Raw genomic sequence first — 57671 nt, forward strand, 5'->3', positions numbered from 1 at the left:
TAAAAATGTCGCTAAAAATGTCGCTAAAAATGTCGCTAAAAATGTCGCTAAAAATGTCGCTAAAAATTTAACCGGGCGACAGCAACAAATAATAAACTTCATCAGCGAGAATCCTCATATCACCCGTGCCGAGATAGCAAAGGCAATCGGCGTTGCCACCAAAACAATCGAACGTGAACTCTCCATTCTCTCCGAGATAGTCCGCTATGTTGGCTCTAAGAAAGGCGGATACTGGGATATTAAACAAGGTTGATTGCATGTTTTGTCCTATATTATAAACTGGGGTAAATGGCATTCAAGCAATAAATTGGATGATATGGAGTGGTTTGTGCGGGGAAATGAGTAAATTTGAGGATTGAAATTTACAATAAGGTTAAAAATCCGATCAATATATCATGGCTGACTTCAACGGTATTGTGGCACGGTTTGCCACCGAGGGAACTGTCGGGAGCGTTAAGCCTCTCGGCAACGGTCTTATCAATGACACTTATGTGGTGCGCACGGAGGAGGCGGACATGCCCGACTATGTGCTGCAGCGCATCAACCATCATATATTCACCGATGTCGACGTGCTACAGTCCAACATCGAGGCTGTCACTGCGCATATACGCCGTAAGCTTGAGGAGAGCGGCGCGGATGATATCGACCGCAAGGTGCTGCGTTTCATTCCTGTTAGAGGTGGAGGCAAGACGTATCATTTCGACGGTGAGAGCTATTGGCGCATGATGGCGTTCATCCCCGGGGCGCACACTCTCGAAGCCGTCACTCCGGAGTCGTCGCGCGACGCCGGCAGGGCCTTCGGCGAGTTCCAGGCGATGCTCGTCGACATGGATGCCGACCTGAAGGAGAGCATTCCCGATTTCCACAACATGGAGCTGCGTCTGCGCCAGCTCCGCGAGGCCGTGGCGCTCGACAAGGCCGGACGCGTGGAGGGCGTGCGCGACATTCTCGAAGAGATTGAGAGCCGTGCCGATGAGATGTGTCTTGCCGAGAGGCTTCATCGTGAAGGGAAGCTGCCAAAGCGCATATGCCACTGCGACACGAAGGTCAACAACATGATGTTTGACGAGCATGGGCAGGTGCTTTGCGTGATCGACCTCGACACGGTGATGCCGAGCTACGTGTTCAGCGACTACGGCGACTTCCTGCGCACCGGAGCCAACAAAGGCGACGAGGATGACCGCGACCTTTCGCGTGTGGAGTTCGACATGGACATATTCCGTGCCTTCACCGAAGGTTACCTCTCGTCTGCACGGACGTTTCTTACTCCGGTGGAAATTGACAATCTGCCTTACGCAGCCGCGATGTTCCCCTACATGCAGGCGGTGCGCTTTCTCGCCGACTATATCAATGGCGACACATATTATAAGATACAATATCCCGACCACAATCTCGTACGTACCCGTGCCCAGATGAAGTTGCTCCATAGTGTCGACAGGCACACTCCGGAGATGCGCGCATTTATCGCGTCGGTGGCCGGGGCATAATGGAAGGAGCATAGAAAAACAATTGGAATGAAGGAACTGCTGACCATTTGCGCTCCGTCGCTGACATGGCGTTTATGCCGGATTACCGTCCCGCGCGACATCGTGATTCCCGAGGGTGTCGCGGTGCTGTTCGGTCCCAACGGATCGGGCAAGTCGACACTCGGCAACATTATCGAGAAGGGGTGGAACATCACTACTAACCGCATCACCACGCCGAGGGCGCAGAAACCGACGGTGAGGATGATCGAGTTCTCCGACATACATTCTCTCGCCGGCTTCCATACTGAGTATTACCAGCAGCGCATGGAGGCCACCATGAACGATGACGTGCCTACTGTTGGCGCTCTGCTCGGGGCGCGCATGCAGATGCCCCGGTGGGGCGAACTGTCCCGGCGTTTCTCGCTCGGCGACATAGCTGACAAGAAGATCAATTACCTGTCGAGCGGGGAGCTGCGCAAGCTGTTGCTCGTCAACACTCTCCTTGACGCTCCTGACCTGCTCGTGCTCGACAATCCGTATATCGGGCTTGATGCCGCCTCCCGCGACGTGTTCAACGACACCCTGCGCGAGGTGGCTGCCTCCGGGACGTCGGTCATGCTTCTGCTGTGCAACCCTGTGGAGATTCCCGATTTCACCGACATGTTCATCCCCATCGAGGATATGTCGGTGGGGGAGCCGATTGCTGCGGCTGATGGCGTGTCGGTCACAGGTGTGCGCGAGGCCGCATGGGCAATGATGGATTATGCCGTAGACCTCAGGGCGATTCCTTCGCGTCCGGCCCCGGTCGCGCCCCACGACGTGACGTTCGCCCTGCATGACTGCCGTGTCGCCTATGGCACACGCACAATCCTTGAGCATGTCGACTGGACGGTGAAGTGTGGCGAGGGATGGGCGCTCGAAGGCCCTAACGGAGCCGGGAAGTCATTGCTCCTTAGCCTTGTCTTTGCTGACAACCCGCAGGCTTATTCCAATGACATAACCATATTTGACAGGCGTCGCGGTTCCGGCGAGAGCATATGGGATATAAAGCGGCGCATCGGCTACGTGTCGCCGGAGATGCACCTGTACTTCCGCTCCGGGGGTACGGTGCTGCAGGTGGTGGCGCAGGGATTGCGCGACACTTCGGGTGGCTTCGGCTCCGTATCTGCCGCCGCTGCGGAAGAGGCAATGCGGTGGCTGCGGCTGTTCCACATGGAGGGGATGGCGGGCACCCCTTATCGTACCTTGTCGGCAGGGATGCAGCGCCTGGTGCTTATCGCGCGCACGTTCATCAAACATCCCGACCTGCTCATATTCGACGAGCCGCTCCACGGGCTTGATGCGGCGAGGAAACGTGCCGTGCGCGCCGTGGTCAATGAGATTGCACGCCGCGATTCGCCATCCATCGTCTACATCACCCACTACAGGCCGGAAATCCCCGAGTCAATCACCCGTCATTTCGTGCTTACGCGCAGGGACTGAGCCGTCGGGAAGGAGTTCCTGACTTTCCGGTGTTTTAAAGTTTCACCACATGCATGCGGCATGCCGCGCAGTCGAAGTCGAGGCGCAGCATCAGCCGGCGCTCGCCTGACATATCCGCCACCAGCTTTAGCGGCCCTTTCAGCGAGGCGCACCCGGGAGTGCGCAGGCATGCGCCAAGCTCGCGGCGCAGGCAGTAGCGCGTGGTCATCACGGTCGGTTCCGCTTCGCTGCGTATTGTCGATGTTTCCGCCGCAGGCTCTATCTTCCCCGTCACACCATGGTCGCGGTAGACCTTTTCAGCCAATGTGTTGGCCACGTTGGCATGGCGCGACAGCGTGGTGCCTGACGGCCACACGACCTGTGGATCCTCCTTGCGCCTGGGTTCACGCCGGTAGTTGATTTTCGCGTTGCGGTCGAGCAACGCGATTGCGTCGCGCCGCAGCGCAGTGAGTATCGATGCCGGGATGAATATTCCGGAAGTGGCACGGTTGTCAATATCGCGCACGCGGTAGATCGTGCCGCCGAGCTTGGCGAGCACACGCCGTTGCGCGTCGGCCTGTGGGGTGCGCGCTGCCGATAGGGGGATGTCGCGCGCGATGGTGGTCACTGACGTGCCGCGCTCGTCGGTAAGGTCGATGGCTATCCCGTCGGTGCTTGTCGGGCGCAGCCGCATGTCGAGCCATATGGTGCGGATGGCAGGGCGTGACACTTCGCGCTCGAATGCCGTGTCGCTGTTGCGGTAGAGCACTGTGCCGGGCGTCGGTGTCACCCTGGAGGCCGGGAATATGCGCGATCCATCCACTCGGTTGGCCCGGAAGCCCGAGAAAAGTCCGGCCGCGTTGAAGTAGCCAAGGCCGTCGCCGTTGGCGAGACGCGTGAGCAGCGACACATCGATTGACCCGTCGGGGCGCGTGCGCACGACTTTCCCTACCGGTTCGCCCTGCGATTTCGGAGTGCGCATGGATGCCATTTTCGTTGTCGGTCGCGCTTCGTCGAGGAAGTAGGACGTGAATCCTCTGTTGAAACTCTTTTCGAGCGCCGGCGTAAACGGAATCTCGCTTTGGCCGGCGGAGCTGCGGCGGTAGATGTCGGGTGCGGCGGCTATCGCCTCGTCGACGGCATGGCGGTAGAATGCTGTCACGTTCTTGACATATGCCTCGTCCTTCAGCCTCCCCTCGATCTTGAACGAGGATATGCCCGCATCCATCATCGGCAGGATTGAGCCGGCACGCCGCAAGTCGCGGAGCGACAGGTAGTGGCGCGGGATGCTGTCGACTGGACGGTCGTCACCGTCGAGCAGCGTGAATGGAAGGCGGCATATCTGGGCGCACTCTCCACGGTTGGCGCTGCGTCCTCCCGCGAAATAGCTTGCCTGGCAGTCGCCGCTGTAGCTCACGCACAGCGCGCCATGGACGAATGCCTCAAGGGCGGTGTCGGGCACCGCCTCTTTCACGGCACGTATCTCGTCGAGCGTGAGTTCGCGCGGCAGCACGAGCTGGCTGAAGCCGAGTTGCGCAAGGAAGCGCGCCTTTTCCGGTGTGCGTATGTCGCATTGTGTCGAGGCGTGCAGAGCTATGGGCGGCAGGTCGAGACGCAGCATTGCCATATCCTGCACTATCAGCGCGTCGACCCCGTCTCGCCACAGGCTTGTGGCGAGACGCTCGGCGTCGCGTAGTTCGTTCTCATATATGATGGTGTTGAGGGTGGCGTAGATGCGTGCGTCGAAGCGGTGCGCATAGTCGCACAGGGCCGCTATCTCGTCGACCGGATTGCCGGCGGCGGCGCGTGCTCCGAATCGGTCAGCACCGATGTAGACGGCATCGGCTCCGCAGTCGATGGCGGCGCGGGCGATGTCGGCATTGCGTGCCGGCGACAGCAGTTCGATATGGCGTGGTGGCATAGGATATCTTTATTGGCGCAAAGATACGGATAAGTCGAGTGCAAAGCCAAATTTATTTGGGCTTTGCCGAGCGTAAGTATCTAAGGCGATAGTCAAAGATACGGATAAGTCGAGTGCAAAGCCAAATTTATTTGGTTTTGCCGAGCGTGAGTGCCACATTTATCGGCCGCCTGCGGTAGAGGCGTCGGTCTTGGCGTCTGCGTTGACGAGTTTGTTGACTCCGCGTTTCTGTCGGCCCCACTGCACGTTGTAGCTTACGGATATGTACGGCATACGCATGTCGAGGCGCATATGCTGCTCGTTGGTGTTCCACTTGCTCAGTGACCGCGACCCCTGGTCGTATCTTCCGAAGGGCATGATCATGCCGGCGCTGAACTGCCAGTTTTTCCAGTTATATGCCAGGTCGATCATGCTGATGTTCTCGCCCCAGCTTATTTTTTCTCCCCACAGGTCATGCTGTGCGCGGACGTACATTCCGGAGAGGATGAATCCCCAATGGGTCACCTGCAGGTTCACGTTGCCGCTCCATGCGTTGTTGTGGTGGTCATAACCGGTGCCGCGCATCCGTTCCATTCGGTACTGCACACCTCCGCTGAGGGTCACCCAGCCCGGAAGCACCTCGATCTGCGGGTATAAGAAGAACGACAGGTTCTGTAGCCCCCGGCTGTTTTCGTAGGTGGTTACGAGCCGGTCATCCATCCATTGCAGCAGCGGGGTGATCGCGTTGGGCGAAGTGAAGGCGCGTATGCCGAAAGAGCCGTTTACCCTCGGCAGGTTGAAGCCGTAGCGGAAAGTAAGCATGTAGGAGTTGGCCGTCCGGATGTTCGTGTTGCCTATGCGCCATTGGAAGCCGTCGAGCTGTTGCGGCACGGGATTGGTCTCGGCAAGCGACGGCGTCGACTGCCATGAGGTGAAGTTGAGACGGAAGTTGTGGTTCTGATTCAACGAGTAGGTGACCGTGGCCTGGGGGCGTGCGCTCCATGAGTGGTTGCCCCGCGATGATTCCTTGAAATAGAAGTCGGTGTATTGCGCGCCGATTCCAGCCGTGGCGGTCCATTTCCCGAAGCGTTGGAGATATTCGGCGAAGAAATATACTCTGTCCTGGCGCTGATGGAATATGGCGCCCCCGAGGTTCTCATACCGCGACCTGTTGCGGTTGGCCTTGTATGATGCCCCTGCGGTAAGCCGCGATTTGTCCCAGTTCTTGATGTAGTCGGCTTCGATGCCGTAAGCCTGGTTGCGGTCCTTGATGTTGGTATGGATGTCGGTCAGATAACCGGTAGCGCCCGGCAGTTGCTCCATATAATCGGAGTATGAACGGCCGAAATATAACGAACTGTTAAAATCTACAACAAGCATCTGTTTATTAGCAAAATGCTGCTGAAGATATAGCGAGAGATAAGGCGTTGTGCCTTTGTCACCGTGGGAATCGGTGAGCAAGATATCGTCGGCGTCATTGCTGAGCGAGAGCAGCCCGTTGTAAAGAAATTTGTCGGAAAATTTATGGAAAGTGTTGATCTCGGCCATAAACACTGTGGTATCAGGCTTGACATAGCTATAGGAAACGTATGGCCGCATGAAAGAATTGTCAAGGTGGCCTCCGCGCGAAGTTTCATCTCGTCGAAGCACACTGCCGTCGGGATATGTGAACGTCTCGGTATAGTCGCGATGCGTTTTCAAATTCTCTGTCATCTTGTAGTGCAGTCCGGCACTCCATTGCGAACGTCCTGAATTGATTTTTACATCGGCCATATAATATCCCCATGCCTCGTTGAGTGCCGGTTGTGCTCGCAACTGCAGTGAGCCTCCGAGTGTGGGATTGGCCACGATGAAGTTCAATACGTAGTTCGCCCCTCCGTACCTTAGTCCGGGATTGTCCATCCACTCCACGCGCTTGATGCTTTCGGGGAGCAACGCCCTGACCTGGTCGATGGACGACTCTCTGCCGTTGATGCGCACCTGCACTGACTCTCCTGCGGCCTGTATGGTCCCGAGGGCGTCGTTGACCGTCAGTGACGGAATCATGAGGTTGTTGAGCAGCTGCATGCCATTCTTGGATGCCTCCAATGCGCTCTGCGATGGATGGTAGACATCCATGTCGGCCTTGCGGACTACTTTGGGCGCCTCGATCACGACCTCTTTGAGTTGCTGTGTCGCCGCCACAGTATCCGTTGTCTCTGTCTGTGCCATGAGGGATGCCCCGCAGCATGATAAAGCTACCGCAAAGGCATAGATATTCTTCATATTGATGACTCTTTTGGATTCAAGGCACAAATTTAAGGTGTAAAGTGTAATTCTGTCTCAACAAATGTTGAAATATTAGAGGTTGATATTCTTCCGGAGGCGGCTTAGATGGGTGGGTGTGATTTTGAGGAAAGAGGCGATATCCTTCAATGAAAACAGATTGAACAGGTCGGGATGCTTCGTGATGAGATCGTTATAGCGCTCCTGCGGAGATTTTGCGTATAGGGCCGCATAACGGTCGTAGACGGTCGAAAACACAGCTTCTGTACTGATCATGACAATATCTTTCAGCTCGCTGTCTTTGTCAATACGGTCACCTATCGTCGCGGTCGGGATGCAGAGTATGTCGCACGGTGTCGTGGCGACGACCGAAGTCCTGGCCGGGATGTTTCTGAATGAGAAAGGGAAATCGGCTACGAATTCTCCGGTGAATTCCAATCCCAACACATGTTCCGAGCCGTCGTGCCCATACGCCACATATTTGAGAGTCCCCGATCGGATGAATCCCAGATACTGTGCCACGTATCCCGCTGTGAAGAAATCCTCCCCCTTGTCATAATGGCGTGGAATGCCTTCCTTCAGGCAAAGGTCACGCCAATAGGCCACGGCGGGAGAGTCGATATATGAGTTGAAATTGTCAGTCATCCATATGAATTGTTAAAGGCTGCATATTTTTTATGTTAAAAACGAACCTGGGAATAGGTATGCCCATAAAATAAAAAAATTACTCGTCATCACGACGAATAATCTTTTTACCTTAAATCTAATACCATGAAAAACTGATGCAAAGATACGGACACTTTGGTAAATTGCAAAATTATCCCAACAAAAATGAGCATTATTAACAAATTTTTACCAAATATGCGGCTTTATGCTCGCCATGGTCCGATTTCGCTATGCCGGAATCATTTGTTGTATAAAACGAGAGAGGCTGTGTCGTGTGACACAGCCTCCGGTAGCTTGTTCCCGAAGGGGGGGTAGCATGTGATTATTCCTGTCCGTCGGCCTTGGCCTTTTTGGTGGCGCGAGGCTTCTTTTCGGACTTGGGAGCTTTTTCAGCAGCCGGCTTGCGTCCACGCTTCGCCTTTGCGGCGGGAGCGGCCTCTTCTACCTTGAGGTTCTCGTCGAGCTTCTTGCCTTCGGCCACGGCGGCACGGGTGGCATGCTCCTCGTTGAGATGCTCAAGGTTGTTGCGCATCGACTGAAGCTCCTTGTTGAGCATCTCGATCTCCGAGTTCTGGTTGTTGATGGTAGAGAGGAGGGCGTTGAGCTCTTCGTTGTCGATCGACTTGGGATACTGCTCGTCTACGCGCACGAGGAAGTCGGCAAGCACGTTCATGTAGTTGGTGAATGCCTGGTAGGGTGTCTCGTAGGGCGAGAACATGGCATGCGCCGCACCGTCGTTGAAGTGCTTGGTCGACATGTAGAAGAAGTGGTCCGACGACTGCAGGTGGTTCCAGTCCTGCTTCAGGCGGCGGTCGGTGCATAGGCGCACGCGTTCGGCCACGGAGTAGAGCTTGTTGAACGCCTCGTTCTGGAGCTTGTTGCCGAGCCATGCCGAGGTGTCGCGGGCTTCGTCGGCCCAGGATATGGGGTGGAGCACGCTAAGTTCGGCCACAGGCTTGAGCTTGCTGATGGCGTCGGAGGGCGTGATGAACTCTACGCCACGCTCTGCGGCAAAGCGCGGAAGAGCTTCGAGGAACTGGAAGATGCCCGTCTCGCGCGGCTGGAAGTCGCCGAATGTCTCCAGGTTCATGAATAGGTTCACTACCTGCTCGTCGGCGGGTGTCGAGGCGATCCAGTCCATGTACTTGTCGGCGGTGAGGGGGTAGGCCTCCCACGAAGGGTTGGAGAAGTTGCGGGCCACATCGTCGGAGAGCTTGTCGTTTTTCAGCAAGAGCTTCAGCTTGGGGCATGAAGCTGCCTGGTAGACGTAGTTGGGCGACTTCCATCCGAGGATATGCTTTGCACCTTCGGTGATCACGCCTTTGTAGCCCATCTCGTGGATCATCGGGGCCATTTCATCGCAGTAGATAAGCTCGGTGTTGCGGAGCACCTTGGGATGCTGGCCGAACTTCTCGTAGATGAGCTGGTCGTGGGCCTTGACCTGGGCCTGGAATTCTTCTGGATCGGTGAGCGACGCCAGCGAGTGGGAATAGGTCTCGGCGAGGAATTCCACGCAACCTGTGTCGGCAAGCTTCTTTAGGAGGTCGAGGAACTCGGGCACGTAGATTTCAAGCTGCTCGATGACGACGCCGGTCAGGGAGATGGCACAGCGGAACTTGCCCTTGCTCTCCTCGATCATGCGCAGGAGCGATTCGGCGGCGGGGATGTAGCTGCGGTGGGCTATGCGCGAGAGTATGTCCTCGTTGGTGAACTCGTCGTCGTAGTAATGGTCGTTGCCGATGTCGAAGAAGCGGTAGCGTTTTAGACGGAAGGGCTGATGGATCTGGAAATAGAAGCAGATAGCTTTCATAAGCCTATATGGTATTTTTTTAATTTATTCTATGGTATTGGTTAGTTTATTCTCCGTTGGTCGGGTCAGTTGCGGTGGAGCACCTGGTTGTAGATGTTTATTACCTTGCGTCCGGCCTTGTCCCATGTAATCTGGTTCACCTCTGCGAGTCCGTCCTCCTTCAGCTGGTCGTGCATGGCGGGGTAGCTCACTATGGCGTTGATCGCATCGGCCATTGCGTCGATGTCCCAGTAGTCGGTTTTGATTACATTGGTGAGGATTTCAGCGCATCCGCTCTGCTTGGAGATGATAGAGGGCACTCCCATCTGCATGGCCTCGAGAGGAGATATGCCGAACGGCTCCGACACTGAAGGCATCACGTAGACATCGCTTGCTTTCAGCATTTCGTAGACCTGTTTGCCTTTCTGGAATCCCGGGAAGTGGAATCGGTCCGCTATGCCGCGTGCGGCGGCCAGGTCGATCATCTTGTCCATCATGTCGCCGCTGCCGGCCATCACGAAGCGTACGTGAGGATTGTTGCGCAGCACCTTGGCGGCTGCCTCCACAAAGTATTCCGGGCCTTTCTGCATGGTGATGCGGCCAAGGAAAGTGACGACTTTCTCCTTGCATCGCGGCGGGTTGACGTTGAGCAGGTCCTCGCTGAGCGGGGTGACGGCGTTGTGCACGGTGGTCACCTTGGCGGGGTCGATACCGTACTTGTCGATCACGGTGTTGCGCGTCAGGTTGCTGACGGTGATGATGTGGTCGGCGTGGAGCATGCCGTCGCGCTCGATATTGAACACTGTCGGGTTGACGTTGCCGCGCGAGCGGTCGAAGTCGGTGGCGTGCACGTGGATCACCATCGGCTTGCCGGTGACCTGCTTGGCGTGGATGCCGGCGGGGTATGTCAGCCAGTCGTGGGAATGGATCACGTCGAACTCCTCGGTGCGTGCGATCACTCCGGCGCAGATAGAGTAGTTGTTGATCTCCTCCAGCAGGTTGTCGGGATAGCGGCCGGAGAATTCGATGCATCCCAGGTCGTTGAGGCGCATATAGTTGAAGTCGGCATAGATGTGGTCGCGCAGACGGAAGTATTCGTCGGGATCCATCACGTTGCCGATACGGCTCTCGACATACTCGCGGCTGACGTCGCGCCATCCTACGGGAACCTGCGACGCGCCGATTATCTTTGCAAAAGAGCGGTCCTCGTCACCCCAGGGCTTGGGGATGACGAAAGTTATGTCCATGTCGCCGCACTCCCACATGCCTTTGGTGAGACCATAGCTGGCAGTGCCCAGACCGCCGAGGATATGAGGGGGGAATTCCCACCCGAACATTAATGCTTTCATTGGCAGAGGGTGATTACATGTTTAACTTCTTGAGAGTGCGGATGGTGCGGAGCACTTCGGCCACGTTCGACACCTGCGATATAGCGCCGTGTCCGCTGTAGGGCGGGTTGCCGTCGTACATCTGCGATACGGTAGCTATGCAGTTCTGGCTCATTTCATCTTCGAAGCCTATGAGCATGCGGTCGATGTAGCCTACGCCGGAGTGGCCGTAGACCTTGAGGTAGGCGTCGGCATATGCGCCGATGAGCCACGGGCGTGCAGGGCCGTTGTGGTAGGCCTGCTCGCGTTCCTGCGGCGAGCCTACATAGAATGGACGGTAGCCGTAGCTCTTAGGCGAGAGGGTACGCAGCCCCTTGGGGGTCAGGAGCTCGCGGGTCACCACGTCGAGCACGCCTTTGCGCTGCTTGCGGTCGAGCGGCGAATAATCGAGTCCGATGGCCACGGCCATGTTGGGACGCACGGAGGGGTCGGCGTAGGTGCCGTTCACATAGTCGTAGAGGTAGCCGTGCTCGTTGAGGAACGTGTCGATGAATGCCGGCTTGGCCTCGTCGACGAGAGTGGTCCACTCGTCGCGGCGCTTCTCATATCCGGGAACGTCGGCGGCAAGGGCGCAGGCAAACATCAGTGCGTTGTACCAGAGTGCATTGAACTCTACCAACAGGCCTGTGCGCGGTATGAGCGGCCAACCGTTGGAGGTGGCGTTCATCCACGAGACGGGGGTGTTGGTGCCGGTGGTCCCTACCAGTCCGTTGGTCTCCACGGCGAGGTTGGGATGTCCGCCGGCGATGATCCAGTCGAGTATGCGTGCCACCTCGGGCAGATACTCCTTGCGTGCGGCCTCGATGCCTTGCGAGCGTGCATACTGCTGGATGGCCCAGATGCACCACAGCGGTATGTCGGGCAGGTCGATGCCGTGGATGCGCTCGTCGAGCATCTCGTTGTCCATATAGTTGTTGAGCGCCTTCAGGATAGTGCCCATTATCGAATGGAAGTCGTCGAAATGGTCGATGGCGAGCGTACAGCCGGGGAGGGCCATGAAAGTGTCGCGGGCGCGTATCGATCCCCATGGATAGCCGGAGATGAGATACATGTCCTTCCCTTCCTTTATATAGAACTGCTTGGCGGCGTTCTTCAGGCAGTTGTAGAACGAGGTGCGGCGTGTGCGGCCTGCAATCTCGGTTTCATACAGCTTGCTCAGTGAGCGTGGTTTCGCCTCGCTCGTTCCTGCCGAGAAGATGATCGACTCGCCTTTCTTTATAGGTATCTCGAAATAGCCGGGCACCCAGAGGTCCTCGGTGTAGGGGATGCCGCGCTGCAGGTCCTTGACATATTCGATGCCGTTGTACCAGTTGGGGTCGCTTACCCACTTGGCCTTGTGGTTGAACTGCATGTAGAGCGTCGGGAATCCCGGATAAAGGCAGAAGCCCACTCCGTTGTCGACCTCCGTGAAGTCCTGGTTGAGACGGTTGTTCTGTACCACGAGCTCGTTGGCCTCGCGGAAGGCGAGGAACGGACGGAACTGAAGTGTGGTGTCGGAGTGAGCGTCGACGAGCGTGTAGCGTATCAGGATACGGTTTTCCTGCGAGATGAAGATGGCTTCCTTGGTGAGGATCACGCCTCCCACGCGGTAAGTGGTACGAGGCACGGTCTCGCAGTCGTATTCACGGATGTACTTGTGCCCGTTAGGGCTGTAGACGCCGCCCTGGTAGCGGTGGAGCCCGAGGTTGAACGGTGCGCCGTGCTGGATTACCGTCTCGTCGAGCGACGACAGCATCACGTAGTTCTTGTTGCCGAGTTCCGGAACCGGAATCACCAACAGACCGTGCTGCTTGCGGGTGTTGCACCCTACGATTGATGAGCAGTGATAAGCGCCGGCCTGATTAGTGCGGAGCATCTCTTTGTTCAGCGATTGCTCCAAGTTAATCATGAGGTTTTTATCAAATTTAAGATAACTCATTTGATGATATGGTTAGAATTTTTAGTTTTAGTTTGGTTTTCAAGGCTCTGAATACAGAGGTCAGGTTAAAATCGAAGGATGATGGATGCTTGTTTTCAGAGTGTTCATACCATAATCCGAAAGCTTCCGCCGTGAGAAGAGAGAATGTCGGCTTGCGGCGTTCTGTATTTTGATTTCACAATGTTACGGTTTTTCCGTCGCTTATGCAAAAAAAATTCCAAAAAAAATCGAAAAGCGCATTTCCGGTCGGGGAAAGCGCTTTTGCAAGGCCTATTTTCTGTTGAAAAGCCGTGTTACAGAACATGCGATATCCCTTGCGGCATTCTCGATGGGGGTGATGAGCGGGCGGAATGTGATCTCCTGCTCGGGTGTGAAGATGCGCAGTCCGGCGGGGTGGCACTTTATCTCCATTGTGTCGTCGATGGTCAGCGGCTCTCCGTCGAGATGCGCCGGTCCGGTGTGCTGGCGGTAGATCACCGCTGCCGGCGCGCGGAACGAGTGGATGAGGGTGTTCTGGTTGATGTAGCCGGTGAAGAGGTCCATGCCCACCATGGCCGTGTCGAGCGGGTTGCCGGCATGGATTATGGTGATGTCAAGCTCGCCGTCGGTGATCGACGCGCGGGGGGCGATGTAGGCGTTGTTGCCGTACTGCGATGCGTTGCACACGGCTATCAGGAAGGCCTTCTCGGTAAGCACGTGTCCGTTGGCGCTCACGGTGTAGACCTGCGGGTGAAATTTCACATACTCGGCGATGGCGCTCCTTATGTAGGTGAGCGGGCCGCGGCGGTGCTGCCTGGCGAAGTTGGAGCTTACGGCGGCGTCGAACCCCACGCCGAAAGTGCAGAAGAAAGGCCTTCCGTTGACGGCGCCGAAGTCGCTATCTGTCACGTGGCCTTCGGCGATGATCTTCACGGCGGCGGCAGGGTCGATAGGTATGCCGAGGTGACGGGCAAGGCCGTTGCCCGAGCCGCATGGTATGATGCCAAGGGCGGTCGACGTGTGGCACAAGGCGCGCGCCGTCTCGTTGACGGTGCCGTCGCCTCCGGCGGCAAGCACTCCGTAGTACCCCTCTTTGACGGCCTGCCCGGCCAGACGCGTGGCGTCGCCCCGGGCGCATGTGTACACGGTCTTTATCTCGTAGCCGAGCGGTTCGAGGCTTCTACGCACGAGCGGCTCGAAAGTCTCTTTGCTTCCGAGTCCCGATATAGGGTTGATTATAAGCAGCAGGCGGCGCTTTGTCGCTTCCATCTTCTAAAGGGATATTGAACTGATTTAAACTTATTACAAAATGTTAAATCCAGAACTGATGTAAGCCTTATCGTTAACCTTCAGGCCTGTTTCCGGTCGATTTCTTCTCTTTTCTCGGTCACGATGGAACCCCATCGCTCCCTCGAAAAGCTCAAAATCGCCTCGCAAACAGCCGCTGAATGTTAATTTGTAATAAGTTTAAATCAGTTCATTGTTTGGGATATGTCAGTATGCAAATTTAGTGATTTACTTCCAATAATTACCCCCTTTCCCCGCATTTCTCCACCAATTCGTTCCATGCTGTCATTTATCTGATTACTTAAGTACGATGATCGAAGTCCGGAACTCGAACTCGGGATGACATGAATTCGTAAGGCTATTGGATAAGGCGGCCGTTTTTCAGCTCGGACCGGAGCAGATCGTACACGTATGCCGGACTTTCGATGTAAAGTCCGGTCTCGAAATCTTCAAGCTTGGCGAAAGTTTCGGAATTATGGAAGGTGGATATCGCTTCCGCCAGATCCATGCCGTCGCGTTCTATGAGATAGCGGACGACATCTGATGATATACCCTCGAACAGGTAGCGTGCAGTATCCTGGTTCATATCTTTTTCAGCATCTTTATCGTTGCCTCCGTATGAAAGAAATATTGTGAGGTGGTTTCCGAGAATGTAAGCTCTTTTACGAGCTGTTGCTCGCTGATGAAATTTTCCGTGAACATACGGAGCAGCCGGGCGATTGTGTCATCAGCTACCGGGCCGATCACGATGTCGTAGTAGTGGCATGGCTGTTTGACGTTGATATCGCGGTTGTCCATTATGAAACGTGCCCATTCCTCGTCCGGCGAATTGAAAATCTTTATTCGTAACCCTTGTCTGGCTGCTTCCTCCGGGTCGAATTCATAAGATGTAAGCGTGGGCTCGCCTCGGAACATCTTCACGGTTCTCGCCGCCATGCGTTCGGCCTGCCGGCGAATGTCGGTCAGGTAAAATCCTTTGCCGAAGTCCTTGTATGGCCGGCATTTATCAAGATCGATACGGTCAATCTCTATGTTGGAACCATGATACAGTGTCATTTTATCTCCCCTCCGTTGTTTTGACATACTATCGTAAGGTCATTGACACAATCGTTGAACGACAATGTATGTTCCACATCGTAAAATTCGGTAAGGAATTCGATTCCCCTGAAACGGTTGAGGTAGTTGCTTGCCTCGCGAATGGTAAGGTCATGACTTTTTGCAAACTCGATTATTGCCGTCATGACATACTCTATTATGGTCTTGTCTGCCTTTTTTACAGGTTTGAGTTCCACGATCGGCTCGACTTCGAGGGCATTCGCGATGCGGGTGATGGTGTTGAAATTTAGACAAGAACCCGTTTCTACCTTCGATACGATTGACTTTTGCAATCCTATTATCGAGCCGACCTCATCTTGGGTCATCCCTTTGCTTTTTCTCCGGATGGTCAGCAGTTTCCCTATTTTTTGAGATTTGTGTTCATGTTGCGAATTTATAAAAAGTTTCTCATATAGGAAACCATATCGGAAGCAATAATGTTTCCGGGCGAAGGGGTCAGTGGCGGCGACGGGAGTGGATGAATTGCTTGACGAGGCGTGCTGCAGGGCGTGCGGCGATGAGCATGGTGACCGAGCCGACCACGAGCACGATGCCGATGCAGGCGCCGAGGCTCAGGTGCTCGCCGAACACGCATACGCCGATCACCAACGCCGTCACCGGCTCCAGCGCGCCGAGTATGGCCGTCGGTGTAGAGCCTATCTTATGGATGGCCGCGACCATGGCTATCAATGACACGATGGTTGGGAAAAGGGCGAGCGAGAGTGCGCACGTCCAGCCAAGTGTCCCGGTTACGGGCGTGAATCCATGCCACGCCATGCCGGCCACGAAAACTGCGATGCCTATGGCCACGGAATAGAATGTCATGGGCATGGAGTCCATACGGCACAGGCTCGTGCGGTTGACGGCCACCATGTAGACGGCATAGGAGAGCGCCGAGAGCATCACGAGCACCGTGCCTGTGACGCTGAGAGTGGCGGTTCCGTCGCCCCGGTAAAGCAGCATTATCCCGGCGGTGGCCATGGCGATGGCCGAGATGGTGACCGCCGACAGGCGTTCGCGGTAGAATATGGTGTTGATCAGCGCCACCATCACAGGATAGACGAAGAGCAGCGTCGACGCTATCCCTACGTCCATATGGTTGTAGGCCTCGAAGAGGAGCAGCGACGACAATGCCATCAATATGGCTGCGATTGTCATCGCCGGAAGCTGGCGTCTCTGTAAGCTGAACGGCTTGCGCATGGCGTGCATTATCACCCACAGCATCACCGTGGCGAAGCCGTAACGGAAGAAAAGCACGCTGTCGGCATTCATCCCCTCGGCATATAACGGGAGGGCGAGCAACGGGTTGATTCCGTAGGTGCAGGCGGCGATGGCCGCGCACGCATATCCTTTTGTGCGGTTCGAAATCTGTCTCATAGGTCCTGCAAAGTTACAAAATGCAGCACGTACACGGGCGTATATTCAGGTTTAAAACTTAATTTTTGCTGAAAATACGTTAATTCCCGTTTTTTCATTAACTTTACCCGTGATAACATATTGTATTATTGTGTGGGTCACGGCTTTTCTCCCGGCCAACCCCATGATTCTGAAGATAGAAGAAACCGAATAGACACAATAGCATGAAACTTACTTTAAACATTGACTACCGCACGAACTGGGGCGAGTGGCTGTATGTCGTCGGCGATTGTCCGGCGCTGGGCGGCGGCAACGAGGATGAGGCGCGCAAGCTTGAGATGGACGGCGTGGGACGCTGGACTCTCGAAGTCGAGCTTCCCGACGACACCGGCGCGTTCGGCTACTGCTATATCGTGCGCCACGACAACGGCTACGTGCGCCGTGAGTGGGGCGCGCCGCATCGTTTCCTCCCGGGCATCGACGTGGCGGGATATGAGATTTACGACCATTGGCAGGAGCTGCCGTCTGACAAACCGTATTATTCGTCGGTGTTCACCGAGTGCATGAACCGCCGCGATAGCCGCGACGAGCCTATGCCCGTGGTCGGCGGCACTGTCACCATCGATGTCGAGGCCCCCATGGTGGGGAGCGACGAGGTGGTGGCCCTCTGTGGCGACGACGAGACCCTCGGCGCGTGGGATCCCGCGAAAGCACTGGTGATGAACAACCACGATTTCCCCCGTTGGGCCGTGAGCATCGACCTGCGCGAGGTGTCGCTGCCGTTCCGCTACAAGTTTGTGGTTCTCGACAAGGAGACCCACGCCTTGAAGGTCTGGGAGGGTGGCGACAACAGGGTTATGAACATCGTGCCTGCCCACAAGCACGACGCTCTATTCGTGCTCGGACAGCGCATGGTCAACTCGCGTCCGGCATGGCGATGTGCAGGTGTGGCGATACCCGCGTTTTCCGTGCGCACGGAGGAGGATTTCGGTGTCGGCGACTTCTTCGACCTTATGAAGATGGTCGACTGGGCTGTCGTCACAGGACAGAAGTTCCTACAGATACTCCCGATCAATGACACCACGATGACCCACACGTGGACCGATTCATATCCCTATAACGCTTGCTCTACCTTCGCCCTGCATCCCATGTATATGCGCCTGGAGCAGCTCGGACGCCTCGCCGACGAAGGGCGCATGCGCTACTACGACGACCTGCGCCGCGAGCTTAACGCAAGTCCTACGGTCGAGTACGAGCGTGTCAACAACGCCAAGCTTGCCTACATGCGCGAGATATTCGCCGAGCAGGGGCGCGACACCCTCGACAGCGACAGCTTCAAGGAGTTCTGTAGCGCAAACGGCGAATGGCTTCGCCCGTATGCCGCTTTCTGCGTGCTGCGCGACCTCAACGGCACTCCCGACTTCAGCCAATGGGGAGAATATGCCGTCTACGATGCCGCCAAGGTCAATGCCTTTATGGCCGCCCATGCCGAAGAGGTCGATTTCGTATGCTATGTGCAGTATCATCTCGACCGGCAGATGCGTGCCGTACATGACTACGCCCGCTCCCATGGAGTGGCGTTCAAGGGCGACATACCTATCGGCATATCGCGAGACAGCGCCGACGCGTGGATCAATCCGCGCCTGTTCAACATGGACTGTCAGGCCGGTGCGCCGCCGGATGATTTCTCGGTGCTCGGCCAGAACTGGGGATTTCCCACCTACAATTGGGAGGAGATGTCGCGCGACGGGTTCGCCTGGTGGAAGGCTCGTTTCCGCAAGATGGCCGACTACTTCGACGCATACCGCATCGACCATGTGCTCGGGTTCTTCCGCATATGGCAGATTCCGATGGACGCAGTCCACGGCCTGCTCGGCGTGTTCAACCCTGCGTTGCCGTTTACTCCCGAGGAGCTGCGCAGCGACTACGATTTCTGGCTCAACGTCGACATGCAGACACGTCCCTACATCTGCGACTATTTCCTCTATGACTTTTTCGGTGAATACACCGACGAGGCGCGCAAACGTTTCCTTCTCGATGCCGGAAACGGGCGCTACACATTGCGCCCGGAGTTTGACACTCAGCGCAAGGTGGCCGACTATTTTGCCTCCGAGGAGAAGGATGACAAGAACAACCGCCTCTGCAACGCCCTTATGGGGCTGATCGACGAAGTCCTTTTCATCGAGGACCCCTATGAGAAGGGGAAGTACCATCCGCGCATCTCGGCGCAGCATACATATGTCTACCGCTCGCTTACCGACTATGAGAAATGGTGTTTCAACCGCCTCTACAATGACTTCTATTACCGCCGCCACAACGATTTCTGGTATGGCAAGGCCATGTGGAAGCTCCCCCCGCTGCTCGACGCCACATCGATGCTCACCTGCGCCGAGGATCTCGGCATGATACCCGACTGCGTGCCTGCCGTGATGAGCCGTCTGCAGATGCTCTCGCTCGAGATACAGCGCATGCCCAAGGATCCGCAGGTTGCGTTCGGCAACACGTGGGCGTACCCCTACCTGTCGGTGTGCACCACCTCGACCCACGACATGGGCGGAATACGCCAATGGTGGGAGGAGACCCGCGACACCACGCAGCGCTATTTCAACGAAGTGCTCCACCAGCCCGGCACGGCTCCACAGTATGCCGAGCCGTGGGTGTGCGAGAAAATCATATCGCTCAACCTTAAAGCGCCATCCATGCTCGCCATATTCCCCTTGCAGGACTGGCTTTCGATGTCTGGCGAGCTACGCCGTCAGGATCCGCGCGAGGAGCTGATCAACATCCCCGCCAACCCCCGCCACTACTGGCGCTACCGCATGCACCTCTCCGTAGAGGCCCTGATCGAGTCTGCCGACTTCAACCGCCTCGTCCGCGACAAAATCCGCGAGTCCGCCCGCTGATACCGGGCCAGGTTCAGGTCAAGGACATTAGAGGTCTTAGGGGCAATAAGGACATTAGGGACAATAAAGACAATAAATTCCCTAATGTCCTTATTGTCCCCATTGTCTTTAATGTCCTTACTCTCCTTATCCTCCTTATTCTCCCTAATGTTACATCGGGTCGACGTCGTAGTAGACGAGCATGGAGCGGAGGGATTTTTCGGCCATGAACTCCTCGTAGACGGCGCGGAGGATGTCCTTGACCTTGCGCATGGAGGCCTCGGTCTCCACTTTGAGCATGATTTTGCGGATGTAGAGCGACTGGACGCGCCCTACGTGGGGCTCTTCCGGCCCGAACACGCGGTTGCCGAAGAGGTCGTGGAGGCGCTTGGCATAGCGCATCGCGGCGTCGGCCACTACCGGCAGTTCGCGGTGCTTCAGGTAGATGTTTATCACTCGGGTGAACGGAGGATAGTTGTAGAGCCGGCGTTCCTCCAGTTCGCGGGCATAGAATCCCTTGTAGTCATGTCCGCGCAGGAAGCCTATCACCGGATGGTCGGGCTGTGTGGTCTGCACCACCACCCGTCCGGGAGTGTCGTCGCGTCGCCCGGCACGCCCTGCCACCTGCTCAAGCATGTTGAACGCGCGCTCGGCCGACCGGAAGTCGGGGAAGTTGATGAGGGTGTCGGCGTTGAGCACCCCCACGAGGCTCACGCCCCCGAAGTCAAGCCCTTTTGTCACCATCTGCGTGCCTACGAGTATCTGCGCCTTGCCTGCGGAGAAGTCGGAGATGATACGCTCGTACCCCTCCTTGTTGCGCGTGGTGTCGAGATCCATGCGCAGCACCTTGGTGTCGCCGAAAGCGTTGTCGGCGATATCCTCCAGACGTTCCGTGCCGTAGCCGAACACCTCTATGGCCGGTTCCTTGCATGACGGGCATATCGTGGGGAGCTTGTAGGTGGCCCCGCAGTAGTGGCACACCATCTCGTCCTGCCGCCGGTGGTAGGTGAGCGACACGTCGCAGTACTGGCATTTCGGCACGTAGGCACACTGCTTGCACATCACTACCGGGGCGAATCCCCTGCGGTTGTGGAACAGGATGGCCTGCTCGCCGCGTCCCACCGCCTCGCGGGTGAGGCGCAGCAACCGCGTCGACAGCGGCGACCCGGTGGTGAGCCCGCGCTTCTTCTCGTCGAGCATGTCGACGATCTCGATTTCCGGCAGGCGCGCTCCCTCGTAGCGCTCGGTCAGTTCCACAAGGCCGTAGCGTCCCGACAGGGCTTTGTAGTATGTCTCTATCGACGGTGTCGCGCTCCCCAGCAATGTCTTTGCGCCATGCATCGATGCGAGCACGATGGCCGTGTCGCGGGCGTTGTAGCGCGGTGCGGGATCGTATTGCTTGTAGCTCGACTCATGCTCCTCGTCGACGATCACGAGGCCCAGCCGGGAGTAGGGGAGAAACAGGGACGAGCGCGCGCCGATCACCACGCATGGCGAATTGTCATGCAGTAGCTTCTTCCAGATGTCCACGCGCTCGTTGTCGGAGAATTTCGAGTGGTATATCACTACCTTGTCGCCGAACACCCGCTGCAGCCGGCGCGTGAGCTGTGTGGTCAGTGCTATCTCTGGCACGAGGTACAACACCTGTTCCCCCTTGCGCAGTACGAAGTCGATTAGGTGGATGTAGATCTCGGTCTTGCCGCTTGATGTCACTCCGTGGAGGAGCGTCACGTCGCTTTTCAGAAATCCGAGGTGTATGCGGTCGAGCGCCTCGGCCTGGTGCTCGGTGAGGCGCGGGGGAGTCCCCGAGGCCATCCCCGAGAATACGAAGCGGTTGACCTCGCGTGTGGTCACGCGCACTATCCCTTTGGCGGCGAGCGCCGACACGATGGCCGGGCTTAGGCCGGTGGCGGCGAGAAGGTCGGAGCGCGTCACCGTCTCCTCGCGCCGGTCATGGCGCAGCTTGTTGAGCATGTCGACGAGGGCTATGAGCAGCTGTTCCTGTTTCGGGGCGCCATGCACGGAGTCGAAGGCGCGGTGCATCGCCTCGGCGTCGTCGCGTGAGAAAGAAAGACCTACAAGGGTCTCGCGTTTGGCGCGGTACCGCTCCACGAGTTTTTCCGAAATCATCATCGCCCCGCGCTCCACCAGGCGCGACACCGTCTGGGTGGTGCTTGTGATGCCGGTGCGGCGTTCGAGGTCGGCCACCGACACGCGGCCCATATGGTCGACAGTCTGCATCAGCACGGCCTCCGTCTCTGTAAGGCGTCTGTCTGCCGGCTCCTCATAGTCGGGCGTCACCTCCACGAATGTCTCGCTCTCCACCTTCAGCCCTGCGGGGAGCGCCGCTTTCATGACATCGCCTATGGCACACAGATAGTACTCGCCGATCCATTCCCAAAGGCGCAGTTGAGGATGGCGTAATATAGGCCACGGGTCGAGAGCCGTCATGACGTCCTTGACGGCCATCCCTTCGGGCGCTCTTGGCGTCAGTCCGCACACGATGGCCGTGTAGAGCTTCTTGCGTCCGAACGGCACTATCACACGGCTGCCTATGGCGACTTTGCCCTCCAGTTCTGACGGAAGCCGGTAGGTGAAAGTGGTGCCGAGCGGCAACGGGAGTATCACTTCGGCATACATGCCTCCCGTGAATCCCGCCACATCGGGCGTTATGGCAGCTTTTCGTATCGAATCATCCATGATTCGACAAAGTTACGTAAAAGACTGTGAAATACAGATGTAAAAAAACGTTACTTCCCCAGCGAAATTAATATAAAAGATTTTTGCTTGTAAATTTGGTTGTTGTCTGGCTTTTTGCTTATTTTGTGGTGTGATATGGAGAAAATTGCCGTATGTGTGATAAGATGAAAAGTATTATGTAAATATAAACCGCTTATTTGTTGACTTATGACTGTTAAAGGACGTAAAATCAGCTACGGATGGCTTTTCGTGTTCGTGCTGTTGCTTGCAATCAGTGTGACGGGCCTTGTGGGCACGTCGGGAGCCGGGACATTCGACATGCCCAACAACCACCTGTTTGCCAACGTGGCGTGGATGATTACCGCCACTATCTTCGTTTTGATGATGACCCCGGGCCTCTCGTTTTTCTATGGAGGCATGGTGAGGGTCAAGAACGTGATTTCTACCATGTTGCAGAGCTTCATCGTCATGGGGTTCGTGAGCGTGATATGGGTCGTGTTCGGCTTCGGGCTGGCTTTCGGCAACGACATAGCCCATGTCATCGGCAATCCTTGCGACTTCTTCATGTTTGACGGGGTCGGTGTGGATAATGTCACCAACCCAGATTCGCCGCTGTTGTCGCAAATCGGAATCGCCACGACCACGATTCCGCTGGCGCTTTTCGCGCTGTTCCAGATGAAGTTCGCCATCATCACCCCGTCGCTTATCACAGGTTCGTTTGCCGAGCGCGTGCACTTCTCCGGCTACCTGCTCTTCATGGTGCTGTGGGTGATAGTGGTCTACTGCCCGCTGGCCCACTGCACGTGGCATCCCGAAGGGCTTTTCGCCATGATGCATGTCCATGATTTCGCCGGCGGCATCGTGGTGCATGCCGCCTCCGGAATCGCCGCGCTTGCCGGAGCATTGTTCCTGGGACGCCGCACCCCCTCGCAGCAGGCGGCCAAGCCGGCCAATGTGCCGTTCGTGCTCCTCGGGGCCGCGTTGCTCTGGCTCGGATGGTTCGGGTTCAACGGTGGTAGCTCGCTGGCCGCCGACGGCATAGCCGTGGCGGCGTTCCTGAACACCAACACCGCCGCCGCAACGGCGATGGTGACATGGGTGGCTTTCGACGCCCTGCGCGGACGCAAGCCCTCGGCCATGGGCGCCGCCATCGGTGCCGTGGTAGGCCTTGTGGCCATCACCCCCTGCGCCGGATGGGTCACGGTGGGACAGAGCGTGTTCATCTCTTTCATCATCACCATATGCTGCAACCTTGCTGTGTCTTGGAAAGGCTATAGCCATATGCTTGACGATGCTCTCGACGTGTTTCCCACCCACGGCCTGGGTGGCATACTCGGCACGGTGCTCACCGGCTACTTCGCCTATGATTTCTTCGACTCGCAGAATGCCGACATGATTTCACGCGGAGAGTTCTTCTGGAACCATATCATCGTGCTGCTCATCGTGTTTGTCTACACGTTCGGCGTAAGCTACCTGCTGTATTGGATTACCAACGAGATCATCCCATTGCGTGTGTCGCGCCGCAGCGAGGAGATCGGACTCGACATATCGCAGCATGGCGAGGAGTACGGTGCGGAGACCGGTCTTGCCGAGGACTCCATCAGCGACAGCGAGTGGATGCGCAGCGTCGAGGAAAACTGACCTTTTAAACGCACACAGAGCACACAGAGAATCTGAGACCGTGGCAAAACTCTCTGACCCGTCCGACGAGTCAGACCCGTCAGACCTGTCAGACATGTCCGACGGATCAGGAAGTTTTAGCCACGCACAAAACGGCGTTATTTAAAACCCTGCATGAGCCACGGCAGGTTGAAGCGGTAGTGCAGGCGTGAGCTGAGGAGGTGGATTACGTTGTCCGGAGTCTGGGTGGCGCAGAGGTAGCCGCGCGGTTCGGCATGTGTGGCATCCGATTCGAAAAATCCGGTCCATGCGCCTCCGTCGAGGAACCGCGGCTCGGCGTCGCTGATAAGGCGTCGCACGGGCCATGTCTTTCCTTCGTCGAATGACACCGCCGCATACATCCCGTAGCCTTTCTCCACGCTTCCGTCCGGCATGCGCAGCTCCATCCCCCTGTCGGCCTCCGGTGTGCGCTGCGGGTGGTCGGTGAACGACACCAGCAGCAGCGGCCCTTCGTTGAGGCGGCGCAATACCAGCCGCTGTCCTCCGTCGATCGGCGGAAGTTCTGATGCATGGTAGGTCCATGTGCGTCCCATGTCGTGTGATATGCTCATCGGCATCCGTGGCTTGCCGTCAGGGCCGGGGAGGCTGTTCCCTCTGCCGAGCGCCATCAGCGACCCGTCGGCGAGCTGCACTACTCCTGCGTGTATGCCTGCGATGGTACTACCGGTGTCATCTTCCTTGAAGTCCGGCAGCGGGGCGCCGTCCCATTGGTCGTTCCATGTGAGTCCGCCGTCGCGGCTTATATGGAGCGCCGTGCCGTCGGCTCCTCCCGGCCCGGCATCGCACGGTTGCAGAATCCACCCCTCGCGGGTTACCGAAGTGCCGGCTATCACCTGATGGCGCTTTGCATGCTCTGGGGCGATGATTCTTGTCGCCGACCATGTGGCCCCGTTGTCATGGCTCTCGCGTGCCACCATGGCCAGGTTCTGCCAGTCGCCGGAGGCCTCCATGCCGTTGATATGGAGCAGCCGTCCTGTGCCGTCGTTGAGCAGGGCGCTCCCGGTGAGGTTGCGGTCAGGCACCCGGAAAAACTCTCTCGCTTCCTCCCATCCTGATGCGCCGGCTTTCAGCCGCGACGAAAGCACCGTCACCTCGCGCCCGTTTTCCTCGTTGGCCGAGAACCATATGGCCAGCAGGTCGCCGTTGTCACACCACGTCACCGCAGGCTGGTGGTTATGGCGGTAGAAAGGTGTCGCGCTCCCGCATGAAGGCTCTATCACGAACGTCACGGGCGGGATATACAAGGGTTTGTCCGACGGCTTTCCCCATTCATGTCGGTTGGGGTTTATGTCGGCACGTGGTGCGGGCGCGTTCCATCCCTTTCCCGACGGGCGCAGCGTGGCTGCCGACTCGACTATGCGGAATCCGGTCTGCGAATGCCGGTCGGATGGATGCATGGCGCTGCGGTTGGCGCTGCGCAGGTATTTCACCGGCGTGTGGTGGCTTCCTCCCCGGGTCACTCTGAACTCACCCTTCTCAGGCCCGCACGGGTCTGTAAGCGCCATGTCGGGATAGGGGGCATAACGGTCGAGGCACCACTCCTCCACATTGCCGTGCATGTCATATAGCCCGAAGGCGTTAGGCGCGAACATGGCCGTGCGCAGCGACACCGGGTCGAAGTCGCGCGCCACGCGCTGCGATTTGTGGCATGAGTCGGGAAACCAGTCGCCCGTATTATATAATGTGTATGAGCCGCCCCGGCAGGCATATTCCCATTCCGCTTCCGTAGGGAGACGGTACGTCCTGCCGTCGCGCTCACCGAGCCTTCGGCAGAATTCCATGGCATCGTCGTGGCTCACGTTGACCACGGCGTCATCGTCGCCGGTGGAGACGCCGTTCTTCCCGCGCAGCGCACGGTGCTGCGGGAACAGTTCTTCATACTGTGCGTTGGTGATTTCGGTAGCGCTCATTCTGAACGGCGTGGAGATTGTCACCTTGTGCACAGGCCCTTCGTCGAAATCCTCACCGAGGGCGCGGCTTCCCATGTAGAAGTATCCCGCCGGAATGTCTACCATCCTTATCGGCTCGGCGGCATATGCCGCAACGGCGCCGGCATACAGGATGACGGCGATTGCTAAATTGTTGTTTATCATGATTACAAGATTGGTTATCGGGTGTCCATACCCCACATGAGCTTGTCGCGGAGGGTGTCGGTGAAATGGTGGCCTCGGCGCTTGATCAGTCTTATGGCGAAAGGAGCGCGCCGCAATGTGACGGTACTGTCGGATGTCAGCGACATGAAGCGCCCGTCGAGGCTCAGGCGGTAGGCCGTGGAGCGCGAGCGGGTGGTGATGGATATCACGCTGTCATCGCGCACCACCAGAGGACGCATGGTCAGTGAGTGGGCGGCGATGGGCGATACGGCCCATACCGGCGCCGACGGCTCCAGGATAGGCCCTCCCACTGAAAGATTATAGCCTGTAGATCCTGTGGGCGTGGATATTATCAGCCCGTCGGCCAGATAGTTGGCCAGAGGTGAGCCGTTGATGCGCGCGTCCATCCGGATCATCGACGAGGTGTCCTGCTTGAGCACTGCAACCTCGTTGAGGGCATATGGCCATATGCCGGAGGGCAACGGCTTGTCGGACTCTACGGCTATCAGCGTGCGTGTCTCCACGTCGTAGTCGCCGTCGAGAAGCCTGTCGATCCAGCGGTCGGCGTCTCTCATATGTGTGGCTGCGAGATAGCCCAGGTGTCCAGTGTTTATCCCGAGTATAGGTATCTGCTTGTCGCCCACCCATTGCGCCGTGTGCAGGAATGTGCCGTCACCGCCGATGCTTATGGCTATGGCGGCGTTGAAGTCGTTGCCATGGATTATGTCGTTGACGGAAGGCGGCGAGGGGAGCACCCCGCAAAGGTAGCGGTAGAATGATTCCTCGACCTCTACCCACATGTTGCGGCGGCACATGGCCTCGAAGAAGTAGACTATCTCGTCGAGATGGCTCTCCTGGTATGGGTTGCCGTAGATGGCGATGCGCATGGTATGTGATGGTTTTGAAATGTCGGATTCGTTCTGGCGGCTACACTTCGAGATAGTGGAGCAGGGAGTTGACGCGCTCGATCATGTCGGCGTTGAGCAGTCCGGGCGTGCCGGCCATCTCCACCGTCTCGTAGCCGTAGCGCGCCAGGGAGCGTGCTACCGACTCGCCGCGCGAATGGTTCACACGCAACAGCACCGTTGTCGGCGAGTTGGGCTGTGTGCCGGCCGTCACGTTGAGATTGAGCAGGTGGGCGTCGGCATCCTCCACGGCGTGGGCTATGGCGGAGGCGCTGTACTCGCCCGGAGGGCATACGGCGGTTATCTCGGTGTAGTCGTCGAGCTGCGGGAATAGCGATGCCGCCAAGCGGAGCATCCCCTCGCGGTCTGCCGCTCCGAGGTAGCTGTCGCTTGAATCGTCATCGACCACCGCCACAACCCTCTCGCCTGCGGCCATGCGCTCAAGCAGCAGCGACACCGGCGCGGATGCTGCCACGGGACGCACGTGTGCCACCACTTCGCCGAGCCTGGCGTGGGCGTCGGCACGGAGCGCCGAGGCGTCGGCCATGCCCAGATAGCGGCCCGAGGCGTCGCACACCGGCAGCGGCCCGACATGCTCTATGGCCATGCTGAGGCGCGGCATCGACTCGGCGACTGTCAGGAGGCCGTCCAGGGCCTCGATTCTTGGAGATATGGCATCTTTTGCTGTCAAAACGTTTCGTGGTTTACGTATTTCTCACTAATTTTGCAGTTGCCAATGAGGCCTCGTGGCCTCGGGCATCGTGAAAAGGCTACAAATTTACTGATTTTTTCCGATTACATAAAGCCTTACGGGTGGATTGTCGCCCCGGCTACTTATGACAACGCATCAACAGCCAATAAGGATGACTAATCTAAGTGTAAATATCAACAAGGTGGCCACTTTGCGCAACGCGCGTGGCGAGAACACTCCCGACGTGGAGCGTGTGGCAGTCGACTGCGAGAGGTTCGGGGCCGACGGCATAACCGTGCACCCGCGTCCCGACGAGCGCCACATCCGCCATGACGACGTCATTGCCCTGCGCCCCCTTGTAAAGACCGAGTTCAACATCGAGGGATATCCCTCCGACGATTTCATGCGTCTTGTGCTGATGGTGCGTCCCGAGCAGGTCACTCTCGTGCCTGACGCTCCCGACGCCCTGACTTCGAGCGCCGGATGGGACGTAGCGGCCAACATGGAGACCCTTACAGCCATCGTCGACCGCCTGCATGAGGCTGGAGTCAGGGCCTCGATATTCGTCGACCCGGACCCCGACACGATAAAGGCCGCCGCAGCCACCGGCGCCGACCGCGTGGAGCTTTACACAAAGCCATATGCCGACATGTATCCCGCTGATCCCGAAGCAGCCGTGGCCCCGTATGTCGCCGCAAGCCTCGCCGCCCACAAGGCCGGGCTGGGAGTCAACGCCGGGCATGACCTCAATCTCGACAACCTGAAGTTCTTCCACGAGCGTCTGCCTTACCTCAACGAGGTGTCGATAGGCCATGCCATCATTTCCGATGCGCTCTACCTTGGTCTGGAGACAGCCATACGCAGTTACAAGAAATGTCTGCAATAAACGGAATCTTAAACGACTGTAAGACATGTTCGCTGCGCTGACGGATGCCGTAAGGCTTGTGGCCGACACAATGGCCATGATTGCCGACATAGTATTTACCACCATATCTTCTGCAATGTCAATCATCAACACGATTTTCGCCGGTGTGCCGGGCGCTGTGACCGACACCGTCAACATAATGAGCGAGACGGCCGCCGTCCCGACCGAGGCCGCCGAGACCGCCCGCATGTCGGTGTGGGAGCTGTGCCTAAAAGGCGGATTCATAATGATTCCGCTGGCCATCCTCCTTGTCATCAGCATCTACATCTTCATCGAGCGCTACATAGCCATCAGGCGCGCCGACCGCGAGGACGCCACATTCATGAAGCGTATCAAGGACTATATCCACGAGGGCGAGATTGATAGCGCAAAGCTGCTCTGCAAGAAAAACGGCACGCCCTACGCACGCCTCATCCTCAAGGGCATCAGCCGCATAGGACGCCCGATGAACGATGTGCTCGTGGCCATAGAGAATACCGGCAACCTTGAGATAGCCAATCTCGGCAAGGGCCTCACCTGGCTCGCCACCACTGCCGCCGGAGCTCCGATGCTCGGGTTCCTCGGCACGGTGATCGGCATGGTGGAGGCATTCTTCTCCCTGGCCAACGCCGGATCGTCGGCCAACATAAGCGTGCTCGCCGGAGGCATCTACGAGGCGCTTGTCACCACCGTCGCTGGACTCGCCGTCGGCATCGTGGCGCTATTCGCCTACAACGCCCTTGTGGCGCGCATCAACGGCGTGATGAAGCTCCTTGAAGGAAAGACCATGGAGTTCATGGACCTCCTCAACGAGCCTGCCGAGTGATCCGCGCCCTTTAAGCAACTCTGTCTATACCCTCTTACCCTCTCCATATCCGACCTATGGCTCTGAAACGTCAACACGACATGATGGCAATGTTCTCGATGGCATCGATGACCGATGTCATCTTCCTGTTGCTTATCTTCTTCATGATAACATCCACATTCGTATTTCCCACGGCGCTTGAGGTGAACCTTCCGCAGAGCACCGTGCAGACCTCCCTCAAGCCCGGCACACGCGTCTACATCGACAAGGATGAGAAGCTTTACGCGTCGTTCGGCGACGAGGAGCCGCAGCCGATAGAGGGCGACGCCCTGCTGCCGTTCCTTCAGCTCGCCGCGCAGAACGCTCCCGCCGACGAGGCGTTCATTGCCATATACGCCGATGAGGAAGTGCCCTACGGGAAGATTGTGGAGGTGCTTGACCTCGGCGCGCGCAACAACCTCCGGATGGTGCTCGCCACGCGTCCGTCCAACGCGCGCAAGAGCGCATATGCCGATCCTGCAACCACCTCACGGCTCTGACCTCCGCCATGCGACAGAAAGATAAAGACCGCACGATTGCCGCTCTCGGCACGATTCTTGTGCTGGCTCTCCTGCTTCTGTGGATAGTCCTGTCGGAATTCCGTGTCGACATAGCCGACATGGAGTCGCGCAAGTGGCCTCCTGTCGATTCGAGCGAGATCGTGTTCGGCGGCGAGTATGTGAAGTTGGGCGACATGCCGCAGCCCGAGCCGCAGCAACGCCCCGAGCCTCAGCCTCAGGAGTCGGCGCAGGAGCCTGCATATGAAGGAACCGACCTGCGTGATGCCGGACCGAAGTCGGAGACACCCGCACCGACGGTAGCATCCGACCGTCCGTCGCCGATGAAGGTGGAGAAGAAGCCGGAGACTCCGGAAAAGAAAGGCCCGACCAAGGAGGAAATCGCCGAGCGCGAGCGTATAAAGCGGCAGAAAGAGCAGGAGGCACAGAGCCGCAAGATAAGCTCCGGGATGAAAAACAGCTTCAAGCGCGACAACAAGGCCGCCAAGGGCACGCCCGGTAGCCCCGACGGAAATTCCGACTCAGGCGTTCTGTCCGGCACTCCCGGATTCAGCCTGAAAGGGCGCACGCCGGAATCGTGGGGACGCACGCGCAGCACCCTCGCCGGCACGATCATCATACGCGTGAGCGTCAACCGCCAGGGCCATGTGGTAGGTTCGCCCGTCTATGTGGGCGGTTCCGGTCCTGCCGCAGCCAGTTTGGAGGTACGTCGCACATGTATCAACGCCGCCCGCCAGTCGCGCTTCTCGGTCGACCTCGACGCTCCTGCCGAGCAGGTCGGCACAATCACCTGGACATTCCGCTGACATACCTCCCGCCGTCGGGCGGGAAACCTAATGAAATAAACCCGAGTGCTTGCTACCTCGTTAAAAACAAGAAAAATGACAAACAACAACACTGATTCACTTCAAAGAGAAGCGCGCGCATCGTTCACGCTTCCGTTTCTGATTTTCACAGTACTGTTCTGCGTGTGCCTTATCGTAGCCAATCTCGTCGAGATCAAGACTGTCGACATAGGCTTCACTACCATCACCGCCGGAATGGTAGTATTTCCTCTGAGTTACATCATCAACGACTGCATAGTCGAGGTCTACGGCTTCCGCAAGGCCCGCATGGTGATATGGCTCGGATTTGCCATGAACTTCTTCGTCACCATGATGCTACAGCTCGCCATCCTGCTCCCCGGAGCCGGAGAGTGGCAGGCTCAGGAGGCGTTCGAGGCGGTGTATGGCACCGTGCCGCGCATCCTCACGGCCTCCTTCATAGCATTCGTGTGCGGCTCGATGGTCAACGCATGGGTCATGAGCCGCATGAAAGTGGCCGGCGGAGGACGCCATTTCTCATTGCGCGCCATCCTGTCGACCCTCTTGGGCGAGGGTGTCGATTCGCTCATATTCTTCCCGGTGGCATTCTGGGGGATATTGCCCGCCGATGTAATCGTAGAGCTTATGTTGGCCCAGACCTGCCTGAAAACCCTCTACGAAATCATCATCCTGCCCGTCACCATCCGCATCGTCCGCTACATCAAACGCATCGAACGCCTCGACACCTTTGACACCGGCATCCGTTACACCCCCTGGTGATCCCATCCCTCCCCGGCATAACTGCCCTCCTCCCCCCAATTCCCCGCCTCACTTCTGGGGTAAGTTAAAACGCACAGAGCACACGGAGATTAAAATATTCAGTGATGAAAATTCACTCATTTTTCTCTGTGCCCTCCGTGTGCTCCGTGCTTTATTCCTTACCACTAAATACCTCCGTAAATTGGTTGGGAAACGAAAAAGGTGCGAAAACTTGCGTAGTTGCGAAAAATTTAGTTACTTTGCACACTGTTTTTAGGCTCATCCTGTAAAATTGTTGAGAATGATGCACTTAGCGATGATATGAGACTGAGATGGCGGCCTAATGACTGAATACAAGCAATTCAACAAAACAAAAGATAACAAACAGCCATGTCAAAGATTTGTCAGATTACAGGCAAGAAAGCTATGGTGGGCAACAACGTGTCGCACTCGAAGCGTCGTACAAAGCGCACGTTCAATGTCAACCTCTTTGAGAAGAAGTTCTACTGGGTAGAACAGGACGCATGGATCCGTCTGACCATCAGCGCAGCCGGTCTCCGCACCATCAATAAGCTCGGCCTCAACGCCGCTATGCAGCAGGCAGCCGGAAAGGGTTATTTAACTGGTAAAGACATCAAATTTATAGACTAAGCTATGGCAAAGAAAGCTAAAGGTAATCGCGTCCAGGTCATCCTCGAATGCACCGAGCACAAGGCCAGCGGCATGCCCGGCACTTCGCGTTACATCACTACCAAGAACCGTAAGAATACTACCGAACGTCTTGAGCTGAAGAAGTACAATCCCATCCTCAAGCGCATGACGATTCACAAAGAAATCAAATAAGCACTTTAACATCTCCACGATATGGCAAAGAAAACCGTTGCATCACTGCAGAAAGGTGAAGGACGTACCTACAGCAAGGTGATCAAGATGGAAAAGTCACCCAAGACAGGCGCTTACGTCTTTAAGGAAGAGATGGTCCCCAACGACCAGGTAAAGGCCGCTCTCAAATAAGAAACCACTGCGGAACCTTATCCGCAATCCCATACACCCTCCTACGCAGCGTGTCGCACTTCGCGGCACGCTGCCGTTTTTTACTCTGATTACTCTTATGGGTCTTATATGTCTTATAAGTCCAATTAGTCCTATTAGCCCAATAAGCCCGCTTAGGCTAATTGGGCTAATCAGTCAATTGGGCCTATCGGATGATTATTCTCTGTGCTCTCTGTGCGTTTATAGCATCCTTTTTTAGTGAATAATCGATATTATTGATTAACTTTACATCACAAATTTTTACAATCCTTATTGAATATCCGGTCATTGTCATCATGATTCGCTCTGTCAAACACATATCCTCACTTTTATCCCTGATAACTATTGTGCTGTCGCTTGTCGCCTGTTCCCGCTCTGCCGCTGACAGGGCACTCGCCCGCGCCGAGAGCCTGATGGACGAACACCCCGATTCAGCGCTCGTCGTGTTGCAGTCGATACTGCCTGAAAAGCTGCATTCAAGGCAGAGCAACGCTCTCTATGCGCTTCTGCTGACGCAGGCGCGGGATAAGACCTACCGGTTTGATACCTCCGACTCGCTCATATCCATAGCTGTCGATTATTATGTCGATAACGGCGATTGGGAAAGAGCGGCATGGTCACACTTCTATCGAGGAGCGGTCTATTTCAACAAGAAGGATTACCGCTCCGCCATATCCGAAATCCTAACAGCACGGGAATTGTCGTATGGAGGTGGAAATCCCTATCTCACGGCAAAAATCCATGAGCAGATTGCCGATATCTATGCTGCGTCTTTCGATATGAGTAAAGCCATATCCAATCGTCATGTCGCGGCCGCCAACTTCCGGTTGGCCGGAAAAAAGCTCAATGAACTCTACGCGTTTGTCGATATGGCACGCGAATATGGTAGGGATGGACGTGTCGAGCGGTCTATCGCTCTGCTCGACAGCATTATGCAGAATGCCGACACGTTGTCCAATCCCGACCTGTCGGGATATATACAAGACTCTTACATATGGCCTCTGATGAAGTCGGGCAGGACGGAGGAAGCCTTGCAACGATTTCGCAAAAGCCGTGCCGTATGGCCCGACGGGGAGGATGAGATTCAGGATTTGCCCGGCATAGCCATTATGTACAGCCGTCTTGGTATGCCGGATAGTGCGGAATATTTTATGGTCCGGGAGCCGTCTCCCGGGCCGACCCTGCGGCATCTTCGGCCACCGATGGCGTGGCGACCGGCATAAGGATGCGTCTTGACGTGATGCGTGCGTGGCCTCTCTTTACGGCATTGGCGCTGCAGGTGGCTGCATTCCTGTTTAATCAGAAGTCCGGAACGCTACTCCCAGTCATATGGATCAGCATAGTGTTGCTTACCGTCATGTGCATAGGCATAATGGCGATCCGGGGCGTTGAGCGAAGCGCCATGATGCTCCATTCGCTCAACGGATTCCCGCTCACCACTATAGTTGGCGTGCCATCTCTGGCGGCTATATTCCATGTGTTCGTTCCGCAGGAATGGTGTCTCCCGCTTTCCATCGCGCTATTCCTCATCAGCGAGATAGTGCTCGTCTACGGATGCCTTGTCGGCACGCCGCGCATCGGCCATTCCGATTCCGTCGACTGAAAAACAATTGCACATAATCCCAGGCATCCAATCTGGCCACATATAAGCTCGATAAGCCTAATCAGGCTAATTGGTCGGATTAGTCTGATTGGGCCTATAGGTTGATTATTCTTTGTGCACTCTGTGTATTCTGTGCGATTTTATCCTATTCGATATATCTCTGTGCGCTCTGTGCGGGATGCAGGCTATTCTTTGTCGCGGTCGGGGGAGAAACGGACGGGGTCGCCGTATTGCTCCTGTAGGCGCAGCAGCTCGGTCTTGAGCGAGTCGGTCACGGACGCGTACTCTTTCAGACCGTAGAGGTTGCGCATCTCCGTGGGGTCGGCCTGGAGGTCGTACAGCTCCCAGTGGTCGATGTCGTTGTAGAAGTGGATCAGCTTGTAGCGGTCGGTACGTACCCCGTAGTGGCGCTTCACCATATGTTCGGCGGGATACTCATAGAAATGGTAGTAGAGCGACTTGCGCAGCGTGTCGGTCTGTTCGCCTTTCAGCAGCGGCAACAGCGAGAGGCCTTGGATGTCGGAAGGTACTTCCACGCCCGCAAGTTCCAGGAATGTCGGGGCGTAGTCGATGTTCTGCACCATAGCATCGATGTCGCCGCGCCGGTCGAGACCCTCGGGCAGGCGCATTATCAGCGGCGTGCGCATCGACTCCTCATACATGAACCGCTTGTCAAACCATCCGTGCTCCCCCATGTAGAATCCCTGGTCGGAGGTGTAGACCACGAGCGTGTTGTCGAGCATGTCGTTGTCCCTCAGGTAGTCGAGCACGCGCCCCACGTTGTCGTCGAGCGACTTTACGGTTTTCATGTAGTCGCGCATGTAGCGCTGGAACTTCCAGTCGGCCAGCTCCCGGCCCTGCATGTTGCTCCGGTAGAACTCCTCGATTATCGGTCCGTAGAACCGGTCCCATGCCGCCCGCTGCTCTTTATCCATGCGGCCGATGTAGCTCTCGTAGAGCGACCGCAGGCGCGAATCCTTGTCAGGGCGCAGCATCTTCAGGTCGTAGATCATGTCCATGTCCTTCACGATGCTCATCTCCTGCGCGGCGGCTGCCGGACGTCCCTCGTAGTCGTCGAAGAAATTGTCGGGCAGCGGGAAGGTCTTGTCCTCGTATAGCCGCAGGTTGCACGTGTCCGACAGCCAGTTGCGGTGTATGGCCTTGTGGTGGATAAGTATGCAGAACGGCTTCTCCTTGTCGCGCTTGTTCTCCATCCAGTCGATGGCGTCGTCGGTGATGATGTTGGTCAGGTAGCCGTGTTTCCTGATGGTGTCGTTGTCCTGGGTGATGAAGTCGGGGTTGTAGTAGTCGCCCTGTCCCGGCACAATTTCCCAGTAGTCGAATCCGGTAGGCAGGCTCTCCAGATGCCATTTGCCCACGAGTGCAGTCTGGTAGCCCGCTTTTTGCAGCAGCTTGGGGAAGGTCTGCTGGGAGGAGTCGAACACGCAGGTGCTATTGTCGTAGAACTTATTGGCGCAACTGTGCTTGCCCGTGATCATGCACGCACGGCTCGGCCCGCTCAACGAGTTGGCCACGAAGCTGTTGGTGAAGCGCACGCCCTCGTCGGCTATGCGGTCGAGGTTGGGGGTCTCCATGTAGCGCTTGTCATAGCAGCTCATCATCTGGGCCGTATGGTCGTCGGTCATGATGTACACGATGTTGTAGGGCTTCTTCTCCTCCTTTTTCTGCGACGCGCATGCCGCCAGCGACGCGACGGCTGTGAGCCCCGTCAGTGATAATATAAGTCCTGACTGTAGATTGTTCATGTTGATTAAATTTAGGTTTCGCGTATGCAAACATACGGAAAATCCCTCGGAATCACATGGATTTGGTCCACAAATTACATGAATTCAATAAAAAAGCCACGAAAGGACTGTTTTTTAGGTATAAAAGATTATATTTGCGGATAGAATCAAGTTAACGAAACGATTATCACGACATGGGAAAATTCAATACCATCGTATTGGCCTTTGCCGCTATTATGTTGGCGGCACAAGGGGGCATCGAAGCAAAAAAGATTTCAGGACACGAACCGGTGTCGCCGCGCCACGTCATCTCGCTTGACGGCCCGGTGTGGCATATGATGCGCGACACGGCAGCATCATGGGAGCACGACCGGCTATACCTGCCGGACGAGATCGGCGACGTCTCGCGCCTCCCCGTCAAACCCCCGGTAGGAGGGTGGGAGATGCTATCGCCGGAAAATGCACTAAAGGTAAGCGTGCCCGGCATCGTCGAGGAGTATCTTACCACGTCGAAGCGTCCGTCGCCCGACGATTTCAAGGGAGTGAGCTGGTGGTTTACCACCGTAAATGTGCCGGAGCACCTGAAAGGACGTCGCGCTCTGCTGCGGTTCGAGTCGGTGAGGATGCGCGCTGAAGTATATCTCGACGGCAAACTCGTGGGCTACGACATAGTGGGCGAGTCGCCTTTCGATGTCGACATCACAGATGCCGTTACGCCCGGCAAGCCGCAGACTCTTGCCGTGCGCGTGACCAATCCCGGAGGAAATTTCCATTGGCAGGATTTCACGCAGATGCGCTGGGGCGAATACATAATCCCTCCGGGCCGAGCGTTCGGCGGCCTGATTGGGCGTGTGCGCCTCGATGTGGTCGATCCTGTGTACATTGATGATATTTACATGCAGAATCAGCCGGTGCCCACCCGCGCCAAGGCGATTGTGACCGTCCGCAACACCGGCGACAAGCCTGTGGAGCGCAACATCGCATATGCCGTGTCGCCGAAGTCCGATGCCATCGCCGCGCCGGTTGCGTCGGCGAAAAAGAAAGTGGAGCTGCTACCGGGCGACAACACTGTGGAGTTTGACATAGACCTCCCGGATGCGCGCCTGTGGGACATCGACACCCCCAACCTCTATCGATGCGACGTCACCGTGGCCGACCGCCGTCGTGCCACAGACAACGACAGCCGCACCTTCGGCTTCCGATGGTTCGCCCCCGAAGGTATCGGCGACGAGGCCGTGCTGCGTCTCAACGGTCGCCGTGTGATGCTCCGCTCGGCCATAAGCTGGGGTTACTGGCCCGCTACCGGCCTCCATGCGTCCCCCTCGATGGCCCGCAAGCAGATAGCTACGGCGCGTGCCATGGGCCTCAATATGCTCAACTTCCACCGTTCTATCGGTTCGCCGGTGGTGCTGGAGCAGGCCGACTCGATGGGTATTCTCTATTACGAGGAGCCGGGATCATTCCACTCTGCCGACCACGACCCTTTCATCCGCGCCATCGTCAACACGAAGCTCCACCGGATGGTCAAGCGTGACCGTTCCCATCCGTCGCTCGTCATCTACAATCTTATCAACGAGCTTGGCGGAGCGCGTGCCGCCGACACCGCCCTTATGGCGAAGCGGCGTGCCGACCTCGTGGAGGCACACGCCATCGACCCGTCGCGCGTGATGACACTTACCTCCGGGTGGGCGTCGGATGAACGGAGAGAGGAGGACTCCAAGTACCATATGCGCCCGTTCGACCCCGTGCCGTACTTCCGCGGATGGTTTGACAACCACCGCGCCGGCGGTCCGGCCACGTGGAACGACGGCTACTATCGCAGCCTTCGCGATCAGCTGATGTATTGCGACAACCATACCGAGGTGTATATGCGAGGCGAGGAGGGTGCGATATCCACCCCTCCGCGCATAGCTCTGATAGAACGTGCGCTCGACTCTACAGGCATCGACGGCTGGGACGGCGCTTTTTGGCGCGACCAGGCCCGTCAGTGGCATGAATATTTCTCGCGCAAGAATCTCGCCGGGGGCTTCGGCAATCTCGATTCTCTCACGCGCTCGCTCGGCGACATTCAGCTCTACCACCAGGGACGCCGCATTCAGGGTATGCGCATGGGCGACCTTGGCGATGCCTACGTGATCAACGGCTGGGAGTCTATGCCCTACGATAACCATTCGGGTGTGGTCGACAACTACCGCAACTGCAAGGGCAACCTCTCCACCATAGCCCGCTTCACTGCCCCGCTTTATGTGGCCGTGTCGCCGCGCACTCAGTTCGTGCGCCTTCCGGGTAGCGTCGATGTCGATTTCCATGTGGTCAACGAGTCGGATCTGAAAGGCGATTTCTCACTCGTTGTGGAGGTTGTGTCGCCATCGGGCGTGAGGAAGGAGCTCCTGACGCGCCCGGTGCATGTCGACGGCGGTGACCGTTTCGGGCAACTGCTTGCAGAGGCTCTCCCCCTGTCGGTCGATGGCGAAGATGGGCTCTACAACATATCCGCACGCCTGACTGATGCCGACGGTCATACGGTTGCATCGGGCCACGAGGAGGTGCTCGGCATCGTCCCCGACTACGACGTGCTGCCCGGCAACGGGGCTATCTACGGCACGCCTGACGATCCGGTGGCACGCTACTACAAGGATGTCACCGGCAAGGAACTGCCGCAGTACGACCCCTCGATGGGACGGCTCGACTGGCTCATCGTCACCCGTCCGGCCCTCGACGAGGCCACTCCTGTCCCGGTGAAGTACTTTGACAACTCCGGGAATCCGGCATTCAAGGTCACATGGTTCAAGGACAATGACATATCCTCCCCTGCCGGCACCGGCACCGACGACTGCCTCGACCGGCACTTCGTAGGTGGCGCGCAGCCCGATCCGCTCATACCCGCCAACCAGGAGTTCTCCGCCATATGGGAGGGTACTCTCGTGGCTCCCGCCACGGGCAACTACCTGCTCGGCGTGCACACCGACCGTGGCGTGCGCATGGAGGTCGACGGACAGCGCATCGCCGACGACTGGGGCAACGGAAAGGATGTCACCTTCTCGTCGCCGTTCTATTTCGAGAAAGGGAGGAAAGTACACATAATGGTGCAGTACCGCCAGACGCAACCCGACGGCATGGTGCAGCTCGTGTGGACTATGCCCGGCACCTCGGCAATCGCTCCGGAGTCGGTGGTCGACCGTGCCGTGGCCGACGGCACCACACTCCTTCTGCTCAAGTCGCCCGAGTCGTGGATGCAGTTCCTCAACCCTACCGCCTCGATAGGCTACGGCGGCAACTTCACCGTTGGCGACAACTGGGTGGGAGGCGTGCATTTCGTCGCCGACCATCCCGTGCTGCGCGGGCTTCCCGTAAATGTCGGCATGAACTGGCCATACCAGGAACTTGTCAGGGACGGCAATCAGCGCCTCGGATTAAAGGTGGCTCGCGAGAATTTCATAGCCGGCGCCTACCGGTCGTGGCCTTTCCATCTCGGCACCGCCATGGGCGAGGCTCCGTGCGGCAAGGGCCGTGTGCTCTACACCACTCTGCGTCTCACCGATCCGCTCCTTTCCCCCGCTCCCTCCGCCGAAGTATCCCGCAAGCTCTTCGGCAACATCATCCGCTGGGCCTCCGCGCGCTGATCTCCCCGCACTCCTATGATTTTCCCGCACATGGATGTTTTTAAACCTCTTATTGCACGTATCTCTGAAAACGGCTAAATTTGTAGGATAAACGGTAGTAGATGCATAACAGTAACAGACATCGCGTGGACATGTCCACGGCCTGGGTGATATTTGTCGTCGGTGCGCTTGCCGCTGCATGGAGCGTGATGTATATATTCACGCTTCCGCAGGGAGATGACCTCGTGTACACGACCATATTGCGGCAGGCCGACGGAATAGGGAACGGCGCTTACTCCGTGTGGGAGTTTCCCCGGTACTGGGCGCGTCATTGGGTATTCACCAACGGTCGATCGGCCAACATGCTTGCATCCTTTACGATGGGAGTGCTCCCTCATTGGCTCGTGTCGGTCATGTGCGGGATTGCTACCGGCGCCATGTACCTGCTGGTACTGTATTTCTGCCGTCTGTTCCCCTCGGTAAGGCGCGGATTTGCCGCTAACGTGGTGATCGGTGTCATTGCTTTTTTCTTTCCGTGGTGGGATTCGTTCTCGCTGATAGATGTCTCCTACAACTACGTGTGGGCTACCGCGTTGCCGTTGGGGATGCTCCTGCTGCTGCGCCGGGCCGACACACCTCTGTTGGCCGATGTCGGACGGATGGATGGCGTGGGTGCCGGGCTGAAAACGGTAGTGGTCGTTATCTTTTGCGTGCTTGCAGGCATGGTTCATGAGGCGGCCACATTGCCGCTCTGCGCCGGGATGCTGTGGATGGCCTGTGTGCGCCGTTCCGTTTCGTTTGCGGCATGGAGAGGATTGTCGCGTTCGCGCCGGATCATGCTCGTGGCTTTTCTGGCCGGGGTGGCGGTTGTGGTGCTCTCCCCGGGAATAATCATGCGTGCGTTGCGTGAAAAGACACCTGATGATGTCTGGTGGCTGTTGGTCGTGAAGTCAGCGCCTCTGACGTTGCTCCTTCTCCTTGCCATGCTCGTGTCTGCATTGCGGAAATCGTCGCGAGGCTCGCTGCGGGCCATGCTCACGGGCGACGCCGGCTTCTGGGCTGTCTGCGCTGTCGTGGCGCTGTTGTTCGTGGCTGTCGGGGGCATAGTCGGGCGTAGCGGATGGTTTTCTCAGGTCTATGCCCTGATAGCCTTGTGGCTATGGTGGACTCCGGGCGAGAGGTATCATGTCGGGCGAGCATCCGCTGCGGTCATGGCGTCGGCCATCGGCCTGCTTGCCGTGGCCCAGATGATCGGTGTAGATATATACAGCCATAAGGGGTGGGAAGCCGACAGGAAGCTGCGGGAATTATATGCGGCTTCGTCCGACGGGATAGTATGTCTCGACATGCCCGACGACAACGACCTCCCTTTCTGGGCCTTCTCGCGCGTGCGCTATCTGCGTCCGGAAGATGACTATACCCACTACGGGCTGCGAATGTATTACGATAAAAATCATCCGCTGATCAATCTTCCGGCTGCCCTCGGGGAAACCGATTGGACGGCTTTTGATTATTTCGTGGCATATGACAGCGCCGGACATCCGGAGGTTGAGATTTCCGCTGCATGTCCCGCCGGGACTGTCTTTCCTGACGATCCGGGATGGGTAGGACGCCATGTGGGACGATTCACGGCATCTGACGGCGATTCGTTGATCCGGAAATGGGTGATACCGTTTGAGAAAGACGGACGCCGGTTGTTCATGGCGCTCCCTTTCCGTCCTCATTGGGGAGACCGGTTTTAATGGAAACAACTAAGTAAAAATCATATATAATGGCACAGATAGGTGATATGGTGCGCTACCTCAATTCTGTAGGTGGCGGACGGATAGTAAGGATAGAGGGTCAGATGGCTTACGTCGACGAGGATGGCTTCGAGACTCCGGTGCTGCTGCGCGAATGCGTGGTGGTAGGCCCGGCGCAGGCCGCCCCGGCGGCAGCCCGTGCGGCCAGGCCCTCCGGCACAGAGGCGTCTGCCGACCGCTGGTGGGAGAAGGAGCTGAAAGGGGGAAGAAAGGAGAAAGCCCCGTCGAAGGAGAAGCCGGTCTACGACATTCCTGCCCCGTCGGCTAAGGTTGCCGCTCCCGACCCCGACGACACGCCTGAGGGGGAGAAGCTCAACATCGTGCTCGCTTTCGAGGCTGAAGAGCCTAAGCACCTCAACACCACCGAATACGATGCCTACATCGTCAACGACTCAAACTATACTCTGTTTCTCACCTACCTCACCCGCGCCGACGGCGACGAAGGGTGGACGCTCCGCTTCGCCGAGGCCGTGGAGCCGCACATGCAGGTGCCCGTGCAGCACATTACCCGCGACGAGCTTGGAGCCATGGACCGCATAAGCGTGCAGTATGTCGCCTACAAGTCCGGCGGACGCCTGTTCACTCTGAAATCGCCTGTGGCCGTGGAGCATACGCTCGACACTACCAAGTTCTTCAAGCTCCACTGCTTCCGCGACAATGAATATTTCGACACCCCCGTCATAGCCATTGACATAACGCGCGACGATGTGCCGCGCCGCCCTGTGGTGATTGATTCCGGACGTCTGGAGGATGCCATGCGCGCCAAGCGCCGTTCCGACGGGCAGCCTGCGCAGCCCCGGCGCGTCAGCCGCCATGATGCCGGGCATACTGCCCCCGACGGCCCTCTCGTGGTCGACCTCCACATCTCCGAACTGCTCGACACTACCGCCGGACTTGACAACGCCGACATGCTCGGGGTGCAGCTCCGCGAGTTCAACCGTGTGATGGAGGAGAACCGCTCCGCCAAGGGGCGTAAGATCATCTTCATCCATGGCAAGGGTGAGGGTGTGTTGCGCAAGGCCCTGCTGAAGGAGCTTACGTATAAGTATAAGACATGCGACGTGCAGGATGCGTCATTCCGTGAATACGGTTTCGGCGCCACGCAGGTCACCATACGCTGATTCCACCCATGGTGTACTATTTTTCCGGGCAGGGCAACTCGCGCCTTGTTGCCGAGGCTATCGCCGGTAAGCTCCGGCAGGAAACGTGCCGAATCACGCGGCGCACTCTCGATGCAGCTTCATCCGCCCAGGCTCCCGATACCGACCGTCCGAACGTATGGGTGTTCCCCGTGCATGCATGGGGAGTGCCCCGCGTGGTGGGGAAGTTTATCCGCACTCTTGCATCCGCCGTTCCCGGAGCGGCTTCCGGGTCGGTTCATCATATGGTGGCCACGTGCGGCGACGACATCGGCCGCACCGACCGTCAGTGGGCGCGTATGATACGTTCCCGTGGATGGCGGGTAGGCGGGGTGTTCTCTGTCACGATGCCCAACACGTATGTATGCCTCCCGGGCTTCGATGTCGATTCCCCCGACCTGGCCCGCGACAAGATGCGCCGTGCCTCGGAGGATGTGGACTCGATAGCCTCGCGCATTGCCGATAATCGTGCCGACGGGCTGCGTATGGTGGTCGCCGGGTCGATGCCGCGCATCAAGAGCCATATACTGCGCCCGCTCTTCAACGCTTTTCTGATGTCGCCGCGCGGCTTCCGTGTCGACCGCGACAAGTGTGACGGTTGCGGCACGTGTGCTGCCGTCTGCCCGATGGGCAACATCACCATCGACGGGGGCGCCCCGCGTTGGGACCACGACTGCACCATGTGCCTGGCCTGCTATCATCGATGTCCACGCGGAGCTGTGGCCTATCATTTCACTGCCGGAAAAGGACGTGTCGGCCATTTAAAAAACTCTGACAGTCAGACCCGTCAGACCTGTCAGACCGGTCTGACTTGTCCGACAAATCCGACCGCTTTTATCCTACACACAAAAAAGGCGATGTGCTTCAGCACATCGCCTTTTTGTGTCTGCTTTGCAGAGCCTGCTTACTTCTTGAAGTAGCGGTTGTAGAGGCCCTGGAAGCCCTGGCCGTGGCGCGCTTCGTCCTTGGCCATTTCATGTACGGTATCGTGGATGGCGTCGAGGTTGAGTTCCTTGGCGCGCTTTGCGATGCGCATCTTGTCGGCGTTGGCACCGGCCTCGGCGGCCATGCGCTTCTCGAGGTTGGTCTTGGTGTCCCATACCACTTCGCCAAGGAGTTCGGCGAACTTCGAAGCGTGTTCGGCCTCTTCGATAGCGTAGCGCTTGAAAGCCTCGGCGATTTCGGGATAGCCTTCACGGTCGGCCTGGCGCGACATTGCCAGGTACATGCCTACCTCGGTGCACTCTCCCATGAAATGGGCGTTGAGGTCGGCGCGCATCTGGTCGTCGGTATCCTTTGCGATGCCGATTAAGTGCTCCGTTACAAACTGGAGCATGGCTGTCTCGTCGAGTTCCTTGAACTTTGATGCGGGTACGCCGCACTGCGGGCACTTCTCGGGGGCTGTGTCGCCTTCGTGTACATAGCCGCACACGGCGCAGATGAATTTCTTGCTCATTTTGTGATAATTATGCTTGAATTGTTGTTAGTCGTAATAGTGTGTTGGATATATACGATTATCTTATGCAAAATTGCGTAATTTTCCCAATATCCACAAATCTGCGGATTAAATATTCCTTAAACTTTGTAGCTATATTACAATATTCACAATTCCGAGAGCCTGGGGAAGCAGCGGGGCGGACGGGTCGAGGCGTGCCACACCGGTGTCGCGCTTGAGCCATGTGAGCTGTTTCTTGGCATAGACGCGGGTGTTCTTGCCGATACGCGCCACTGCGGTGTCGCGGTCCATCGTCCCGTCGAACCATGCGAACATCTCCTTGAATCCCACCGTGTTGAGCGAGTTCAGATGCCTGAGCGGGTAGACGCGTCGCGCCTCCTCCTCAAGCCCCTCGGCCATCATGCGGTCGACTCTCCGGTTTATACGGTTGAAAAGTTCCTCCCTGGGGTGGTCGATCATCATCTTCACCGTGCGGAACGGGCGTTCCTTGATCGCCCCCTTCCTGAGCGAGGAGTAGGGCACTCCGGCCTCGATGCTGATCTCTATGGCATGGATCAGGCGCCGATGGTTCGACAGGTCGGCTCCGGCGAGATAGTCCGGGTCGAGGTTGCGCAGCGTGGCGCGCAGCCCTTCTATACCTTCGCGCTCATAGAGGGAGAGCGTGGAGGCGCGCACTTCGTCGGACACTGTGGGCAGGTCATCGATGCCGTGGCACACGGCGTCGACATACATCATCGAGCCACCGCACATGACGGCGCATCCGTCGCGCCGCAGCAGCCCAGGGAGCAGGGCCATCACGTCCTCCTCGTAGCGTGCCGCGCTGTAGTATTCGTTGAGTGCAAGTGTGCCCACGAAGTGGTGGGTGGCCGCTCCCAGCTCCTCCGGGGTGGGGGCGGCGGTCCCTATAGGTATGTCGCGGTAGAGCTGGCGCGAGTCGGCCGATATTATGTCGCATCCGAGCTTCTGCGCCAGCTCAATGGCCAATGCGGTCTTACCGGAGCCTGTAGGCCCGGTCACAACCACGAGCAGCGGCTTTTCGTCCATGCCGGAAGTGGGGTCAGCGGTTGGCCACAAGGCGCGCTATCTCCACGATCACCTCGGTGGCCTTCTCCATCGAGTGGATGGGCACGAACTCATAGCGACCGTGGAAGTTGAGTCCTCCGGCGAAGATGTTGGGGCATGGGAGACCTTTGAAGGACAGCTGCGCGCCGTCCGTGCCTCCGCGTATGGGCACCACCACCGGCGTCACGCCTACGTTGCGCATGGCTTCCTCGGCGATGTCTACCACATACTTCACCGGCTCGATTTTCTCGCGCATGTTGTAGTACTGGTCCTTGATCTCGATCACCGCGCAGTTGGGGAATTCGCTGTTGATCTTCCTCACCAGATGTTCAAGCTCTTTCTTGCGGCGCTCGAAGCGGTCGCGGTCGTGGTCGCGTATTATATATGTGATGACGGTCTTTTCCACGTTGCCCTCGGTGGATATCAGGTGGTAGAATCCCTCGTAGCCTTCGGTATGCTCGGGGGTCTCCCAGCGAGGAAGCATCGACATGAACTGGTTGGCTATGCGCTGCGAGTTGATCATCTTGTGCTTGGCGTAGCCCGGATGTACGTTGCGGCCTGTGAATGTCACCTTGGCCACGGCGGCGTTGAAGTTCTCATACTCAAGCTCGCCGATCTCGCCGCCGTCCATCGTGTAGGCCCAGTCGGCCCCGAACTTCTCCACGTCGAATTTATGCGCGCCCTGGCCTATCTCCTCGTCGGGATTGAAGGCTATGCGTATCTTGCCGTGCTCGATCTCCGGATGGGCCTGGAGATAGGCCACGGCGGTGATTATCTCGGCTATGCCGGCCTTGTCGTCGGCGCCGAGCAGCGTGGTGCCGTCGGTCACTATAAGCGCCTGCCCCTTGTAGTGGTCAAGTTCCGGGAATTCGCGCGGGCTGAGCACTATGCCGAGTCCCTCGTTGAGCGTGATGGGCTGTCCGTCGTAATCCTTGATGATGCGCGGATTGACGTGGCGTCCGCTCATGTCGGGCGATGTGTCGAGATGGGCGATGAAGCCTACCGTCGGCACCGGTTTCGACGTGTTGGCCGGGAGGGTGGCCATCAGGTAGCCGTTGTCGTCGAGGGTTACTTCGGTGAGACCCATCTTCTTCAGTTCTTCTTCAAGATACTGCGCGAATATCATCTGCCCGGGGGTGGAGGGCCAGAGGTTGGTGAGTTCGTCGCTCTGTGTGTCGAACTTCACGTATTGTAGGAATCTGTCCGTTACGTTCATGTCGTAGAGTGTTAAGGTTGTTTTCACAAATTTACATATAAATCGCGAGAATTCGAAACCGATAGATATGAATAAGTCGGGTGCAAAATCAAATTTGTTTGATTTTGCCGAGCGTATTTTTGTGGCTCTAATGTATTCAAAATTAGTCGGATGTAAATTGACAACAAAAATATTGTAAAAATAGTTGGCGAAATATTTGGAGGGTTTAAAATATTGACATATCTTTGCAATGTCGGAAACCGATAATGTGGTGACTCCGACATCTCGACAACTATGTTTATTTACCCTTTAACTTGATTGACTATGGACAATGCACCCCAGCCGCCACCTAACGAATCTATAGAGAACGACTACAGGAAAGGCTATCTTAATGGGCTAAATGAGAGGGCAGTCGCCGAACTTGCCACACCGGACATGGGCGAAGAGCCTTATCCCGATGGACAGCATGGCGCGCCCGTCATCCCCGACCCGTTCTTTCTGCCCGAATCCTACTCCGTGTGGGATTAGCATCCGCAGCATGCCTGCGGTTGTTGCAAAATTACAATCGGAAGCCGACTTTTTAATCTTTTTCAATCTTTTTCCGATACTTGGAAAACACACTTTTATCCAACAGTTTTATAACCTCTTAATCTCTTTTTTATGGAAACAGCATCAACAACCCATGCCGAGCATGTGCTCGACCGTCCGCTCACAGTGGCGGAAGTGGAAACCATCGACAACGGATTCATGCTTCCCGACATCGACCGCCGCATATTGAAAATAAGGCCTATGGCTACGCCCGTCGACCAGATTTCGCGCTCGGCGCGTCCGCGGACCACGGCATCGATGGAGGTGCAGTATTTTTCGGTCGACAACCGCCCGTCATCGTCGGAGGTGTCGCAGATAGCGGATGCCGAAAACAATGAGTTCACTATCAGTTTCAAGAACAAGCTCGATGGAAAGGCGTTTTCGCGTACCGATACGGTGCTCCTTACAGGAGCGCTCGCAGGGGGCAAGCCGCACACGTTCTACGTGACCGCCGCTGAGGGACGAGCCCTCACTGCTGTCTACATCGGGCCTGATAAGGAGTATGCCCTGCCTGCCGACACCGAGGGGGTAAGCACTGTGGTGCGCATGGGACGTGCCGCCGCCGAGCTCGATGTGCAGACCCCGCAGACGACATTCGTGCCGAAGCCCGACCATAATTTCTGCCAGATCTTCAAGGCACAGGTGGAAAACGGTGCGCTTCTTGCCGCCGGGCTGAAGAAGGCCGACATGTCGTTTACCGACCAGCAGGAGGCCGCGATCATCGACATGCGCATGGGGATGGAACGCAATTTCCTTTTTGGTTCGCGCAAGAAGATGGCCGGACCCGACGGCAATACCTATTTCACCCGTGGCATATGGGACCAGGCTGCCCGCGAGTTCATCATGCCTGCCTCTCTTACCGGTCTGGATTTCATCGAGATGTGCCGTCAGGCGTTCACCGGCCATGGTGGCTCTGCCCGGAAGGTGCTTATCGGGGGCTCGAAGTGCGTGAAAAATCTTGTCAGCCCATCCAAGGACTCGACCGTCAAGCAAGTGGGATCTGTGGAGACGGAAGTCCACTGGGGATTGAACCTCAAGGTGATATCATCGAATTTCGGCACACTCTATGTGGTGCATAGCGAGACTTTCGACCTCTGCGGCCACGAAAGCGACGGTATGATCATCGATCCGGAGTATCTTCAGAAGTACACCCACATACCCTTCTCGGCACTCCGGCTCGACCTCAAGCGCAGCGGCCAGCGAAATTCCGACGCTGTGGTTCTCACCGAGGCCTCCTGCCTCGTGCTCCGCTATCCCGAGGCGCATATGCGCCTGATCGGCGCCAAGGCTTGAAAACCTGAGGAAGGACTTTAGGGAGAAATCCTCCATCCGATGCTCTCCCTAAAGTCCTTAATGCCCTTAATCTCCCTAATCTCCTTATCCTCCTTATTGTCCATATTCTCTTTAATCTCCCTATTGTCTTTATCCTGTTATCTTATGCCAATCCTGACCCTTACCCTTGAAGAAATGATGTCGGCCTGGCGGTTGCGCGCCTTCCCCGAGGCCGTCAACGACGGATGTGTCATCACACGCTGCGACGGCATCGACCTCGACGCGCATTTGCAGGCACGCATGCAGGCCTGGTACGACGCTCTCCTGCGCGACGCCACGCTCGACATGCTTGCCCCTGTAGATATTTCCGCCGACGTCGAGGTCGATATCCTTTCCGACGGCACCGGCTGGTTCACGCTTCCCGACGAGGCCGTGCGCCTCGTGTCCCTTATGATGCCCGGATGGAGCGCCCCCGCGCTCATAATCCCCGACGCCACGCTCCCCGGCGCATCGTTGCAGCTTTCGGGTCGACAGCGCTCCGACCATCGTGTCCCCGTGGCGGTAGTCGATGGACGCACCGTCCGCGTATGTTCCCCTCCGCCCACAACGCGGAAATCCCTGCGCCCGCTCTCGTGTCTCGCCATCCTTGACACCCCCGGCCTCTACCGCCTCCACTCCCGCGCCCTCTCCACCATCCCTCTCCTCCTCTGATAATAGGCTTAGTCCAATTAGTCTTATTGGTCTAATTAGTCCTTATTGTCCCTAATGCCCTTTATCCTCAAAAACTGACTATGAATGACACTGTATTGTCGCGCGCACGCGCGGCCTGGGAGTCGGGAGCCACGTTGCGCTCGCGCCGTCTCCGCTACAAGCGCTACACTTTCGGCAGGCAATGGCTCGACCCATGCCTGTTCGACAACGGAGTAGTGCGCACCGAACGCGATTATCTCATCGAAAACGGATACTCGCCCGTCACCAACAACATCATCCGGCAGCTCGTCAAGACTATCACAGGATGTTTCCGCGACTCCGTGGGCGCGGGTACTCCCCTTGCCGACACTGTCGAGACCGACGCCTCGACCTTCCAGGAATTCCTCATCTCGGGCTGCGCCATACAGCGCATTCCCCTCCGCCCGGGAGCAGCCCCGTTGCGCATGGTCAGTCCGGCTCGTTTCTTCATCGACCGCCTCACGGCTCCCGACGGATCCGGCGCCGAGCTGATGGGCGAGCTTCACGACCTATCGCTGTCGGCACTCGTCGAACGCTTCTCCCACGGCGACGCCGGGCGCATGCAGATGCTCCGCTCCGCTTTCCGCCGTATGGCCGCCGACACGTCGCCCGACGCCATTTTGCCGCGCACGGGCGAGAGCGCCGACGACAATCTCACCTTCGACTCGTCGGGACGCGCGGCCACGCTGCGTGTGTTCGAGGTGTGGAGCCGGGAATGCCGCCGCATGCTCCGCGTCCACGACCCCGCCGACGGCTCGCTGTCGCTCGTCGATGCCGATGCCGAGAAGCGGCTGCGCGCCTCCAACCGGAAGCGTGAGCGACGTGGCGAGCCGGCGTTGCAGTGGCGGCTGTGTGTCGATGCGCGTTGGGTGTGCCGGTTCATGACTACGGATGGCCGCGTGCTCGACACTGTCACCGCCTCGCGCCACCCCTATGCGCTATGTTTCTACCCGATGATCGACGGCGAGGTGCACTCCTTCGTGGAGGATATCATCGACCAGCAGCACAACATCAACTGGCTCATGACCCTCAACGACCGCATGCTCTCGCAGGCCGCAAAGGGTGTGGTGCTCTTCCCCGAAAACCAGTTCTCGTCGCAGATGCCGGCCGCCATGGTGGCCGAGAAGCTGCGTGAGCCTGACGGGATAGTGGTCTACCGTCCGGAGCCGGGAGTGCCCGGCCCGCAGCAGGTGATGACAGCCGTCAACACCGTGGGCACGCGCGAGATGCTCGACACTCAGTTGCGCCTCATGCGCGAGGTGAGCGGCGTGGGCGACGCACTGCGCGGACAGATGCCCTCCGGCCTCACTTCGGCCTCGCTATATCAGAGCCAGCAGCAGGGACAGCTCCTGGCGCTCCGCGACCTCCTCGACACATTCCGCGCTTACCTCCTGCGCCGCAATGCCACCATGGCATGATGAAAATAATGTACGTAATAAAACGTAGGGATGCACCCCCGGTGCATCCGCAATCCCCGCAACCTCTTGCAATCTCCATAATCTCTTGCAAATTCAGCTATGAAATGCACTGTCTGCCTCGCGGCCATGGCCGCGATCATCGGCGCGGCGGCATGCACCCGCGCCATCTATCTCCCGTCGTCGCACACCGACAGCATCCGCAGCGCCGTCGAGCGCACCGACACGCTCGTGGTGATCGACAGCGTGGCCACCGAGCCGAGGGGCGATACCGTCTACCATACGCGCCTGCGCACAGTCTATCGCACGGCCACTGTCCGCGACACTCTACGTGTGGAGCGCATCGACACCGTATCTCTCCCTGTTGGGGTTCCGGCGTCGGACGGCTCATCACCGTCACTTTCTCTTTGGCGTCGCATCGCCTTTGCCGCATCGGCTCTTGCCGTGCTGCTACTTTGGCTTCTCAGGCGCCGTTTGTGAAAAGTGTCACGGATGCGCGGGTGTCTCCTCGGCCTTGAGGGTGAGCGCGTCTGGTACAAGCTCCGGCAGCAGGGCGATGTCGAACACCTCTTTCACCGTATTGACGTGGTGGAAGTTGAGCCCTTCGAGGTATTGCGGTTCGATGTCGGCGATATCCTTGCGGTTCTCCTCCGAGAGGATGATGTCGGTGATTCCGGCACGTTTGGCCGCGAGTATCTTCTCCTTTATGCCGCCTACGGGCATAACCTTGCCGCGCAGGGTGATTTCGCCGGTCATGGCAAGGCGCGGGGCTATGCGGCGCTGCGTGAACGCCGACACTATGGCGGTGGCCATGGTGATGCCGGCCGACGGGCCATCCTTGGGGATGGCGCCTTCAGGCACGTGGAGGTGCAGCTGGTAGGAGTCGAACAGCGCCGGTTCGATACCGTAGTCGGAGGCATGCGCCTTGACATACTGCAGGGCTATGGCCGCCGACTCTTTCATCACGTTGCCGAGATTCCCGGTGAGGGTCAGTTTCTCACCCTTCGAGCGCGTCAGCGCCGCCTCGATGAATAGTATCTCACCGCCGGCGGCTGTCCACGCAAGGCCGGTGACCACTCCGGCGAAGTCGTTCCCCTCGTAGCGCTCGCGTGTGAAGCGCGGCACTCCCAGTATGGCGTCGAGGTGGGCCGGTGATATGCGCGACGGGAATTTATTGCGCTGCAGTTTGTTGAGTATCGACTTGCGAACTATTGCCGCCAGCTCCTTTTCGAGCTGGCGCACGCCGCTTTCGCCGGTGTAACGGTCGATCACTGCGGCTATCGCCTCGCGCGACAGCGACAGCTGCCTGCCGTCGACATTGTATTCGGCGAGAAGGCGCGGCAGTATGTGGCCGCGTGCTATCTCCACCTTCTCCTCAAGAAGGTAGCCCGACAGCTCGATCACCTCCATTCGGTCGATGAGCGGCTGCGACAGGGTGGAGAGGGTATTGGCTGTAGCTATGAAGAGCACCTTCGAAAGGTCGTAGTCCACGTCGATGTAGTTGTCGTGGAAGCGGCAGTTCTGCTCCGGGTCGAGCACTTCGAGCAGCGCGGCCGATGGGTCGCCCTTGAAGTCGCTGCCTATCTTGTCCACCTCGTCGAGGAGCAGCACGGGGTTGACGGTGCCTGCGCGCCTCATGGCCTCCATGATGCGTCCGGGCATCGCGCCTATATATGTGCGACGGTGGCCGCGTATCTCCGCCTCGTCGTGCAGGCCGCCGAGCGACACGCGCTCATACTTGCGCCCCAACGCCTCGGCTATAGCGGCGCCGAGCGAGGTCTTGCCCACTCCGGGAGGGCCTACGAGGCAGAGTATGGGCGATTTGCCCGAAGGGTTGTTGATCATGACGGCTATCTGCTCGAGCACGCGCTCCTTCACCTTGCGCAGCCCGTAGTGGGCGCGGTCGAGCACGCGCGTGGCGTGGGCGAAGTCGGTCTGAAGCTCGCTGGCTGTACCCCACGGGAGCGCCAGGAGGGTCTCCAGATAGGAATATTGCACGTTGTATTCCGGCGATTGTTGGTTGAGGCGGGTCAGTTTCTCCAGCTCATGGTCGAAATGCTTCGCTGCTACCTCGGTGAATTTCGTGTCCTGTGCGCGCTGGCGCAGTGCCGCGATGTCCTCCTCTTCGTCGCCGTAGAGTTCCTGCTTTACGGCGGCAAGCTGGTTCTGGAGGAAGGCCCGACGCTGCTGCTGCTCGAAGTTGGCCTTGGCGTTCGACTTGATTTTCTCGGTTACCTGCATCATCTGTTCGCGCTCGGCAAGGGCTTCGAGGAGTATCTGCGCACGCTCCTTGAGCTTGCTCTCGGCGATCATGCGCATCTTGGCCGGCATGGCCACCGGAAGCTGCGTGCACAGGAAGTTGAGCACTACTCGCGGGTCGGCGTCGTCGGGTATCTGTATCATGAGCGACTCCTGCAGGCTGTCGTAGTGCGACCGCAGCAGCTGCAGCATCTCCTGTATGGCCGACATGGTGTCGGCAAACGCGCGGTCGTTCTTGCGCGGCTTAACGTCGCGCTCGATCTCAGCCGAGCAGCGCATGGGGAAGGCCGCGTTGGCTTCGCCTGATGCCGGGCCCGTGATACGGGCGCGGTCGGCGGCGGCGAGAAATGCGGCGTGCGACCCGTCGGGCAGGTCGAACACCTTCAGTACCTGTGCAACCACGCCGTAGGGGTTCAGACGGCTGAGGTCGGGATTGTCATCGGAAGGGTCGAGCTGGCAGAACACCCCTACTGGAGTACCCGTCTCCTGGGCGAGGCGCGCCGTCGAGAGCGTCACCTCGCGCTCTATGTTGATTGGCATCGGTACGCCGGGGAATAGCACGAGATTGCGCGTGGCAAGCACCGGCAGTGCGTCCATGTCGGGCCGGCGCCCGTTGTTGTCGGGATGTATCTCTATCTGACCTACGCGTATGGTGGTGGTGTGTTCGGAATTGCTGTTGCTCATTCTTGTCTGTTGCGGGGAATATTGCCGTTTTTCTGATTCAGAGCCGCAAAGATACGAATAAGTCGAGAGAAAAGGACAAGCTTGCTTGTACTTTTCCGAGCGTGAGTATCTAAGGCGTCAGCCCGCAGGGTGATTTTTTCGGACTGAAGCTGTGCGCATGTCGGACAAAATCACACCTTGCAATCTGATATTTTCTCGTAAATCCTCTAACATTTTTCTTATGCCGCCTCCTACATACTCGGGAGGACAATCAGGACAGGTATATATATATATTCATCTTCAGTGATTTCAAGACGAATGAAAGGCTCAGGACGAACAAAAGAGCGTAATTTCTTCATAATCGGGAAGAGTTTGGTTTATGTGTAACGAAAAGATATGGTTAACTTGAACATGATTGTGTTTTTACAACATCTTCCTTATGGATTTGTCCGTTTGCTGAGATTGAATAAAATGTTTCTTTCTTCAAAGAAGTATCAAAAACACACTCTTCGTCATCATTCCAGCCTTTTGTAGCTGAAAGTTCTGTAATAGTAAAGTGGATATTATCAGTAAATATAACAGAACTTTCAAAATAATCAATGTACTCAATATCATCAATTACATCTTTTATGTCCGAATGTTCTTGAATAGGGAGCTTTAATACATCGGTAATTACTGTGTCTTTATATATAGCCATATAAATATCCTCTATATCTGAATACTCGTAAACATAGACTCCCAAGTATAGGCTATCTGATAGTTCCTTAACGGAAAATAAACGAATCGAGGAATATGAAAGGCATGCCATATTGGGAATCTTGTCCGCTAAGAGTTGCTGAATTTGCAGACTATCTAAATATATTCCTTTTTGAGAGAAAGCATTGGGAATGGTATCAACGAAAATAAGACTATCCGAGTAAACGCCTAAATTTCGAAACAATAAAAAGTTATCACTCACAACCTGTATGCTGTCAACTGCGACCGAATCTTGCGTTTTTGTCGTATTTTTGGGATCACACCCACCAAATATCAAAATGGCAAGAAAAATGAAAATTGGATAGTAGCGATTCATATTGTCTTTATCGGCTGTATACATTCTATGTGGTAGAAAGCCTAATGTGCATTAGGTACAATCCCAATAATACATAATATCGGAAAAGTCTTTTTCCATCAGTTTTTTATGATTTATGAAAAAGTGAGCTATACCCATGTCGCCCCAAATCGCCATAAATTTAGTTCCTTCTTCGTTATAACTTACCATTTGGAATAATTGCGTATCATATTGTGCGTATTGTGTATAGTCAAAACGCGGATCGCCTAATTGGGTATATACAGGATATCCTAATAAGCAATTTTCCTCATGACAGCCATAATCGTCCAGCTCGTATCCAATTTCGTTCTCCAAACAATTACATATATCATAATCCGGTTTATTTTCTATTTTCCAGCCATATAATGCAACCTTTTCTATAAATTCGTCCTTGAAATTGCCATAATGAGGGGAGGCTGTTTTTCTGATACTGAAATCAAGTGCGATTTCTCCGGATATGGGTTCGTAATCATTTGTAGATACAGAGGCTATTGGAATATGTAGATTCTGGACATCCTCCACTGTAATATTTGGATTGATTGTTGGATGATAGATTACACGGAAATGGTCGTCATTGGTGTAATTTTCATAATCAGAGCCGTAAGAGTAATTGCTGCCTGACAAAATAAAGAACTGGAGGATTCCCTCTTTAGGAAGTAGCCCGACTTCACCTTTGCAGGCTTCCGAAATTTCATTTAGATTGAACTGAGCGAGAAGTTTCAGTTTATCCCCGTTTTTATCCGTGGGATAAGGCAACGAGGAATCCCAATAAGGCATTCCTCCGAATTTGCTGCTTGTTAAAGAAATCTTCTTGCGTTTGTTCGGATTAATAAAAATTGTAGGCACACCGATTTCCTCATTAAGCTCATCAGTGATTCTTCGGGTCAATTTAACCTTATCTATTGACATATCGCTGTTTTGATTATCGGATTCTTCTATTTCTTCGGAATGATTAAAGTAATATCCCATATTGCATACGTCTTTTTCAATTTTGTTTTTTGAGCATGCTACCAAGTTCAAAAGACAAAGTGCTACGGAAAATAGGGCTATTACTATTATCTTCATAATCGGTTGATTTTACTGCAGACTTGCTGAACGTGGTCGAGACCATAGAGGAGCGAATGACTGTCAACACCCATCCAGGCGAACATGTTGCAAATCTTGGAATAAATTGTGATTATATATGCAGTGTCAACTTGAGCGGTCTGTGCGGAGAAACAGATTGGTTCGTGGTGTGCGATGCGGTTACGCAACGAATTGATTTTATCCAACTCGTTAAATACATACCGTTGATTGTATTGCTGTTGTGCCGATGAGCGAGGCTTGTTTGGAAATATCTGCAACAGGTTTCGCCCTGCTTGAGCATATTGTATGGGCGAAAACATATATTTCCAAATCCCAAATTCCATTTCGGCGAGCAGTTTGGGATGCGTATAAAGATTGCCTCGATTCAACTTTCGGTATGCATGGAATATAATGTCGCGGGTCTTGGAAAGTATAGGCAAAGTGAATATGCCATTGTTTACAACCGATTCTCTTAGCCAATCTGCTCCAAACTGCGACTGCATATGCCTGTCAATCCGATTGCGTAGCGTTACCTCAAAACAACTGACCATCGTAAACATCTCCTGTGAAACTTGGAGATTGTAACGGTAGAGCGTCATTGCCTTTCGGGTGTCGCCATTGCATGCCGTGACGTATCGCGACATCCTTTCGGACGAAATGGCATCTTCAAAATCGGTATAATTCATTGGCTTAACAACTTTTTGAACCCAAAATTTGTTTAACTCAGACAAAAGCACTACTTTTACAGTGTTGAATCCCGGTAGCCCCTGAGCAATCAAGCTATCGGGTTTTGTTTTATTGATGCAAATTTTACGATTTTCATCTCATAAATACATCCGACAAACCTCCAAAAACAGTTGGATTAGATGCCGATATTGGGTCAGTTGGCGAGGATGTAGCCGCCCATGGCGGCGGGATGCGCGGTGTAGCGCTTGAGACCCCATTTGCGGTCGAAGGCCGGCCCTGACACCGGCGAGCCGAAATGCTCGCAGACGTTGTAGCGCGAACCGCATTGCGGGCAGGTGGCTATCTGGGTGTCGCGGTCATAGGACACGCGCACCGTCTGTTTGCGCTCCACGGGACATGCAAGGTCGTAGAGCAGAGGCTGGTTCTCAAGGTCGGCCACGAGCAGAAGCCCCCCGAATCCGGTGGCCGAAAGGTCGTTGTAATGGAAGTTGCGCGGCTGTTGGTCGGCACTGCTGCCGGTGCGGAGGAATATACGCCCTTGTCCGAACCCGTGAACGCCGTAAGTGTCCCACGTGCCCGTGCCCGAAAGGTCGACATGCACCGGCGCGAACGGTATGCGCTCGCTGTCGACGGTGTCGTGGCAGGCACCGAGCGCGCAGGCGCACAGTATGGCGGTGAGTATGGTTTTTATTACGTTAGTCATGGTTGCGGTGGATGGGGTTGCGGCTCAGGCGGCGTGTTAATCGTTGCGTCCGAGCAGGGCGGCGAAAGCATTGTGGCATGCGTCGAACCCGAAAGCGTCGAGGGTCTTGTCGAACATAGCGCGCAGGCGGTCGTTGCACAGATTGCCTATCGAGCCTTCATGGGTGTGGTGCACGCTCTTGCACGGGACGAAGTTGCCGTTCTCGATGTCGAGGCCCACCTTCTTGTAGGCGTCGCGGAACGGCATCCCCCCGGCTACGAGGCGGTTTACCTCCTCGACCGAGAACATCAGGTCGTAGCGCGGGTCGTCGAGTATGTCGCGGTTCACCTTTATCTCCGCCACCATCCGGTCGACCATCGTCAGGATGTCGATGAGCGAGTCGAAGGCCGGGAGGAAATTCTCCTTCACGAGTTGTAGGTCTCGGAAGTAGCCCGACGGTAGGTTGTTGGTGATGAGGGTGATCTCGTATGGAAGCGCCTGGATTTTGTTGCACTTGGCGCGCGTAAGCTCGAATACGTCCGGATTCTTCTTGTGGGGCATTATCGACGAACCGGTGGTATATTGGTCCGGGAGCTTGATGAATCCGAAGTTCTGCGAGTTGAACAGGCATGCGTCATAGGCGAGCTTCCCCACCGTGGCGGCTATCGAGCCGAGGGCCTGCGCCACGATGCGTTCCGTCTTGCCGCGCCCCATCTGGGCATAGACGGCGTTGTAGTTCATCGACCCGAAGCCGAGCAGGCGCGTGGTCATCGAGCGGTCGAGCGGGAACGACGAGCCATATCCCGCCGCCGATCCGAGGGGATTGCGGTCGGCCACCCGGTATGCCGCCTGGAGCACGGTGAGGTCGTCGACAAGCGATTCGGCATATGCGCCGAACCATAGTCCGAACGACGATGGCATAGCCACCTGCAGGTGGGTGTAGCCCGGCATCAGCACCTCCTTGTAGCGCTCGCTCTGGTCGAGCAGGGTGGCGAACAGCGACGCCACGGCGCGGGTAACGTCCTCGATGCGCTGGCGCATGAAGAGCTTGAGGTCGACGAGCACCTGGTCGTTGCGCGAGCGCCCGGAGTGGATTTTTTTCCCGGTGTCGCCAAGGCGGCGTGTGAGCATCAGTTCCACCTGCGAGTGCACGTCCTCCACGTCAGGCTCGATCACGAATTCACCGCGCTCGATCACTGAATATATGTCGCGCAGCTCGTCGGTGAGGGCCTTCAG

49 protein-coding genes (1 of these 49 only partly in view) are annotated in these 57671 nt (G+C 56.8%); 24 read left to right on the top strand and 25 right to left on the bottom strand.

Annotation, left to right across the window (positions count from 1 at the left end; translation table 11 throughout):
• The 3 genes from QZ303_RS03255 to QZ303_RS03265 all read left to right on the top strand — a co-directional run.
• Positions 1-253, top strand: a 253-nt coding sequence (locus QZ303_RS03255) for an HTH domain-containing protein (RefSeq protein ID WP_295729029.1), incomplete at its 5' end; no start/stop codon positions are given.
• Positions 254-395: 142 nt separating this feature from the next.
• Entirely contained in the window at positions 396-1487 is a 1092-nt protein-coding gene (locus QZ303_RS03260) for a phosphotransferase enzyme family protein (RefSeq protein WP_295729034.1), read from the top strand.
• A gap of 27 nt (positions 1488-1514) precedes the next feature.
• The gene (locus QZ303_RS03265; RefSeq protein WP_295729036.1) at positions 1515-2948 is read left to right on the top strand and encodes an ATP-binding cassette domain-containing protein; all 1434 of its coding nucleotides are present in this window, start codon (positions 1515-1517) and stop codon (positions 2946-2948) included.
• 34 nt (positions 2949-2982) lie between these two features.
• On the opposite strand, the gene QZ303_RS03270 is transcribed toward QZ303_RS03265, so the two are convergent.
• The 11 genes from QZ303_RS03270 to QZ303_RS03320 all read right to left on the bottom strand — a co-directional run bounded on the left by QZ303_RS03270 (position 2983) and on the right by QZ303_RS03320 (position 16591).
• Positions 2983-4848 (bottom strand): U32 family peptidase, encoded by a 1866-nt coding sequence (locus QZ303_RS03270; protein WP_295729038.1) that lies wholly within the window; start codon positions 4846-4848, stop codon positions 2983-2985.
• Between the two features lie 159 nt (positions 4849-5007).
• A complete protein-coding gene (locus QZ303_RS03275) occupies positions 5008-7092 on the bottom strand; it encodes a hypothetical protein (RefSeq protein ID WP_295729039.1) in 2085 nt (694 codons plus the stop codon).
• 75 nt (positions 7093-7167) lie between these two features.
• The gene (locus tag QZ303_RS03280; protein WP_295729041.1) at positions 7168-7737 is read right to left on the bottom strand and encodes a Crp/Fnr family transcriptional regulator; all 570 of its coding nucleotides are present in this window, start codon (positions 7735-7737) and stop codon (positions 7168-7170) included.
• 343 nt (positions 7738-8080) lie between these two features.
• Complete coding sequence (locus tag QZ303_RS03285; RefSeq protein WP_295729044.1) at positions 8081-9568, bottom strand: glycoside hydrolase family 57 protein; 1488 nt, start codon at positions 9566-9568, stop codon at positions 8081-8083.
• Between the two features lie 65 nt (positions 9569-9633).
• Positions 9634-10896, bottom strand: a complete 1263-nt coding sequence (locus QZ303_RS03290) for a glycosyltransferase (RefSeq protein ID WP_295729046.1) — start codon at positions 10894-10896, stop codon at positions 9634-9636.
• Positions 10897-10909: 13 nt separating this feature from the next.
• Entirely contained in the window at positions 10910-12853 is a 1944-nt protein-coding gene (locus tag QZ303_RS03295) for a glycogen debranching enzyme N-terminal domain-containing protein (RefSeq protein WP_295729048.1), read from the bottom strand.
• Positions 12854-13123: 270 nt separating this feature from the next.
• Positions 13124-14101, bottom strand: coding sequence for a diacylglycerol kinase family protein (locus tag QZ303_RS03300; protein ID WP_295729051.1), 978 nt, complete (start codon positions 14099-14101; stop codon positions 13124-13126).
• Positions 14102-14477: 376 nt separating this feature from the next.
• Entirely contained in the window at positions 14478-14705 is a 228-nt protein-coding gene (locus QZ303_RS03305; RefSeq protein WP_295729054.1) for a hypothetical protein, read from the bottom strand.
• Positions 14702-15175, bottom strand: coding sequence for a DUF3990 domain-containing protein (locus QZ303_RS03310; protein WP_295729056.1), 474 nt, complete (start codon positions 15173-15175; stop codon positions 14702-14704). The genes QZ303_RS03305 and QZ303_RS03310 overlap by 4 nt, the downstream gene beginning before the upstream one ends.
• Positions 15172-15612 carry a DUF3791 domain-containing protein gene (locus QZ303_RS03315; RefSeq protein ID WP_295729192.1) on the bottom strand — a complete coding sequence of 147 codons (441 nt, stop codon included), beginning with the start codon at positions 15610-15612 and terminating at the stop codon, positions 15172-15174. Before QZ303_RS03315 ends, QZ303_RS03310 begins: the two co-directional genes overlap by 4 nt.
• 58 nt (positions 15613-15670) lie before the next feature.
• Positions 15671-16591, bottom strand: coding sequence for an EamA family transporter (locus tag QZ303_RS03320; RefSeq protein ID WP_295729059.1), 921 nt, complete (start codon positions 16589-16591; stop codon positions 15671-15673).
• A 203-nt stretch (positions 16592-16794) separates the two neighbouring features.
• Between QZ303_RS03320 and QZ303_RS03325 the strand changes: the two genes are divergently transcribed.
• A complete protein-coding gene (locus tag QZ303_RS03325) occupies positions 16795-19473 on the top strand; it encodes a 4-alpha-glucanotransferase (protein WP_295729062.1) in 2679 nt (892 codons plus the stop codon).
• Between the two features lie 150 nt (positions 19474-19623).
• Here QZ303_RS03325 and priA read toward each other — a convergent pair whose 3' ends face one another.
• On the bottom strand, positions 19624-22152 hold the full coding sequence (gene priA, locus QZ303_RS03330) for a primosomal protein N' (protein ID WP_295729065.1): 2529 nt from the start codon (positions 22150-22152) through the stop codon (positions 19624-19626).
• Between the two features lie 207 nt (positions 22153-22359).
• Here priA and QZ303_RS03335 point away from each other — a divergent pair, with 207 nt between their 5' ends.
• Positions 22360-23793, top strand: a complete 1434-nt coding sequence (locus tag QZ303_RS03335; RefSeq protein ID WP_295729068.1) for an ammonium transporter — start codon at positions 22360-22362, stop codon at positions 23791-23793.
• A gap of 137 nt (positions 23794-23930) precedes the next feature.
• Here the strand turns inward: QZ303_RS03335 and QZ303_RS03340 are convergent, their stop codons facing one another.
• The 3 genes from QZ303_RS03340 to QZ303_RS03350 all read right to left on the bottom strand — a co-directional run bounded on the left by QZ303_RS03340 (position 23931) and on the right by QZ303_RS03350 (position 27521).
• The gene (locus QZ303_RS03340) at positions 23931-25847 is read right to left on the bottom strand and encodes an SUMF1/EgtB/PvdO family nonheme iron enzyme (protein ID WP_295729195.1); all 1917 of its coding nucleotides are present in this window, start codon (positions 25845-25847) and stop codon (positions 23931-23933) included.
• 92 nt (positions 25848-25939) lie between these two features.
• Positions 25940-26812 (bottom strand): NAD kinase, encoded by an 873-nt coding sequence (locus QZ303_RS03345; protein WP_295729071.1) that lies wholly within the window; start codon positions 26810-26812, stop codon positions 25940-25942.
• A 40-nt stretch (positions 26813-26852) separates the two neighbouring features.
• A complete protein-coding gene (locus QZ303_RS03350) occupies positions 26853-27521 on the bottom strand; it encodes a hypothetical protein (RefSeq protein WP_295729075.1) in 669 nt (222 codons plus the stop codon).
• A 172-nt stretch (positions 27522-27693) separates the two neighbouring features.
• Between QZ303_RS03350 and QZ303_RS03355 the strand changes: the two genes are divergently transcribed.
• The 10 genes from QZ303_RS03355 (at position 27694) to QZ303_RS03400 (ending at position 33984) form a co-directional block, all read left to right on the top strand.
• Positions 27694-28407, top strand: a complete 714-nt coding sequence (locus QZ303_RS03355) for a pyridoxine 5'-phosphate synthase (protein WP_295729078.1) — start codon at positions 27694-27696, stop codon at positions 28405-28407.
• A gap of 115 nt (positions 28408-28522) precedes the next feature.
• Positions 28523-29251: a MotA/TolQ/ExbB proton channel family protein gene (locus QZ303_RS03360; RefSeq protein WP_295729197.1), complete on the top strand. Its 729-nt coding sequence runs from the start codon at positions 28523-28525 to the stop codon at positions 29249-29251.
• 56 nt (positions 29252-29307) lie between these two features.
• Complete coding sequence (locus QZ303_RS03365) at positions 29308-29769, top strand: biopolymer transporter ExbD (RefSeq protein WP_295729081.1); 462 nt, start codon at positions 29308-29310, stop codon at positions 29767-29769.
• Between the two features lie 8 nt (positions 29770-29777).
• Positions 29778-30593: a hypothetical protein gene (locus QZ303_RS03370; protein WP_295729084.1), complete on the top strand. Its 816-nt coding sequence runs from the start codon at positions 29778-29780 to the stop codon at positions 30591-30593.
• Positions 30594-30668: 75 nt separating this feature from the next.
• Positions 30669-31370 (top strand): queuosine precursor transporter, encoded by a 702-nt coding sequence (locus QZ303_RS03375; RefSeq protein WP_295729087.1) that lies wholly within the window; start codon positions 30669-30671, stop codon positions 31368-31370.
• A 369-nt stretch (positions 31371-31739) separates the two neighbouring features.
• Complete coding sequence (rpmB, locus tag QZ303_RS03380; RefSeq protein ID WP_068960045.1) at positions 31740-32000, top strand: 50S ribosomal protein L28; 261 nt, start codon at positions 31740-31742, stop codon at positions 31998-32000.
• Positions 32001-32003: 3 nt separating this feature from the next.
• Positions 32004-32192, top strand: a complete 189-nt coding sequence (rpmG, locus tag QZ303_RS03385; protein WP_068960046.1) for a 50S ribosomal protein L33 — start codon at positions 32004-32006, stop codon at positions 32190-32192.
• A gap of 21 nt (positions 32193-32213) precedes the next feature.
• On the top strand, positions 32214-32363 hold the full coding sequence (locus QZ303_RS03390) for a DUF4295 domain-containing protein (protein WP_295729097.1): 150 nt from the start codon (positions 32214-32216) through the stop codon (positions 32361-32363).
• 314 nt (positions 32364-32677) lie between these two features.
• Positions 32678-33604 (top strand): hypothetical protein, encoded by a 927-nt coding sequence (locus QZ303_RS03395; protein ID WP_295729099.1) that lies wholly within the window; start codon positions 32678-32680, stop codon positions 33602-33604.
• Positions 33589-33984: a hypothetical protein gene (locus QZ303_RS03400; RefSeq protein WP_295729101.1), complete on the top strand. Its 396-nt coding sequence runs from the start codon at positions 33589-33591 to the stop codon at positions 33982-33984. Before QZ303_RS03395 ends, QZ303_RS03400 begins: the two co-directional genes overlap by 16 nt.
• Positions 33985-34169: 185 nt before the next feature.
• Here QZ303_RS03400 and QZ303_RS03405 read toward each other — a convergent pair whose 3' ends face one another.
• Entirely contained in the window at positions 34170-35750 is a 1581-nt protein-coding gene (locus QZ303_RS03405) for a sulfatase (protein WP_295729103.1), read from the bottom strand.
• Between the two features lie 173 nt (positions 35751-35923).
• Between QZ303_RS03405 and QZ303_RS03410 the strand changes: the two genes are divergently transcribed.
• The 4 genes from QZ303_RS03410 to QZ303_RS03425 all read left to right on the top strand — a co-directional run bounded on the left by QZ303_RS03410 (position 35924) and on the right by QZ303_RS03425 (position 43192).
• Positions 35924-39352, top strand: a complete 3429-nt coding sequence (locus QZ303_RS03410) for a PA14 domain-containing protein (protein ID WP_295729106.1) — start codon at positions 35924-35926, stop codon at positions 39350-39352.
• A gap of 101 nt (positions 39353-39453) precedes the next feature.
• The gene (locus tag QZ303_RS03415) at positions 39454-41073 is read left to right on the top strand and encodes a hypothetical protein (protein WP_295729109.1); all 1620 of its coding nucleotides are present in this window, start codon (positions 39454-39456) and stop codon (positions 41071-41073) included.
• A gap of 29 nt (positions 41074-41102) precedes the next feature.
• Complete coding sequence (locus tag QZ303_RS03420) at positions 41103-42254, top strand: DUF2027 domain-containing protein (protein WP_295729112.1); 1152 nt, start codon at positions 41103-41105, stop codon at positions 42252-42254.
• Between the two features lie 8 nt (positions 42255-42262).
• On the top strand, positions 42263-43192 hold the full coding sequence (locus tag QZ303_RS03425) for an EFR1 family ferrodoxin (protein WP_295729115.1): 930 nt from the start codon (positions 42263-42265) through the stop codon (positions 43190-43192).
• On the opposite strand, the gene QZ303_RS03430 is transcribed toward QZ303_RS03425, so the two are convergent.
• From QZ303_RS03430 to pepT, 3 genes are all read right to left on the bottom strand, one after another.
• Positions 43177-43728, bottom strand: a complete 552-nt coding sequence (locus QZ303_RS03430; RefSeq protein WP_295729118.1) for an NADH peroxidase — start codon at positions 43726-43728, stop codon at positions 43177-43179. The genes QZ303_RS03425 and QZ303_RS03430 overlap by 16 nt on opposite strands.
• A 132-nt stretch (positions 43729-43860) precedes the next feature.
• Positions 43861-44772: a tRNA (adenosine(37)-N6)-dimethylallyltransferase MiaA gene (miaA, locus tag QZ303_RS03435; RefSeq protein ID WP_295729121.1), complete on the bottom strand. Its 912-nt coding sequence runs from the start codon at positions 44770-44772 to the stop codon at positions 43861-43863.
• Between the two features lie 13 nt (positions 44773-44785).
• Positions 44786-46006 (bottom strand): peptidase T, encoded by a 1221-nt coding sequence (gene pepT, locus QZ303_RS03440; protein WP_295729200.1) that lies wholly within the window; start codon positions 46004-46006, stop codon positions 44786-44788.
• 303 nt (positions 46007-46309) lie between these two features.
• Between pepT and QZ303_RS03445 the strand changes: the two genes are divergently transcribed.
• The 5 genes from QZ303_RS03445 (at position 46310) to QZ303_RS03465 (ending at position 50469) form a co-directional block, all read left to right on the top strand.
• Positions 46310-46513, top strand: coding sequence for a hypothetical protein (locus QZ303_RS03445; protein ID WP_295729124.1), 204 nt, complete (start codon positions 46310-46312; stop codon positions 46511-46513).
• Between the two features lie 132 nt (positions 46514-46645).
• Positions 46646-47866, top strand: a complete 1221-nt coding sequence (locus tag QZ303_RS03450; RefSeq protein ID WP_295729127.1) for a DUF5309 family protein — start codon at positions 46646-46648, stop codon at positions 47864-47866.
• Positions 47867-48010: 144 nt separating this feature from the next.
• Entirely contained in the window at positions 48011-48556 is a 546-nt protein-coding gene (locus tag QZ303_RS03455) for a hypothetical protein (protein ID WP_295729130.1), read from the top strand.
• 80 nt (positions 48557-48636) lie between these two features.
• Positions 48637-49992, top strand: coding sequence for a hypothetical protein (locus QZ303_RS03460; RefSeq protein WP_295729133.1), 1356 nt, complete (start codon positions 48637-48639; stop codon positions 49990-49992).
• 99 nt (positions 49993-50091) lie between these two features.
• Positions 50092-50469, top strand: coding sequence for a hypothetical protein (locus QZ303_RS03465; RefSeq protein ID WP_295729136.1), 378 nt, complete (start codon positions 50092-50094; stop codon positions 50467-50469).
• 6 nt (positions 50470-50475) lie between these two features.
• Here the strand turns inward: QZ303_RS03465 and lon are convergent, their stop codons facing one another.
• The 6 genes from lon to argH all read right to left on the bottom strand — a co-directional run.
• Positions 50476-52932 carry an endopeptidase La gene (gene lon / locus QZ303_RS03470; RefSeq protein ID WP_295729139.1) on the bottom strand — a complete coding sequence of 819 codons (2457 nt, stop codon included), beginning with the start codon at positions 52930-52932 and terminating at the stop codon, positions 50476-50478.
• A 379-nt stretch (positions 52933-53311) separates the two neighbouring features.
• On the bottom strand, positions 53312-53983 hold the full coding sequence (locus tag QZ303_RS03475) for a hypothetical protein (protein ID WP_295729142.1): 672 nt from the start codon (positions 53981-53983) through the stop codon (positions 53312-53314).
• A gap of 51 nt (positions 53984-54034) precedes the next feature.
• Positions 54035-55066 (bottom strand): YwqG family protein, encoded by a 1032-nt coding sequence (locus QZ303_RS03480; RefSeq protein ID WP_295729145.1) that lies wholly within the window; start codon positions 55064-55066, stop codon positions 54035-54037.
• Complete coding sequence (locus QZ303_RS03485) at positions 55063-55752, bottom strand: Abi family protein (protein WP_295729148.1); 690 nt, start codon at positions 55750-55752, stop codon at positions 55063-55065. The genes QZ303_RS03480 and QZ303_RS03485 overlap by 4 nt, the downstream gene beginning before the upstream one ends.
• Positions 55753-55946: 194 nt before the next feature.
• The gene (locus tag QZ303_RS03490) at positions 55947-56456 is read right to left on the bottom strand and encodes a hypothetical protein (protein WP_295729151.1); all 510 of its coding nucleotides are present in this window, start codon (positions 56454-56456) and stop codon (positions 55947-55949) included.
• Positions 56457-56492: 36 nt separating this feature from the next.
• A protein-coding gene (gene argH, locus QZ303_RS03495) for an argininosuccinate lyase (protein WP_295729154.1) crosses the window boundary here: on the bottom strand, positions 56493-57671 show its 3' portion. 168 nt of this gene lie beyond the right edge of the window; the window shows 1179 of its 1347 coding nt (coding positions 169-1347); its start codon lies beyond the right edge, outside the window; it ends in the stop codon at positions 56493-56495.

Origin of the sequence: uncultured Muribaculum sp., assembly GCF_910583865.1 — a bacterium.
Lineage (GTDB): Bacteria > Bacteroidota > Bacteroidia > Bacteroidales > Muribaculaceae > Muribaculum.

Excerpts from the sequence above, each read along its gene's own strand:
- QZ303_RS03260 (WP_295729034.1), top strand. The coding sequence starts at position 396 with ATGGCTGACTTCAACGGTATTGTGGCACGGTTTGCCACCGAGGGAACT.
- QZ303_RS03265 (WP_295729036.1), top strand. The coding sequence starts at position 1,515 with ATGAAGGAACTGCTGACCATTTGCGCTCCGTCGCTGACATGGCGTTTA.
- QZ303_RS03270 (WP_295729038.1), bottom strand. The coding sequence starts at position 4,848 with ATGCCACCACGCCATATCGAACTGCTGTCGCCGGCACGCAATGCCGAC.
- QZ303_RS03275 (WP_295729039.1), bottom strand. The coding sequence starts at position 7,092 with ATGAAGAATATCTATGCCTTTGCGGTAGCTTTATCATGCTGCGGGGCA.
- QZ303_RS03280 (WP_295729041.1), bottom strand. The coding sequence starts at position 7,737 with ATGACTGACAATTTCAACTCATATATCGACTCTCCCGCCGTGGCCTAT.
- QZ303_RS03285 (WP_295729044.1), bottom strand. The coding sequence starts at position 9,568 with ATGAAAGCTATCTGCTTCTATTTCCAGATCCATCAGCCCTTCCGTCTA.
- QZ303_RS03290 (WP_295729046.1), bottom strand. The coding sequence starts at position 10,896 with ATGAAAGCATTAATGTTCGGGTGGGAATTCCCCCCTCATATCCTCGGC.
- QZ303_RS03295 (WP_295729048.1), bottom strand. The coding sequence starts at position 12,853 with ATGAGTTATCTTAAATTTGATAAAAACCTCATGATTAACTTGGAGCAA.
- QZ303_RS03300 (WP_295729051.1), bottom strand. The coding sequence starts at position 14,101 with ATGGAAGCGACAAAGCGCCGCCTGCTGCTTATAATCAACCCTATATCG.
- QZ303_RS03305 (WP_295729054.1), bottom strand. The coding sequence starts at position 14,705 with ATGAACCAGGATACTGCACGCTACCTGTTCGAGGGTATATCATCAGAT.
- QZ303_RS03310 (WP_295729056.1), bottom strand. The coding sequence starts at position 15,175 with ATGACACTGTATCATGGTTCCAACATAGAGATTGACCGTATCGATCTT.
- QZ303_RS03320 (WP_295729059.1), bottom strand. The coding sequence starts at position 16,591 with ATGAGACAGATTTCGAACCGCACAAAAGGATATGCGTGCGCGGCCATC.
- QZ303_RS03325 (WP_295729062.1), top strand. The coding sequence starts at position 16,795 with ATGAAACTTACTTTAAACATTGACTACCGCACGAACTGGGGCGAGTGG.
- priA (WP_295729065.1), bottom strand. The coding sequence starts at position 22,152 with ATGGATGATTCGATACGAAAAGCTGCCATAACGCCCGATGTGGCGGGA.
- QZ303_RS03335 (WP_295729068.1), top strand. The coding sequence starts at position 22,360 with ATGACTGTTAAAGGACGTAAAATCAGCTACGGATGGCTTTTCGTGTTC.
- QZ303_RS03340 (WP_295729195.1), bottom strand. The coding sequence starts at position 25,847 with ATGGTAGACATTCCGGCGGGATACTTCTACATGGGAAGCCGCGCCCTC.
- QZ303_RS03345 (WP_295729071.1), bottom strand. The coding sequence starts at position 26,812 with ATGCGCATCGCCATCTACGGCAACCCATACCAGGAGAGCCATCTCGAC.
- QZ303_RS03355 (WP_295729078.1), top strand. The coding sequence starts at position 27,694 with ATGACTAATCTAAGTGTAAATATCAACAAGGTGGCCACTTTGCGCAAC.
- QZ303_RS03360 (WP_295729197.1), top strand. The coding sequence starts at position 28,523 with ATGTCAATCATCAACACGATTTTCGCCGGTGTGCCGGGCGCTGTGACC.
- QZ303_RS03365 (WP_295729081.1), top strand. The coding sequence starts at position 29,308 with ATGGCTCTGAAACGTCAACACGACATGATGGCAATGTTCTCGATGGCA.
- QZ303_RS03370 (WP_295729084.1), top strand. The coding sequence starts at position 29,778 with ATGCGACAGAAAGATAAAGACCGCACGATTGCCGCTCTCGGCACGATT.
- QZ303_RS03375 (WP_295729087.1), top strand. The coding sequence starts at position 30,669 with ATGACAAACAACAACACTGATTCACTTCAAAGAGAAGCGCGCGCATCG.
- rpmB (WP_068960045.1), top strand. The coding sequence starts at position 31,740 with ATGTCAAAGATTTGTCAGATTACAGGCAAGAAAGCTATGGTGGGCAAC.
- rpmG (WP_068960046.1), top strand. The coding sequence starts at position 32,004 with ATGGCAAAGAAAGCTAAAGGTAATCGCGTCCAGGTCATCCTCGAATGC.
- QZ303_RS03390 (WP_295729097.1), top strand. The coding sequence starts at position 32,214 with ATGGCAAAGAAAACCGTTGCATCACTGCAGAAAGGTGAAGGACGTACC.
- QZ303_RS03395 (WP_295729099.1), top strand. The coding sequence starts at position 32,678 with ATGATTCGCTCTGTCAAACACATATCCTCACTTTTATCCCTGATAACT.
- QZ303_RS03405 (WP_295729103.1), bottom strand. The coding sequence starts at position 35,750 with ATGAACAATCTACAGTCAGGACTTATATTATCACTGACGGGGCTCACA.
- QZ303_RS03410 (WP_295729106.1), top strand. The coding sequence starts at position 35,924 with ATGGGAAAATTCAATACCATCGTATTGGCCTTTGCCGCTATTATGTTG.
- QZ303_RS03415 (WP_295729109.1), top strand. The coding sequence starts at position 39,454 with ATGCATAACAGTAACAGACATCGCGTGGACATGTCCACGGCCTGGGTG.
- QZ303_RS03420 (WP_295729112.1), top strand. The coding sequence starts at position 41,103 with ATGGCACAGATAGGTGATATGGTGCGCTACCTCAATTCTGTAGGTGGC.
- QZ303_RS03425 (WP_295729115.1), top strand. The coding sequence starts at position 42,263 with ATGGTGTACTATTTTTCCGGGCAGGGCAACTCGCGCCTTGTTGCCGAG.
- QZ303_RS03430 (WP_295729118.1), bottom strand. The coding sequence starts at position 43,728 with ATGAGCAAGAAATTCATCTGCGCCGTGTGCGGCTATGTACACGAAGGC.
- miaA (WP_295729121.1), bottom strand. The coding sequence starts at position 44,772 with ATGGACGAAAAGCCGCTGCTCGTGGTTGTGACCGGGCCTACAGGCTCC.
- pepT (WP_295729200.1), bottom strand. The coding sequence starts at position 46,006 with ATGAACGTAACGGACAGATTCCTACAATACGTGAAGTTCGACACACAG.
- QZ303_RS03445 (WP_295729124.1), top strand. The coding sequence starts at position 46,310 with ATGGACAATGCACCCCAGCCGCCACCTAACGAATCTATAGAGAACGAC.
- QZ303_RS03450 (WP_295729127.1), top strand. The coding sequence starts at position 46,646 with ATGGAAACAGCATCAACAACCCATGCCGAGCATGTGCTCGACCGTCCG.
- QZ303_RS03455 (WP_295729130.1), top strand. The coding sequence starts at position 48,011 with ATGCCAATCCTGACCCTTACCCTTGAAGAAATGATGTCGGCCTGGCGG.
- QZ303_RS03460 (WP_295729133.1), top strand. The coding sequence starts at position 48,637 with ATGAATGACACTGTATTGTCGCGCGCACGCGCGGCCTGGGAGTCGGGA.
- QZ303_RS03465 (WP_295729136.1), top strand. The coding sequence starts at position 50,092 with ATGAAATGCACTGTCTGCCTCGCGGCCATGGCCGCGATCATCGGCGCG.
- lon (WP_295729139.1), bottom strand. The coding sequence starts at position 52,932 with ATGAGCAACAGCAATTCCGAACACACCACCACCATACGCGTAGGTCAG.
- QZ303_RS03475 (WP_295729142.1), bottom strand. The coding sequence starts at position 53,983 with ATGAATCGCTACTATCCAATTTTCATTTTTCTTGCCATTTTGATATTT.
- QZ303_RS03480 (WP_295729145.1), bottom strand. The coding sequence starts at position 55,066 with ATGAAGATAATAGTAATAGCCCTATTTTCCGTAGCACTTTGTCTTTTG.
- QZ303_RS03485 (WP_295729148.1), bottom strand. The coding sequence starts at position 55,752 with ATGAATTATACCGATTTTGAAGATGCCATTTCGTCCGAAAGGATGTCG.
- QZ303_RS03490 (WP_295729151.1), bottom strand. The coding sequence starts at position 56,456 with ATGACTAACGTAATAAAAACCATACTCACCGCCATACTGTGCGCCTGC.